49 protein-coding genes (2 of these 49 running past the window's edge) are annotated in these 56530 nt (G+C 67.2%); 26 read left to right on the forward strand and 23 right to left on the reverse strand.

The genetic code is table 11. The annotated features are described in order from the left end of the window. From odhB to ACILRJ_RS09315, 6 genes are all read right to left on the reverse strand, one after another. Positions 1 to 60, reverse strand: partial view of a 2-oxoglutarate dehydrogenase complex dihydrolipoyllysine-residue succinyltransferase gene (gene odhB / locus ACILRJ_RS09290; protein WP_395682655.1) — the 5' end (the start) only. It extends 1176 nt beyond the left edge of the window; only the first 60 of its 1236 coding nucleotides appear in the window; its start codon is at positions 58 to 60; its stop codon lies beyond the left edge, outside the window. A 14-nt stretch (positions 61 to 74) separates the two neighbouring features. Beyond that, a complete protein-coding gene (locus tag ACILRJ_RS09295) occupies positions 75 to 3059 on the reverse strand; it encodes a 2-oxoglutarate dehydrogenase E1 component (protein ID WP_395682657.1) in 2985 nt (994 codons plus the stop codon). A 101-nt stretch (positions 3060 to 3160) separates the two neighbouring features. Then, on the reverse strand, positions 3161 to 4141 hold the full coding sequence (locus tag ACILRJ_RS09300; RefSeq protein WP_395682659.1) for a GNAT family N-acetyltransferase: 981 nt from the start codon (positions 4139 to 4141) through the stop codon (positions 3161 to 3163). A 91-nt stretch (positions 4142 to 4232) separates the two neighbouring features. Further along, the gene (locus ACILRJ_RS09305) at positions 4233 to 5435 is read right to left on the reverse strand and encodes a JmjC domain-containing protein (RefSeq protein WP_395682661.1); all 1203 of its coding nucleotides are present in this window, start codon (positions 5433 to 5435) and stop codon (positions 4233 to 4235) included. Positions 5436 to 5764: 329 nt separating this feature from the next. Further along, positions 5765 to 7129 carry an adenylosuccinate lyase gene (gene purB, locus ACILRJ_RS09310; RefSeq protein ID WP_395682663.1) on the reverse strand — a complete coding sequence of 455 codons (1365 nt, stop codon included), beginning with the start codon at positions 7127 to 7129 and terminating at the stop codon, positions 5765 to 5767. Beyond that, positions 7126 to 8436 (reverse strand): hemolysin family protein, encoded by a 1311-nt coding sequence (locus ACILRJ_RS09315; protein WP_395682664.1) that lies wholly within the window; start codon positions 8434 to 8436, stop codon positions 7126 to 7128. Before ACILRJ_RS09315 ends, purB begins: the two co-directional genes overlap by 4 nt. Before the next feature lie 234 nt (positions 8437 to 8670). On the opposite strand from ACILRJ_RS09315, the gene ACILRJ_RS09320 reads away from it, so the two are divergent. Together ACILRJ_RS09320 and ACILRJ_RS09325 are read left to right on the forward strand one after the other, a co-directional pair. Continuing rightward, positions 8671 to 10065: a class II fumarate hydratase gene (locus ACILRJ_RS09320; protein ID WP_395682666.1), complete on the forward strand. Its 1395-nt coding sequence runs from the start codon at positions 8671 to 8673 to the stop codon at positions 10063 to 10065. Between the two features lie 208 nt (positions 10066 to 10273). Further along, positions 10274 to 11431 (forward strand): hypothetical protein, encoded by a 1158-nt coding sequence (locus ACILRJ_RS09325; RefSeq protein ID WP_395682668.1) that lies wholly within the window; start codon positions 10274 to 10276, stop codon positions 11429 to 11431. Positions 11432 to 11562: 131 nt separating this feature from the next. Here ACILRJ_RS09325 and ACILRJ_RS09330 read toward each other — a convergent pair whose 3' ends face one another. The 4 genes from ACILRJ_RS09330 to ACILRJ_RS09345 are packed head-to-tail and all read right to left on the reverse strand — an operon-like array spanning position 11563 to position 14187. Then, complete coding sequence (locus tag ACILRJ_RS09330) at positions 11563 to 12534, reverse strand: hypothetical protein (protein WP_395682670.1); 972 nt, start codon at positions 12532 to 12534, stop codon at positions 11563 to 11565. Continuing rightward, entirely contained in the window at positions 12531 to 13388 is an 858-nt protein-coding gene (locus tag ACILRJ_RS09335; RefSeq protein WP_395682672.1) for an ABC transporter ATP-binding protein, read from the reverse strand. The genes ACILRJ_RS09330 and ACILRJ_RS09335 overlap by 4 nt, the downstream gene beginning before the upstream one ends. Next, positions 13385 to 13753, reverse strand: coding sequence for a GntR family transcriptional regulator (locus tag ACILRJ_RS09340; protein ID WP_395682674.1), 369 nt, complete (start codon positions 13751 to 13753; stop codon positions 13385 to 13387). The genes ACILRJ_RS09335 and ACILRJ_RS09340 overlap by 4 nt, the downstream gene beginning before the upstream one ends. Positions 13754 to 13758: 5 nt before the next feature. Continuing rightward, positions 13759 to 14187: a hypothetical protein gene (locus ACILRJ_RS09345; protein ID WP_395682676.1), complete on the reverse strand. Its 429-nt coding sequence runs from the start codon at positions 14185 to 14187 to the stop codon at positions 13759 to 13761. 105 nt (positions 14188 to 14292) lie between these two features. On the opposite strand from ACILRJ_RS09345, the gene ACILRJ_RS09350 reads away from it, so the two are divergent. Genes ACILRJ_RS09350 through ACILRJ_RS09385 form a run of 8 tightly spaced genes read left to right on the forward strand, consistent with a single transcriptional unit; the run spans position 14293 to position 22488 of the window. After that, on the forward strand, positions 14293 to 15075 hold the full coding sequence (locus ACILRJ_RS09350) for an RDD family protein (RefSeq protein ID WP_395682678.1): 783 nt from the start codon (positions 14293 to 14295) through the stop codon (positions 15073 to 15075). Positions 15076 to 15084: 9 nt separating this feature from the next. Next, on the forward strand, positions 15085 to 15765 hold the full coding sequence (locus ACILRJ_RS09355) for an RDD family protein (protein ID WP_395682680.1): 681 nt from the start codon (positions 15085 to 15087) through the stop codon (positions 15763 to 15765). Positions 15766 to 15775: 10 nt separating this feature from the next. Continuing rightward, positions 15776 to 16774, forward strand: coding sequence for a stage II sporulation protein M (locus ACILRJ_RS09360; protein WP_395682682.1), 999 nt, complete (start codon positions 15776 to 15778; stop codon positions 16772 to 16774). Positions 16775 to 16807: 33 nt separating this feature from the next. Further along, complete coding sequence (locus ACILRJ_RS09365) at positions 16808 to 18385, forward strand: DUF4129 domain-containing protein (RefSeq protein WP_395682684.1); 1578 nt, start codon at positions 16808 to 16810, stop codon at positions 18383 to 18385. Then, positions 18382 to 19497 (forward strand): DUF4350 domain-containing protein, encoded by a 1116-nt coding sequence (locus tag ACILRJ_RS09370; RefSeq protein ID WP_395682685.1) that lies wholly within the window; start codon positions 18382 to 18384, stop codon positions 19495 to 19497. Before ACILRJ_RS09365 ends, ACILRJ_RS09370 begins: the two co-directional genes overlap by 4 nt. Continuing rightward, a complete protein-coding gene (locus ACILRJ_RS09375) occupies positions 19494 to 20504 on the forward strand; it encodes an AAA family ATPase (RefSeq protein ID WP_395682687.1) in 1011 nt (336 codons plus the stop codon). Before ACILRJ_RS09370 ends, ACILRJ_RS09375 begins: the two co-directional genes overlap by 4 nt. After that, positions 20501 to 21805: a DUF58 domain-containing protein gene (locus ACILRJ_RS09380; RefSeq protein WP_395682689.1), complete on the forward strand. Its 1305-nt coding sequence runs from the start codon at positions 20501 to 20503 to the stop codon at positions 21803 to 21805. The genes ACILRJ_RS09375 and ACILRJ_RS09380 overlap by 4 nt, the downstream gene beginning before the upstream one ends. A gap of 23 nt (positions 21806 to 21828) precedes the next feature. Further along, positions 21829 to 22488: a pilin gene (locus ACILRJ_RS09385; protein ID WP_395682691.1), complete on the forward strand. Its 660-nt coding sequence runs from the start codon at positions 21829 to 21831 to the stop codon at positions 22486 to 22488. Between the two features lie 6 nt (positions 22489 to 22494). On the opposite strand, the gene ACILRJ_RS09390 is transcribed toward ACILRJ_RS09385, so the two are convergent. Continuing rightward, on the reverse strand, positions 22495 to 24378 hold the full coding sequence (locus ACILRJ_RS09390; RefSeq protein WP_395682693.1) for an ABC-F family ATP-binding cassette domain-containing protein: 1884 nt from the start codon (positions 24376 to 24378) through the stop codon (positions 22495 to 22497). 183 nt (positions 24379 to 24561) lie between these two features. Here ACILRJ_RS09390 and ACILRJ_RS09395 point away from each other — a divergent pair, with 183 nt between their 5' ends. The 6 genes from ACILRJ_RS09395 (at position 24562) to ACILRJ_RS09420 (ending at position 30552) form a co-directional block, all read left to right on the forward strand. Next, a complete protein-coding gene (locus ACILRJ_RS09395; RefSeq protein ID WP_395682695.1) occupies positions 24562 to 25410 on the forward strand; it encodes an FKBP-type peptidyl-prolyl cis-trans isomerase in 849 nt (282 codons plus the stop codon). A gap of 429 nt (positions 25411 to 25839) precedes the next feature. Then, complete coding sequence (locus tag ACILRJ_RS09400) at positions 25840 to 27180, forward strand: UDP-glucose dehydrogenase family protein (protein WP_395682697.1); 1341 nt, start codon at positions 25840 to 25842, stop codon at positions 27178 to 27180. 75 nt (positions 27181 to 27255) lie between these two features. After that, on the forward strand, positions 27256 to 28386 hold the full coding sequence (gene gmd / locus ACILRJ_RS09405) for a GDP-mannose 4,6-dehydratase (protein WP_395682699.1): 1131 nt from the start codon (positions 27256 to 27258) through the stop codon (positions 28384 to 28386). A gap of 6 nt (positions 28387 to 28392) precedes the next feature. After that, positions 28393 to 28608, forward strand: coding sequence for a SlyX family protein (locus ACILRJ_RS09410; RefSeq protein ID WP_395682701.1), 216 nt, complete (start codon positions 28393 to 28395; stop codon positions 28606 to 28608). Between the two features lie 186 nt (positions 28609 to 28794). Continuing rightward, positions 28795 to 29388 carry a DUF2058 family protein gene (locus ACILRJ_RS09415; protein ID WP_395682703.1) on the forward strand — a complete coding sequence of 198 codons (594 nt, stop codon included), beginning with the start codon at positions 28795 to 28797 and terminating at the stop codon, positions 29386 to 29388. A gap of 81 nt (positions 29389 to 29469) precedes the next feature. Further along, positions 29470 to 30552 (forward strand): hypothetical protein, encoded by a 1083-nt coding sequence (locus ACILRJ_RS09420; protein WP_395682705.1) that lies wholly within the window; start codon positions 29470 to 29472, stop codon positions 30550 to 30552. A gap of 202 nt (positions 30553 to 30754) precedes the next feature. On the opposite strand, the gene phbB (ACILRJ_RS09425) is transcribed toward ACILRJ_RS09420, so the two are convergent. From phbB (ACILRJ_RS09425) to gluQRS, 4 genes are all read right to left on the reverse strand, one after another. Further along, positions 30755 to 31501, reverse strand: a complete 747-nt coding sequence (gene phbB, locus ACILRJ_RS09425) for an acetoacetyl-CoA reductase (protein ID WP_395682707.1) — start codon at positions 31499 to 31501, stop codon at positions 30755 to 30757. Positions 31502 to 31592: 91 nt separating this feature from the next. After that, a complete protein-coding gene (gene phaR / locus ACILRJ_RS09430; protein ID WP_395682709.1) occupies positions 31593 to 32090 on the reverse strand; it encodes a polyhydroxyalkanoate synthesis repressor PhaR in 498 nt (165 codons plus the stop codon). A gap of 336 nt (positions 32091 to 32426) precedes the next feature. Then, a complete protein-coding gene (phbB, locus tag ACILRJ_RS09435; RefSeq protein WP_395682711.1) occupies positions 32427 to 33167 on the reverse strand; it encodes an acetoacetyl-CoA reductase in 741 nt (246 codons plus the stop codon). Between the two features lie 69 nt (positions 33168 to 33236). Beyond that, positions 33237 to 34118 carry a tRNA glutamyl-Q(34) synthetase GluQRS gene (gene gluQRS / locus ACILRJ_RS09440; protein WP_395682713.1) on the reverse strand — a complete coding sequence of 294 codons (882 nt, stop codon included), beginning with the start codon at positions 34116 to 34118 and terminating at the stop codon, positions 33237 to 33239. Between the two features lie 156 nt (positions 34119 to 34274). Here gluQRS and htpX point away from each other — a divergent pair, with 156 nt between their 5' ends. Further along, positions 34275 to 35156, forward strand: a complete 882-nt coding sequence (htpX, locus tag ACILRJ_RS09445) for a protease HtpX (protein ID WP_395682715.1) — start codon at positions 34275 to 34277, stop codon at positions 35154 to 35156. A gap of 182 nt (positions 35157 to 35338) precedes the next feature. On the opposite strand, the gene ACILRJ_RS09450 is transcribed toward htpX, so the two are convergent. Both ACILRJ_RS09450 and epmB read right to left on the reverse strand, forming a co-directional pair. Next, positions 35339 to 37411 carry an EAL domain-containing protein gene (locus ACILRJ_RS09450; protein ID WP_395682717.1) on the reverse strand — a complete coding sequence of 691 codons (2073 nt, stop codon included), beginning with the start codon at positions 37409 to 37411 and terminating at the stop codon, positions 35339 to 35341. Between the two features lie 232 nt (positions 37412 to 37643). Next, a complete protein-coding gene (epmB, locus tag ACILRJ_RS09455; RefSeq protein WP_395682719.1) occupies positions 37644 to 38669 on the reverse strand; it encodes an EF-P beta-lysylation protein EpmB in 1026 nt (341 codons plus the stop codon). Positions 38670 to 38810: 141 nt separating this feature from the next. Here epmB and efp point away from each other — a divergent pair, with 141 nt between their 5' ends. The 7 genes from efp to ACILRJ_RS09490 all read left to right on the forward strand — a co-directional run bounded on the left by efp (position 38811) and on the right by ACILRJ_RS09490 (position 45067). Beyond that, a complete protein-coding gene (efp, locus tag ACILRJ_RS09460) occupies positions 38811 to 39377 on the forward strand; it encodes an elongation factor P (protein WP_395682721.1) in 567 nt (188 codons plus the stop codon). Positions 39378 to 39527: 150 nt separating this feature from the next. Further along, complete coding sequence (locus tag ACILRJ_RS09465; protein ID WP_395682723.1) at positions 39528 to 40853, forward strand: TRZ/ATZ family hydrolase; 1326 nt, start codon at positions 39528 to 39530, stop codon at positions 40851 to 40853. A gap of 175 nt (positions 40854 to 41028) precedes the next feature. Then, complete coding sequence (gene ubiG, locus ACILRJ_RS09470) at positions 41029 to 41733, forward strand: bifunctional 2-polyprenyl-6-hydroxyphenol methylase/3-demethylubiquinol 3-O-methyltransferase UbiG (protein WP_395682725.1); 705 nt, start codon at positions 41029 to 41031, stop codon at positions 41731 to 41733. Then, positions 41730 to 42395, forward strand: a complete 666-nt coding sequence (locus ACILRJ_RS09475) for an HAD family hydrolase (RefSeq protein ID WP_395682727.1) — start codon at positions 41730 to 41732, stop codon at positions 42393 to 42395. Before ubiG ends, ACILRJ_RS09475 begins: the two co-directional genes overlap by 4 nt. Before the next feature lie 8 nt (positions 42396 to 42403). Then, the gene (locus ACILRJ_RS09480; RefSeq protein WP_395682729.1) at positions 42404 to 43405 is read left to right on the forward strand and encodes a phytoene synthase; all 1002 of its coding nucleotides are present in this window, start codon (positions 42404 to 42406) and stop codon (positions 43403 to 43405) included. Positions 43406 to 43460: 55 nt separating this feature from the next. Further along, positions 43461 to 44402, forward strand: a complete 942-nt coding sequence (gene folE2 / locus ACILRJ_RS09485; protein WP_395682731.1) for a GTP cyclohydrolase FolE2 — start codon at positions 43461 to 43463, stop codon at positions 44400 to 44402. Positions 44403 to 44752: 350 nt separating this feature from the next. Further along, entirely contained in the window at positions 44753 to 45067 is a 315-nt protein-coding gene (locus ACILRJ_RS09490) for a hypothetical protein (protein WP_395682733.1), read from the forward strand. 46 nt (positions 45068 to 45113) lie between these two features. Here ACILRJ_RS09490 and ACILRJ_RS09495 read toward each other — a convergent pair whose 3' ends face one another. The 3 genes from ACILRJ_RS09495 to ACILRJ_RS09505 all read right to left on the reverse strand — a co-directional run bounded on the left by ACILRJ_RS09495 (position 45114) and on the right by ACILRJ_RS09505 (position 49576). Beyond that, positions 45114 to 47000: a DUF3857 domain-containing protein gene (locus ACILRJ_RS09495; RefSeq protein WP_395682735.1), complete on the reverse strand. Its 1887-nt coding sequence runs from the start codon at positions 46998 to 47000 to the stop codon at positions 45114 to 45116. Between the two features lie 166 nt (positions 47001 to 47166). Next, positions 47167 to 48429 carry a M12 family metallo-peptidase gene (locus tag ACILRJ_RS09500; RefSeq protein WP_395682737.1) on the reverse strand — a complete coding sequence of 421 codons (1263 nt, stop codon included), beginning with the start codon at positions 48427 to 48429 and terminating at the stop codon, positions 47167 to 47169. A gap of 325 nt (positions 48430 to 48754) precedes the next feature. Continuing rightward, positions 48755 to 49576, reverse strand: a complete 822-nt coding sequence (locus ACILRJ_RS09505; protein ID WP_395682739.1) for an MBL fold metallo-hydrolase — start codon at positions 49574 to 49576, stop codon at positions 48755 to 48757. A 125-nt stretch (positions 49577 to 49701) separates the two neighbouring features. Here ACILRJ_RS09505 and ACILRJ_RS09510 point away from each other — a divergent pair, with 125 nt between their 5' ends. Further along, positions 49702 to 50589, forward strand: a complete 888-nt coding sequence (locus ACILRJ_RS09510) for a LysR family transcriptional regulator (protein ID WP_395682741.1) — start codon at positions 49702 to 49704, stop codon at positions 50587 to 50589. 133 nt (positions 50590 to 50722) lie between these two features. On the opposite strand, the gene ACILRJ_RS09515 is transcribed toward ACILRJ_RS09510, so the two are convergent. The 3 genes from ACILRJ_RS09515 to ACILRJ_RS09525 form a co-directional block, all read right to left on the reverse strand. Continuing rightward, on the reverse strand, positions 50723 to 51466 hold the full coding sequence (locus tag ACILRJ_RS09515) for an SH3 domain-containing protein (protein WP_395682743.1): 744 nt from the start codon (positions 51464 to 51466) through the stop codon (positions 50723 to 50725). Positions 51467 to 51677: 211 nt separating this feature from the next. Then, complete coding sequence (locus ACILRJ_RS09520) at positions 51678 to 52187, reverse strand: hypothetical protein (RefSeq protein WP_395682745.1); 510 nt, start codon at positions 52185 to 52187, stop codon at positions 51678 to 51680. A gap of 385 nt (positions 52188 to 52572) precedes the next feature. Next, complete coding sequence (locus ACILRJ_RS09525; protein ID WP_395682747.1) at positions 52573 to 54408, reverse strand: DUF885 domain-containing protein; 1836 nt, start codon at positions 54406 to 54408, stop codon at positions 52573 to 52575. Between the two features lie 227 nt (positions 54409 to 54635). Here ACILRJ_RS09525 and ACILRJ_RS09530 point away from each other — a divergent pair, with 227 nt between their 5' ends. Further along, positions 54636 to 56530, forward strand: the 5' portion of a protein-coding gene (locus ACILRJ_RS09530; protein ID WP_395682749.1) for a prolyl oligopeptidase family serine peptidase. It continues 181 nt past the right edge of the window; 1895 of the gene's 2076 nt are visible here — the first part of the coding sequence; its start codon is at positions 54636 to 54638; its stop codon lies off the right edge, out of view.

Consider the following 56530-nt stretch of genomic DNA (forward strand, 5'->3'; position numbering starts at 1 on the left):
CGCGATCGTCGCGTCGGAAACGGATTCGGGCAGGACGGGGACTTTGACTTCGATGGCCATAACGGATCCTTGTGTCACTCTGCGACGTTATCGGTGCCGGTCGGCGCGACCAGTGCCTGTTCGAGCAACGCCGCCTGTTCGACGACGTGGGTGGAGAAATGGCCTGCGGCCGGTGCCGGGGAGCGCGCGCGCCCCGCGTACAGCAGGGTCTGCTTCGGCGCGACGACCTTCTGCAGGTGGTGCTGGATCTGGTACCACGCACCCTGGTTCATCGGCTCCTCCTGGCACCAGACCACATCCCTCGCGGCCGGGTACTTCGCCAGCTCTGCGGCGACCTCGGTGCGCGGGAATGGATAGAGCTGTTCGACGCGCACGATCGCGACATCGTCGATGCCGCGCTTGGCGGCATCCTCGACCAGATCGTAGTAGACCTTGCCCGAGCAAAGAACGACGCGGCGCACCTTGGCGCCCTTCTTCGCCGTCGTGTCGGCGATCGCGAGCTGGAAAGCGCCGTTCGCGAGGTCGTCCAGCGAGGACACTGCGAGCTTGTGACGCAGCAGCGATTTCGGCGTCATCACGATCAACGGCTTGCGGCAATCGCGCAGCATCTGTCGGCGCAGCAGGTGGAACATCTGCGCCGGCGTGGTCGGCACGCAGACCTGCATGTTGTCGAGCGCGCACAGTTGCAGGTAGCGCTCGAGACGCGCGGAGGAATGCTCGGGGCCCTGGCCCTCGTAGCCGTGCGGCAGCAGCAGCACGAGTGCGGACAGGCGGTCCCACTTCGCTTCGCCGGACGAGATGAACTGGTCGATCACGACCTGCGCGCCATTCGCGAAGTCGCCGAACTGGCCTTCCCACAGCACCAGCGTGTTCGGGTTCGCGGTCGAGTAGCCGTATTCGAACGCCATCACCGCCTCCTCGCTGAGCAGCGAGTCGACGATGGTGACGTCGGCGCCGTCGCGCACGCTTGCGAGCGGCAGGTATTCGCCGCCGCTGCCCTGGTCGTGCAGGACGGCGTGGCGATGGAAGAACGTTCCACGTCCGCAATCCTGGCCGACCAGGCGCAGATCGCGACCGTCGGCGATCAGGCTTGCGTAGGCGAGGTTCTCGGCGAAGCCCCAGTCCATTGGCTGCTCGCCGGCTGCCATCTTCACGCGGTCTTCGTAGATCTTGGCGACGCGCGGATGCAGGGTCAGGCCCTGCGGCAGCGTGAGGATCTTGCCGTTGAGCGCCGCCAACTTGTCCTTGGCGACGCCGGTCCTGATCGCCTGCGACAGCGTGGCGCCGATGTGCGGGTGCCAGTCGACCGCGAATTCGTCCTTGAACGCGGGATCGAGTTCGGCGATCGGCGTGCCGGCTTCGAGCTTCGCGCGATAGGTGTCGACGAGCTTCTGTGCGTCGCCGTCGGCGATCACGCCATCGGCCACGAGCTTCTGCGCATACAGCTCGCGAGCGGTCTTGCGCGCGCGGATGATCTGGTACATGAGCGGTTGCGTCGCCGCCGGCTCGTCCGCTTCGTTGTGGCCGTGGCGACGGTAGCAGACGAGGTCGATGACGACATCGCGCTTGAACTTCTGCCGGTAGTCGAACGCAAGGCGCGTGACGAACAGCACCGCCTCCGGATCGTCGCCGTTCACATGCAGAACCGGCGCGTTGATCATCTTCGCGACGTCGGTGCAGTACAGGGTCGAGCGCGTGTCGTTCGGGTTCGAGGTGGTGAAGCCGACCTGGTTGTTGACCACGACATGGATCGTGCCGCCGACCGCGAAGCCGCGCGCCTGCGACATGTTGAGGAGTTCCATGTTGACGCCCTGTCCGGCGAACGCGGAATCGCCGTGGATCAACACCGGTACCACGTGCTCGCGCGTCGCGTCGCGGCGATGCGCCTGGCGCGCGCGCACCGAGCCGCACACGACCGGGTTGACGATCTCCAGGTGCGACGGGTTGAACGCGAGTGCGAGGTGGATGGTGCGGCCGGGCGTCAGCAGGTTGGCACTGAAGCCCATGTGGTACTTCACGTCGCCCGAGTGCGCCGGATCGTCGGGGTGGTCGAACTTGCCTTCGAACTCGGCGAACAGCTTCTGCGGTGGCTTGCCGAGCACGTTGACCAGCACGTTGAGGCGGCCGCGGTGGGCCATGCCGAGCACCATGTCGTTCATGCCGTCGGCGCCGCCGCGGCGGATCAGTTCGTCGAGCAGCGGAATCAGGCTGTCGCCGCCTTCGAGCGAGAAGCGCTTCTGGCCGACATACTTGGTGTGCAGGTAGCGTTCGAGGCCGTCGGCCTGCACGAGCTTCTCGAGCACGCGCTTCTTGTCATCGACGCTGAGGGCATAGTCCCCAGCGGCGCGTTCGAGTTGGCCGTGCACCCACTGGCGCTGCTCGACGTCGGAGATGTGCATGAACTCCGCACCGATGCTGCCGGCGTAGGTCGCCTTCAGGCGTGTGACCAGGTCGCGCAGCTTGAGGCGCTGCGGGCCTGCGAGCGAGCCGGTGCTGAATTCGATGTCGAGGTCGGCGCCAGTCAGCCCGTGGAAGGCCGGGTCGAGGTCGGGAGCGGACGGCCTTGGCAGCAGGCCGATCGCTTCGAGGTCGGCTGCCGGAAACGCATGCTCCATGTCGAGCGGGTCGAGTTTCGCGGCGAGGTGTCCGCGCGAGCGGTATGCAGTGACCAGCTTGAGTACGCCCGCCTGCTTCTGCGAGATCGCTTCGCCGGCGGCTGCTTTCGCTGGCGCGAACCCGCGACCGTTCTGCTTCTGCGCCGCCTCGATGCGCGCGATCGCGGCCGAGTGTGGCTGATCACCGGCTTCACGACCCTTGAGCCGGGAGAAGAACTCCTGCCATTCCGGTGCAACGCGGGCGGGGTCGCTCAACCACGATTCGTACAGATCGTCGACGTAGGCGGCATTGCCACCGGAAATCGGCGAGGTCGCCTGGAATTGCTGGAGAAGACTGGGTTGGGAAGGATTTGCGCTCACGCTGCCACCAATGCAGACGAAAAGGCGCGCCGGTTGCGCGCCTTGGGGTGTGCTCGCCGTGGCCGTCGCTTGCCCGGCTGACATAACAGCCGAAGTATAGCCGTTCAGCGCTGATTGTTGCAGGCGCACAAACCCGTTGTATGGGCGCGGGTCAGGAACGCAAGCCGCAGACCGCCGACACGCTTCTAGAACGAAAGCAGGCGCAGCTCCTCGCTCGGCGCGGATCGCTCCCAGACCTGGTCGAAGAGGGCGGTCAACTGCGCATGCCGGCCCGGCGCATAGGTCGAACCCTCGCCATCCGGCCGGTTGCCGAGCGGGCGGAACAGGTAGCCGCGGCGGTCGTTGAGCAGGAATGCAGCCGCGTATTGCAGATCCTGCTCGTCGATCGGCGTGCGGATCGCGATCGCGCTCGGCAGGCGCTGCGCCAGCGCGATGAGGCGATGGCCGTCGGCGACTGCCTTGCGCGGGTCCTGCACGATCACGCGCACCCGCGCGTGTCGGCCCGACAGGGCGATACGCTTGATTTCATCGAGCGCAACCCGTGTGTCGAGCAGGAACGGATCGAGGTCGCGCGTGTAGATCGCGAGCTCGTACTTCGCGTCCGCCAGCAGGCTGGCGATCGCGTCGCGCGCCTGCTCGCGGTCCGCGGCGAGCAGCACGCGTGCCTCGGGGATCGGCGCCAGCTGCGCCTGTTCACGCGGTGCGGCGGGCGCAACAGCCAGGCGCATCGTCTGGTGCTCGATGCCGCATTCGAGGAAACGCTCGCCGACGGCCTCGAAACCGAGTCGGGTGTAGAACGGTATCGCGTGGACCTGCGCGTGCAGTTCGATGCTGGCGATGCCGAGCGACCGCGCCTGCTCGATCAGTACGCGCATGATCGCCTCGCCGACGCCCTTGCCGCGCCATTCGGCGAGCACCGCGACGCGGCCGACGGTCGCCGCGGTCGCCGGTGGGTTCGCCGCCGGTGGCACCAGGCGACCGGTGCCGATCGCGTTTCCGTCCGCGTCGCGCGCGATGACGTGGCGTGCGAGCGGGTCGAGCGTGTCGATTTCGTCCTCGCGCGGGACCTGCTGCTCGACCACGAACACCTGTTCCCGCACGCTGCGCAGGTCGTCGAAGTCGGCCTCCCACGATGCCGGTTCGACGTGGAAGTCCTGGCGGATCATCGGCGACTCCCGTGGTCGGGCGCATTCTCCCTCGTGGGAGCACTTTTCCCGGGAGCGGCGGAAGCGGCGATGCTCCTGGTGTTTTGCGTACTCATCGACTACTCCGCGAACGGCGAGGATGCACGAGCGCGTAGTGTCCCGCATCGACGAGCGCGCGCAACAGCGCGAGGTCACGCGCGTTGCCGGTCGCGAGCGGGAATTCGTCGAGCATTCCGGCGGTCCGCGCCAGCGACCGCGAGCATGCGTGGCCTTCGCCGGCGACGAACAGCACCGCGCCGCGCCCGTCGCGCATCCATGCGCAACGCGACCAAGGATTGCGTCGCACGCTCGCTCCGCTTGCCACCGCGCGCAGGAACATCGCGTCGCTGAGACGACGGGGCGGCGCAGCGGCCAGCTGCGCGCTGCGATAGCGGGTGATGAAGCCGCCGAACCACGCGCGCAAAGTAGCCAGCGCGACCGGCGTGTCGAGCTTCAGCCATGGCATCGCCTGCGCCACGCGCGCGATCGCCGCATCGTCGATCTCGCCATCGCCGCGCGCAGACGCGAGGTCGGCATCGGTGTAGCGAGCCTCTTCCGGCAACCGCTCGATCAGGTGGTCGACGAAATCGCCGAGCAGGTCCGCCTGCGATGGTGCGCGCATGCCTACCGAATACGTCATGCACGCGCCCACGGCGATGCCATGATGTGGAACGCCCGGCGGCAGATAGAGCATGTCCCCTGGTTCGAGCACCCAGTCGTGCGTCGGCGTGAATTCGCGCAGGAGTTTCAGCTCGGAATCGTCGCGGAACGCCTTCGGCGCGTGTGCGTCGGTGCTGATTTGCCAATGCCGCCGGCCGAGTCCCTGCAGCAGGAACACGTCGTACTGGTCGACATGCGCGCCGACCGAACCGCCGTCCTCTGCATAGGAAATCATCACGTCGTCGACGCGCCAGCTCGGCAGGAACGAAAAGTGCCCGAGCAGGGCGGCCACGTCGGCATCCCACTTGTCGACGTCCTGTACCAGCAGGGTCCAGTGCGTCTTCGGCAAGGTCGCGAAATCGCCTTCGGCGAACGGGCCGCTGCGCAACGTCCAGCGGTCTAGCTTCGGTTCGTGGATTGCGATGCGCGACAGGGCCAGATCCTCGCAGGCGAGTCCGGCGAGGTCGTCCGGTGTGACGGGATTGCGGAAATCGGTGAACGCACCACGGACCAGCAGGGGACGCTTCTGCCAGTAATCGCGCAGGAAGGTGTCCGGCGACATGCCCAGCGGCCGGCCCTTGCCGGCGCGGACTTCGATGGCGGGAGTACGGGACATCCTTTGATCCTGGGATTTGCCTGCGGCGAGCGGGTGCCATCCTAACCGGGCCGATGTCGCTCGCGCGATGCTGGTGGCGGCCCCGTCATGCGATGATCGATGCATGCAGAATGCGTGACCATCGCGCGGAAGGGGGGCGTCGACCGCCGGGTACCTGGCGAATTCGAGTTGGATCGCGCACCCGGAGACGCCTCTCGGTGGACAAGCAGGTTCAGGCAATCCAGCGCATGTGCGGGCTCATGGGGGGGTTTGCCGGCTATATTGTTTTTTGCGCGGGGGGCCCGGGGCGAGCCACCCCCCGGGGGGGGTTGCAGCCCCACGGCATCGCTTCAGATCGCTCTTGCGAGGATTCCGGCAAGGCCGGTGTAGTCGGCCGGCGTGAGGTCGAGCAGGTGTTGCTTGGCGCCCGCGGGCAGGTCGAGGCCGGCGACGAATTCGCGCAGGGCTTCGCGAGTGATGCCCTGGCCGCGCGTGAGTGCCTTCAGCTGTTCGTACGGCTCGGGCAGCCCGTAGCGACGCATCACGGTCTGCACCGCTTCGCCGAGCACTTCCCAGCTGGCGTCGAGGTCGGAGGCGAGCCGTTCGGGCGCAACATTGAGCTTGCCGAGACCGCGCGCAAGCGCGTCGAGCGCGATCAGGGTGTGGCCGAAGGCGGTGCCGAGCGCACGCAGCACGGTCGAGTCGGTGAGGTCGCGCTGCCAGCGGCTGATCGGCAGCTTCGCGCTGAAATGCTCGAACAGCGCGTTCGCGAGGCCGAAGTTGCCTTCGGCGTTCTCGAAGTCGATCGGGTTGACCTTGTGTGGCATCGTAGACGAGCCGACCTCGCCCGCCTTCAGCACCTGTCGGAAGTAGCCGAGCGAGATGTAGCCCCAGACGTCGCGCGAGAAGTCGATCAGGATCGTGTTGGCGCGACGCATCGCGTCGCCGATCTCGGCGATGCAGTCGTGCGGTTCGATCTGCGTCGTGTACGGATTGAAGACGAGGCCGAGCGATTCGACGAAGCGACGCGCGAACGCCGGCCAATCGACTTCCGGATAGGCCGCGACGTGCGCGTTGTAGTTGCCGACCGCACCATTGATCTTTCCGGTGAGCTCGACCGCGACAATCTGCCGTCGCTGCCGTTCCAGGCGTGCGAGCACGTTCGCGATCTCCTTGCCGAGCGTGGTCGGCGAGGCGGTCTGGCCGTGAGTGCGTGACAGCATCGGCAGCACCGCGTGCGCGTGCGCAAGTTCGCGCAGCTTCGCGATCACGCCGTCGAGTGCGGGCAGCAACACCGTTTGGCGCGCGTCGCGCAGCATCAGCGAGTAGGCGAGGTTGTTGATGTCCTCGCTGGTGCAGGCGAAGTGGATGAACTCCTTCGCCGCCGCGAGTTCGGCATGGCCGGCGATCTTCTCCTTGATGAAGTACTCGACCGCCTTGACGTCGTGGTTGGTGGTGCGCTCGATCGCCTTGATACGCTCGCCGTCGGCATCGGAGAAGCCCTCGCCGATGGCGAGCAATGCGGCGCGTGCGGCTGGCGAAAGCGGCGGCACTTCGACGACCTTCGACTCATCCGCGAGTGCGAGCAGCCAATGCAGCTCGACCAGCACGCGCCGATGCATCAGCCCGTATTCGCTGAAGATCGGTCGCAGGCTTGCAGTCTTGCCCGCGTAGCGTCCGTCCAGCGGCGAGAGGGCGGTCAGGCTCGAACTCATTGCAGTTCCTTGGAAGTCTTCGGTTGCACGAGGATGGTCTTGGCGCGCGCGCCCTGCATCGTGCGCACGGTCAGCTCGAAGCCATCGAAGGCGAGCGTTTCGCCCTCGACCGGCAGGCGCTCGAGGCGATGGATGATAAGCCCGCCGACCGAATTCACGTCGGCCGGCGCGTCGATGTCGCGTTCGAGCAGGCGTTCGAGGCGGTAGATCGGCGTGCCGCCCGAGATGGTGAATTCGACACCCTTCGGCCGCGGGGCGATGCTGCCGCTGCGTGCATGCTCGTCCTCGATGTCGCCGACCAGCACTTCGAGGATGTCCTCGAGCGTGAAGAAGCCGGCGACGCGACCGGACTCCTCGATGCCGAGCGCGAGGTGGGTGTCGCCGGTGCGGAAACGCTTGAGTACATCGAGTACCGGTGTATGCAGCGGCAGCAGGATCGGCGGCCGCAGCAGCGCGGCGACGTCGTCGACCTCGCCGTGCTCCGACATCGCACGCAGCAGGTCCTTCATGTGCAGCACGCCGCGCACATGGTCGCCATCGGCCTCGAACCATGGATAGCGACTGTAGCGGCTGCGCCGGAACTCGCTCAGCACCGCCTCGCGGTCCATGCCGTCGCGCAGTGATGCGAGCTGGTCGCGCGTGCGCAGCACGTCGCCGACGACCAGCTCCGGCAGGTCGAGCGCGTGCTGCATCATCGAGTATTCCTCGCCGGCACGGCTGGCGTGCTTGGCGTGCACGATCAGGCGCAGTTCCTCGCGCGAGTAATGGTGTTCGTCGCCATGGGTGCCGGCACCGAGGCCGAACGCGCGCAGCATCCGGTTCGCGCTCGCATTGAGCAGCCAGATCGCCGGATACATGAGCCAGTAGAATGCATACAGCGGCCCCGCGGTGAGCAGGGAGAGCCGCTCCGGGCGGCGGATCGCCATCGACTTTGGCGCGAGTTCGCCGAGCACGATGTGCAGATACGAGATCAGGGTGAACGCGAACACCAGCGCGACCACCTGGGTCGACTCGGCGCCGATGCCCAGACGCGCGAGCAGCGGTTCGATCAGGCGCGCGAACGCGGGTTCGCCGATCCAGCCGAGGCCGAGCGAGGCGAGCGTGATACCGAGCTGGCACGCCGACAGATAGGCGTCCAGACGGCTGTGCACGTCGCCGAGCAGGCGCCCGCGCCAGCCGCGGCTGGCGGCGAGGGTCGCGGCCTGGGTCTGGCGCAGCTTGACCAGCGCGAATTCGGCGGCGACAAAGAAGCCGTTCAGCAGCACCAGCAGCAGGGCTGCGCCGACGTAGAGCAGGTTCTGCAACATGGAGCGGTCGCGAGAGACGGCCGCCGATTCTAGCATCCGCGCCCGCCGGAACCGTTTTCGGGCGCCGCCGTCGCCTGAATTGGCGCGGTTGCAAGGCAATGTCGGCTCGCGCCGCGCGGCGGGCGACCTCCCGCGAACCGACTCCGGTCCTGCGCCGCAGGGTGAACGGGATCTCGGTGAAGGCCCCGGTTCAACCCGCTATAATCACCGGTTCCACTCCGCAGCAGAACAGCCATGAGCCAGTACCGGGTCGAGCGCGACAGCATGGGCGAATTGAAGGTTCCCGCCGACGCTCTTTACGGCGCGCAGACGCAGCGCGCGGTCGACAACTTCCCGATTTCCGGCCTGACCATGCCGCGCGAGTTCATCCGCGCACTCGGGCTGATCAAGTCCGCCGCGGCGCAGGCAAATGCCGACCTCGGCCACCTGAAGAAGACCAGCGCAAAGGCGATCCGCAAGGCGTCGGAACAAGTCGCCGCGGGCGCGTACGACGCGCAGTTCCCGATCGACGTGTTCCAGACCGGTTCCGGCACCTCGTCGAACATGAACGCGAACGAGGTGATCGCGCACCTTTGCGCCGCGGCCGGCACGAAGGTGCATCCGAACGACGACGTCAACAACGGCCAGTCGTCGAACGACGTGATCCCGACCGCGATCCAGGTCAGCGCCGCGCTCACGGTCAGCGAGAAGCTGCTGCCGGCGCTGGCGCACCTCAGGAAGACGATCGACGTGCGCGCCAGGGAATTGCGCAAGGTCGCCAAGACCGGTCGCACCCATCTCATGGACGCGATGCCGGTCACGTTCGGCCAGGAACTCGGCGGCTGGTCGGCGCAGATCCGCTCGAACATCGAGCGTCTGCAGGATGCGCTCAAGCGCATGCGCAAGCTTCCGCAGGGCGGTACCGCGGTCGGCACCGGCATCAACGCCGATGCGCAGCTCGGCCCGCGTGTCGCCGCGGAATTGTCGAAGATGACTGGCGTGAAGTTCGAGTCGTCCGACAATTATTTCGAGGGCATCAGCTCGCAGGATGCCGCGGTCGAGCTGTCCGGCCAGATGAAGACGCTGGCCTGCTCGCTGATGAAGATTTCCAACGACCTGCGCTGGATGAATTCCGGCCCACTCGCCGGCCTCGGCGAGATCGAGTTGCCGGCGCTGCAGCCGGGTTCGTCGATCATGCCTGGCAAAGTCAATCCGGTCATCCCCGAAGCGATGGCGATGGTCTGCGCGCAGGTGATCGGCAACGACGCGACGATCACGATCGCCGGCCAGAGCGGCAATTTCCAGCTCAATGTGATGCTGCCGGTGGTGGCGCTGAACCTGCTGCAGTCGGTCGAGCTGCTCGCGAACGCCGCGCGCCTGCTCGCCGACAAGTCGATCGCCGGCTTCAAGGTGCGCGAGGACAAGATCAAGGAAGCGCTGAACCGCAATCCGATCCTGGTGACCGCGTTGAACGCGGTGATCGGCTACGACAAGGGCGCGGCGACCGCGAAGAAGGCGTACAAGGAAGGCCGCCCGATCATCGACGTCGCGCTGGAGACGACCGGACTGCCGCGCAAGAAGCTCGAGGAACTGCTCGACCCGGCCGCGCTGGCCAAGGGCGGCATCCACGGCGGTTCGGCCGGAGGCTAAGAAAGGTAAAGATCCGCACGGGATGGCGAACGGCACATGCCGTTGCGACGAATCGCCACCCAGACTGCGTCGTTTGAGCGGCGGCCCCGCACTGGGACATGCAAGGGCGGTTTGCCCTTGTTGGCTTTGATGACCGCGACTTTGCGGATGCTTGTCCCGAATGGGTAAATCGACTGGATAACCGCAGGAATCCGATTGGAGTGTTGACATGTTGAAGAGATTGATCCTCGCCTCCGCCCTGGTGGCCGGCAGTGCGTTCGCGCAAGACAACACCGACATCAGTGGCGCGAGCTTCCAGAGCGGCAAGGCCGATGGCCAACTCGCAGCGCTCGGCAAGAAGGCCGCGGCGTCCGGCGCCAAGCTGGTCATCACCGCTCCAGCCGACTGGCACGCGAAGATCGCGGCCAAGGTGAAGGCCGGCGGCAATGCCGATGTCGTGCTGCGTGAAGGTTTCTACGAAAACGTTCTGGTGCGCGTCGAGAGCAAGGGCGCCGCCGTTGCCGCGGCCAAGCCGACCGAGTCCGAGCGCACCAGCAAGGCCGATGCCGAGAAGGCGAAGGCCGAAGCGGAGAAAGCCAAGGCGGATGCCGAGCGCATGAAGGCCGAAGCCGAAAAGGCGAAGGCGGAGGCGGATGCCGAGAAGGCGAAGGCCGAGGCCGAGAAGGCCAGGGCCGAGGCGGAAACCGCCCGCGCGCACGCCGATGCGCAGAAGGCAGCGGCCGCGCGGGCCGCGGCGGCACCCGCACCGGCCCCGGTCGCTGCTGCGGCGGCTGCGCCCGCGAAGCCGGCAGCCAGCCCCGTCGACACGGATGCGGTGCGTGAGCGCCTCGAGAAGTCGATCAACGAAGGGCGCAGCGCACGCGGCGATCTCACGGTCGGTCGCTTGCAGACCGGCGACACGATCTTTGTCGACGGAAACGTGCGCGCGGTGATTCGCCGCGAAGGCAATCGCCCGACGATGTACTGGCTCGACGGCGATCTCGACCTGCGTCGCTCGGAACTGAAATCGCTCGCTCCCAACAAGTATCAGGTGTTGTCGGTGATCAGCGCCGGCGAGGGTACCCTGCGGCGCGAATTCACCGAGGTGACATCGGTCGATGCGCGTGAGCCCGCTAGCGGTTCAGCCGAGCGCGGCGCGCTGGAGAAGAGCATCAACGACGGTCGTGCGATCGATGCGACGATCGAGCCGGCGAAGTTGCGCGCCGGCGACGTCCTCTACGTCAATGGATCGGCTGTCGCCGCGGTGCGCCGCTCCGGCAACGATCTTGCGCGCTACTGGGTCGTCGGCCAGCTCGACCTTCGGCAGGCAGGATTGCAGGCTGACGGCAAGGACAAGTACCGGGTCGTCGCCGATACCGTGCGCTGATTCGCGTTTGTCGGAGTCAAGAAAAGGGCCGCGCGAGCGGCCCTTTTCTTTGGTGCGACCCGGGGCCATCGGCGGGACTCGCGCTGCACGCTCGACCCGCCCTGCACCCCCGGCAACCAGACGAGCGTGGTTCAGACGTTGACCTCGATCCTGCGCCCGCGCAGCCAGATCGCGCCCGCGAGCAGGGCGAGTCCGACGATCGCGCCGATCCACAGGTTCGCGGTCGTGAACAACCCATAGGCGCCAGCGAGATCGAGGCTCTGGACGTTCGGTCCGTCCTGCGCACCGAGCCAGGCCTTGGTCGAGCCGAGGCCGGAGACGCTGATCCAGCTGCCCGGCATCACGCTCAGGAGCAGGCGGCCGAGGATGGAACCAAGGCGCAGGTCGCCGCTGAAATGCGGGGCGCCGAGCAGGCCGATCCACCAGTTGGCGACCCACACCAGCAGAGGCAGCATGACCGCCCACAGGAACGGCTTGCTGCGCGCCCAGGCGGACCAGAACATCAGCCAGCCGACCGCCGGCAGCGCCCAGATCGCACCGACCGGCAGCGTCGCGAACAGGCGTGCCGCCACGCTGAACGGATGCGCCGCGAATACGGCGGGCAGCGCATTCAATCCGTGGACGCCGGCCCACAAGGTGACGACCAGCAGGAACACGACGTAGGCCACCGTGGCGACCGCGATTGCGATCGCCGGGATGATGACCATCGCGGTCAATGCTTTCGACGCGACGGTGCTGGCGTCCGACACCGGCAGGGATTTCCAGAACAGCACGCTGCGGTCGCGGCGGTCGTCGTAGAGCGAACCGAGCAGGTAGAAGAAGCTGACGAAGAACACGCCGATCGACGCGAACGAGACGAGCATCACCTGCACGACGTCGAGGCCGCGGCCGGCATTGGCGAGATCGCCGTCACTGATGTGGTTGCGCAACTGGTCGAGCGAGAAGCCGGTGTGCACGGGCACCTTGCCGCTGAACACTTCGGCGGTGACGATGCCGAGCACGGTGATCAGCAGGAACACGCCGGTGATCCACACCGGTGACCACAGCATGCCGCCGCGGTGTTCCCAGTACTCGCGCTTGAGCAGGAGGGGGAAGGAGTTCATGCGTAGGTTCCTTTCATGGTGGCGACGAACAGGTCGGCGACGCTGGGCTTGTGCAGCTCGCCCAGTCCGGTCAGTCGCGCGCGCTCGACGCCGTCGAACAGGAAGATCGATTTGCCGAAGATCTGGCGCTCGCTGAGCGGCTTTAGTGCGCGCGCGGCGTCCGTCTTGTCGGGGTTGACCATCACCTCGGCGTAGCGTTCGCCAACCTCGTCCATGGTCGCCGCCAGCACCACCTTGCCGCCCTGGATGAACATGAGGTCGGTCAGGATGTGCTCAATCTCCTCGACCTGGTGCGTGGTCACGATGATCGTCTTCTGTTCGTCGAAGTAGTCCGACAGCAGGCTTTCGTAGAACGACTTGCGGTACAGGATGTCGAGGCCGAGCGTCGGTTCGTCGAGCACCAGCAGCCTGGCGTCGATCGCCATCACGAGCGCGAGGTGCAACTGCACCGTCATGCCCTTGGAAAGCTCGCGCACGCGCATGCCTTGGCCGATCTTCGTGTGCGACAGGAACGCCATGCACTTCTCGCGCGAGAAACGCGGGTGCACACCGGCGACGAACTCGATCGCCTCGCGCACGCGCAGCCAGCGCGGCAGCACCGCGACGTCGGCGATGAAGCAGACCTGCTCCATCAGCTGCGCACGCTGCGTGTGCGGGTCGAAGCCGAGTACGGACAGCTCGCCTTCGTAGTCGGTCAGGCCGAGGATCGCCTTCAGCGCGGTCGTCTTGCCGGCGCCGTTCGGGCCGATCAGGCCGACGATGCGGCCGGCCTCGATGTCGAAGCTGACCGCGTCCAGAGCCTTGGTGGTGCCATAGCGCTTGGACAGGTTGCGGGCACGCACGATCGCGCTCATCGGGCTTCCTCTCTGCCGGCGCTTGCCAGCAATTCCTTGAGGTCGAGGCCGAGTCGGGCGAGTCGCGCCGACAATGTCGGCCACTCTTCGCGCAGGAAGCGCTCGCGCTCGGATTTCAGCAGCGCGTCGCGCGCGCCGTCGGTCACGTACATGCCAAGTCCCCTTCTCTTTTCCACCAGATTCTCGTCCACCAGTTCCTGGTAGGCCTTCGACACCGTGATCGGATTGATCTGGAAGTCGCCGGCCACCTGGCGCACCGAGGGCAGCGGGTCACCCTGCTTGAGGACGCCGTCGAGGATCATCGCCACCACGCGGTCGCGCAGCTGGCGATAGATCGGCGTCGAGTCGTTCCAGGTGATGCTCATCAGCGTTATTCCTCGGTACCGTGGTGCAGGGGCTTGCCGAAGGAATAGTAGGGCATGCCAAAACCGCTTCCGGCCGAACCCGTCGAGGCGAACGAGGTGACTGCATGCACCGGCAGCAGGCGCGCGACGCGCATCGGCGTGCGTTCGCTGTGCGTTTCGACATCGCCCGAGTGAACGGTGACGGTTGCGAGCGTCGGGATCTCCGGCTCCGGCCGCACGACCACGGTCGGCAGCAGGACGGCCGGCAGGATCGACGATTCAGGGGCGGATTCACGGGACGCGTGTGCGTTCGCATCGATCACGCCGCGCGAGAACGCGGCGACCGCGATGCCGCTGCCGACCAGCGCAACGGCCAGTAGCAACTGATAGGCGCCGCGTCGCGGCAGGACCGTGCTCAGCAGTTTCGGCAGGCGATGGGGGGTGTTGTTCGTCATGACGGGCCTCCGCGAGGCGCTTGATGAAGTAGTGTTGTAGTTAACTATAACACCAAAAAAGCCAAGGTCAAGCACCACGAGCCATGACTGATGGGGGGGTAGGCAATGGGCGGTCCAACAGAAGCACTGGGCGCGGATGCACGCGGAGGAACGCAGATTGGGTATCGCTGCCTGGGCGAGCGTGGCCCTCCCTTCGGGAATCCGCGTTCATACGCGCATGTCTGCGTCCATGATTTTCTTGCTGAATTCCCATCCGTTCGCGATGAACACAGTCGAACGGCGGCGAAACCCCTGAAGGCGCGCGCGGGTGTTCTGATAAAGTCGCCGACGTCCATGGGGAGACAGGGAATGCAGCAGCCACCACCGTTGCCGGCCGCGAATCCGTATGCGGCGCCGAGCGCGCGCGTTCAGGACGTGCATGACGCGGCGAACCACGAATTGGCCGATCGCGGCACCCGGCTCGGGGCGGCAATCCTCGATGGGCTCGTGATTGGTGGTCCGATCATGCTCGTCGCCATCGGCGCGGCGATCGTGCTACCCGCCATGCAGCGATCGGGCGACCAGGCCGCCATGGGCACCGTCGCCGGGCTGGTCGCGTTGTTGGTCCTCGCCGGCCTGCTCGGTGTCATCGTCCTCAACCTCGTATGGCTCCACCGTCATGGCCAGACGATTGCCAAGCGCTGGCTCGGCATCCGCATCGTGCGCACCGATGGCGGTCACTGCAGCCTGCTGCGCATCGTCTTCGCGCGTTCCGTGCCGATGATCGTGCTGCGCGCGATACCGATGCTGGGCTGGCTCTTCGCCCTGATCGACGCCTTGCTGATCTTCCGCGAGGACTATCGCTGCCTGCATGACCATTTCGCCGACACGATCGTCGTCAAGGCCTGACCGCCGGCGATGCTCGACACGCTGACCCTGGTCGAGACGCCGGAAGGCATCGCGCTGCAGCTGCGCTCGGCCGGCGCAATGGCGCGGGCGGCGGCCTGGCTCTTCGATCTGATGATCCGCATCGGCCTGATGTGGGCCGTCGCCGTCGTGATCGGGGTGCTCGGCTCGAGCGGAATGGGCCTGTACCTGCTCGCGTTGTTCGCCGCGCTGTGGCTCTATCCGGTGTTGTTCGAGGTCCTGCGCGACGGCCAGACGCCGGGCAAACGCGTGATGCGCCTCCGCGTGGTCAATGCGAACGGAACCCCTGTGACCTGGATCGCATCGATCGCGCGCAATCTCATGCGCACGGTGGACATGCTGCCGTTCTGCTATGCATTCGGCCTCGCGTCCTGCCTAATCGACCCGCGCGGGCGGCGCCTCGGCGATCTCGTCGCGGGTACGCTCGTGGTGTACGTCGACGCATCGACCAGCCATGCCGGCGCGCCGAACGTGCCGATCGTGCATGTGCCCTTGCCGCTGCTCGCGCACGAGCGCGCCGCGGTGATCGAGTTCGCCGAACGCTCGGCACAGCTGACGCCCGAGCGGCAGGAGGAGCTGGCGGCGCTGCTGCCGATGCTGACCCAAACGCGCGGCGCGCTCGCGGTGCAGCGCCTGCACGGCATGGCCTGCGCCTTCCTCGGTCGCGGTTGAGCGCGCGCGCATGAAACAGGACGTCTTCCAGGCGCGCCACGACGAGGAATGGCGCGGTTTCGAGCGCTGGCTCGCGACGCGCGCACGACCGAAACCGAAGGAGCGCATGCGCGATGGCGAGGAGATGCCGCGAGACAGCGATTTTCCCGCGGCCTATCGACGCATCTGCCAGCACCTCGCGCTGGCCGAGCGGCGCGAGTACAGCCTCGTGCTGGTGCAGCGCCTGCGTGACCTGGTCGAACGCGGACATGCGGTGTTTTACCGGCCACGCGCGCCGCGTGCGCGCAGCATCGTCGATTTCTTCGCCGCCACCTTTCCGCGCCTCGTGCGTGCGCAGGCAGGCGCAATGGCCGCGGCGTCGGCGTTGTTCTTCGTGCCGCTGCTCGGCACGCTGGTGCTGTTGCAATTGCGCCCGGAGCTCGTCCACAGCCTGTTCGATCCGGCCCAGCTCGCGCAGTTCGAGCAGATGTACGACCCGAACTCGACCGGGCAACGGATCGGCCGCGAAAGCGGCTCGGACCTCATGATGTTCGGCTACTACATCTACAACAACGTGAGCATCGGCTTCCGCACGTTCGCGAGCGGGCTGTTCGCGGGCGTCGGCTCGATCTTCGTGCTGGTCATGAACGGCGTCGTCATCGGCGGCGTCGCCGGGCACCTGACCGCGATCGGTTATGGCGGACCGTTCTGGCGCTTCGTGGTCGGGCACTCCGCACCGGAGTTGCTCGCGATCGTGATCAGCGGCGGCGCGGGCCTGCAGATCGGCATGGCCTTGATCGCGCCCGGGCGGCGCACGCGTGCGCGCGCGCTGGTCGAGGCCGGCATGGTCGGCGCGAAGCTCGTGCTCGGCGTGTTCGCCATGCTCGTGTTCGCGGCCTTCGTGGAAGCCTACTGGTCGTCGCTGGTGTGGGTGCCGACGGCGCTGAAGTTCGGCGCCGGCGCGGCGCTCTGGCTCGGCATCCTGCTGTGGCTGTGGCGAGGTGGGCGAGGGCAGGTCGATGCGGAGTGAGCGCAGGCCCGCGTGCCGGGTGGGGAGTCGCGCATGCGTCTGGACGACCTGACCATCGCGCTGCGCCTGCGCGCCGCGTGGGAGGCGAGCGACCTCGGCATCGCACTGGTGCGCACGCATGCGCGGTCGATCTGGCTGGCGTGGGTGATCGTCACGCTGCCGGTGTTCGCTCTGCTCAATCTTGTCGCGGGCCTTGCCCACGTTGCGTGGCTCGCCGCGCTGCTGCTGTGGTGGCTGAAGCCGGTGTTCGACCGCATCGTGCTGTTCGTGCTCTCGCGCGCGGTGTTCGGTGAAGCGCCGCGCCTGCGCGAGACGCTGCATGCGCAACGCACCTGGGGCTGGCGCGCGATCGTGCCGTGGCTTTTCTGGCGGCGCCTGCATCCCGGGCGCGCGATGCTGCTTGCGGTCGATCTGCTCGAGGGCGTCGGTGGCGCGCAGCGCGGCGAGCGCGTGCGCGTGCTTGGGCGTGGTGGCGGCTCGCCGAGCGTGATGCTGACGCTCATCTGCGCCAACTTCGAGATGATGTTGTCAGTTTCGATCGTGCTGCTCGCGCTGATGTTCGTGCCGGTCGAGTTCCTGTCCGAATCGGCGCGCGCGTTGTGGCGGACCATGGTCGAGAGTCCGCCGGCATGGGCGCAATGGCTCCTCAACGCGTGCGGTTGGATCGCGATGACGATCGTCGAGCCGTTCTATGTCGGCGCCGGCTTCGGCCTGTACCTGAATCGACGCATGCAACTTGAGGGCTGGGACATCGAACTGGCGTTCCGTCGCATCGCCGCGCGTCTGACCGCTGGGTTCGCGACCGCCGCGATGCTGGCATTGGCGTTCATGGCCTTGCAGGCGCCGCTGCATGCGGCCGAGCCGGCGCCCGCGTCGTCGCCGGAATCTGCGCAGGCAATGCCTGCAACGAGCGACGGCGACACGGTTCGCAAGGAAACGACGCTGCCGGAACTGTTCGGTGAGCACTACCGTGACGACGGCGCCGCGTTCGAAGAGGCGGTCCGCAAAGCCTATGCCGGCGATGACCTGAGTCCGAAGGCGCGCGCCTGGATCTGGAAGCGGCGCAATCCCGACGTCGAGGGTCCGGCGACGCAGAACCAGTTTCCGGCCTGGATGCGCGCGTTCGGCGGCGCGATCGGCTGGATTGCGCGCTACGGCTTGTGGATCCTCGTCGCCGTCGTGCTCGCGCTGCTGCTTGCCAACCATCGACGCTGGTTGCCGTGGATCGGCGATCGCATGGCGGCGCTGCGCTCGCTCGAGGAAATCCGCGCGGTCGACCCCGCCCCCGCGGAGGCGCTACCCACTGATGTTCCTGCGGCGGTGCGGGCCTTGCTGCAGCAGCGACGCACGCGTGCCGCGCTCGCGTTGCTGTATCGCGCCTCGGTCGAGCGTCTCGCCGATGCGCTCGGCACGCCGCTGCCGCCGGGCGCGACCGAGTCTCAGTGCCTGCGCCACGCGCGCTCGCTTGGCGACGCGCGGCATGCGGACCTGTTCGCGCGCGTCGTGCGGGGCTGGCAGGCCGCGGCGTACGCGCAGCAGGCGCCGTCGGTGCAGGAAGTCGAGATGCTGCTGGCGGCGTGGAGCGCGCAGGCGCCGAAGGTCGCGGCATGAAGCAGCGCGTCGTTCTCGTCGGACTGGCCTCGGCGATGCTGCTCGCGGCGCTCGCCGCGTGGTGGTTCACGACCTTCGAGCGCGTCGAGGACGACATTCCCGCGCCGATGCACGGCGAGGCACGCTACAACCCGTTCTATGCCCTGAAGCAGACCCTCAAGTCACGCGGCATCGAGGTCGCGGCGCGCGCGGATCTCGATCTTCCGGCGATGCAACTGGCGCCTGACGATACCGTCCTGCTCGGTGCCGACGTGCGCACGCTGACGCACGAGCAGGCGAGCGACCTGCTCGCATGGATCGAAACCGGTGGCCAGCTCGTGTTCGCGCTGCCGCAAGGCGACGAGGGACGCGCGGGCGAGCTGCTGGATGCGCTCGGACTTTCGGTGGTCTCCGGTTTGCACTGCCTGTCCTGGCCCGCTGCGCATGATGGCAAGGCGGCGCAGAACTGCTTCCGTTTCCGCTTCCGGATCGATGCGCAGCAGGTCGACGCGTTCGACCTGCTCGTCGGCGACGCGAAGGACGGTTACGTCATCGGGCGCGGCACACGCGGCGACGGCGGTTGGCTGGTTGCCGGCGACCTCGACTTCCTGCACAACGACCGGCTCGACGATGACGGCATCGCGCCATTCGCCTGGCAGGTGCTCGCACCGGCGCTAAGCGGCGGCAAGGTGCATATCGTGTATGCGGTGGATGTGCCGCCGCTGTACGTCCTGCTGGTCGAGCGCGGTTGGCCGGCGTGGCTGCCCGCGCTGCTGGCACTGCTGGCCTGGCTGTGGGCACGCAGCCAGCGCTTCGGCCCGCTGCTGCCGCCGATCGCGACCAGCCGGCGTGCGTTGCGCGAGCATGTTGCCGCCAGCGGCGAGTTCCTGTTCCGTCGTGGACGCGCGAGTGCGCTGTACGCTCCGCTGCGCCGCTCGTTCGACGAACGCCTGCGCCGCGACGATCCGGTGCTCGCCGCGCTCGATGGCGAGGCACTCATTGCGGCGGTCGCGGCGCGCTGCGGTCGCCCGCTGGCAGAAGTGCGCCTCGCGCTGGAACCGCGCGAGCTGCGCCGACCCGAGCAATTCCTTGCCACGATCAAGCTACTCAACGAACTGGAAACCCGCCCATGACGCAGGAATTCGTCGAAAACCAGACCGGCCAGTCGCCGATCCGACCGCTGGCCGGCGCTGCCTTGAGCGAGCGTTGCGACGCGATCCGTGCCGAGATCGCACAGGCGTTCGTCGGCCAGAGCGAGATCCTCGACCAGTTGCTCGTGGCCCTGCTGGCCGGAGGTCACGTCCTGCTCGAAGGCGTGCCTGGACTCGGCAAGACGCTGCTCGTGCGCGCACTCGCGAGCGCCTTGCAATGCACGCACGCGCGCGTGCAGTTCACGCCCGACCTGATGCCGAGCGACGTCAGCGGGCATGCGTTCTACGACCCCAAGTCGGAAACCTTCCGCATCCGCCGCGGCCCGGTGTTCGCGAACCTGCTGCTGGCCGACGAGATCAACCGCGCGCCGGCCAAGACCCAGGCGGCGCTGCTCGAGGCGATGCAGGAGTCCCAGGTCACGATCGAATCGCGCAGCTTTGCGCTGGAGCCGCCATTCCTGGTCGTCGCGACCCAGAATCCGATCGAGCAGGAGGGCACCTATCCGCTGCCCGAGGCGCAGCTCGACCGATTCCTGCTGAAGGTGCTGATGAATTACCCGGTGCTCGCCGACGAGGTGCGCATGGTCGCCAGCGTCAGTGCCGGGCGCACGGCAAGCGATTTCGACCTCTCGCGCGTGCGCGCCGTCGCGACCCCGGCCGATATCCTCGCGATGCAACTGGGCACCGCGCTCGTGCGTGTGGATGCGGTGGTACTCGACTATGCGGTGCGGATCGCGCGTGCGACACGCGACTGGTCCGGGATCGCGATGGGTGCGGGTCCGCGTGGCAGCCTCGCGCTGGTGCGCGCGGCGCGGGCACAGGCGGTGCTCGAAGGCCGCGACTTCGTCACCCCGGACGACGTGCGCACCATCGCCAAGCCCGCCCTGCGCCATCGCCTCGCGCTCGCGCCCGAAATGCAGATCGAGGGCCGCCGCGTCGATGACGTGCTCGAAGCACTGCTGCTCAAGGTCGAAGCACCGCGCGCGTGAGGCCGACCTCGTTCCTCGTCGCGCTGCTGTTGCTGCTCGCCGGCGCCGGGCTGCTGGTCGCGTTCGACTGGTTGCCGGTCAGCGTGCTGGGCGTGTTGTGCCTCGCGCTGGCGGCGCTCGGGCTCCTCGACGCGCGCCGCGTGCGCGCGCTGCCATCGCCCGAGGTCGCGCGCGAGTTGCCGGCGGTCGTCCCGGTCGGCGTCGAGCGCAGGGTGGAGTTGCGCCTGCACAATGTCGCGCGGCGTTCGCTGCGGCTCGACGTGCACGATCTGCATCCGGGCGACTGGCCCGTGTTCGGCCTGCAGCGGCACGTCGTGCTGCCACCCGGCCGCACGCTGGACGTCGCATACCGGGTCACGCCGGCGGCGCGCGGCGCCTTCGCCTTCGACGGCTGTGCGGTGCGCATCGTCTCGCCGCTGCGCCTGTGGCGGCAGCAGCGCGTGTTGCCGCCGCGTCAGCAGGTGCGCGTGTATCCGAACTTCGCGCCACTGGCGAAGCTCGCCCTCGTCGGCGCCGAACAGGCATCGCGCACGGTCGGCGCGCACGTGCGGCGCAGACGCGGCGAAGGCACCGAATTCCAGCAGCTGCGCGACTACCGCCTCGGCGATTCGATGCGACAGATCGACTGGAAGGCGAGCCAGCGCACGCGCCGACTGATTTCGCGCGAATACCAGGACGAGCGCAACCAGCGCGTCATGCTGCTGCTCGACACGGGCCGGCGCATGCTCGCGCGCGACGGTGCGCTCAGCCATTTCGACCATGTGCTGAATGCGGCACTGATGGTCGCCTACATCGCACTGCGCCAGGGCGACGCGGTCGGTCTGCTCGCCTCGGGCGGCGATTCGCGCTACGTCGCACCCCATCGTGGCCTCGCCACGATCGACACGCTGCTCAACACCCTGTTCGACCTCGACGCGCGCGCGGTCGCGACCGACTATCTCGCGGCGGCGACCCTGCTGGGCGCGCGGCAGCCGCGACGCTCGCTCGTGCTGCTCGTCACCAACGCGCGCGACGAGGACATCGAGGACCTGCTGGCGGCGGTGCAGCTGCTGCAGAAGCGACACCTGGTCTGCGTCGCGAGTCTGCGCGAGGATGTTCTCGACCGCCTGCGCGAGCGCGCGGTGCGCACGCTCGATGACGCGCTGGAAACCGCGGCGATGGCGCAGTACCTCGAACAGCGCGCGCGTGCGCACCGCATGTTGCGCGCACAGGGCGCCGACGTGCTCGATGTAACCTGTGCCGAATTGCCGGCGGCACTGGTCGAACACTACCTGGCGATGAAGCGCGCCGCGCGCCTGTGACGGCCACCAACGAGGAATCGACGATGACGCAGCAGTGGTTCTACGCCGACAGCCACAACCAGCAGCAAGGTCCGGTCGAGGGCAGCTGGCTCGCGACTGCGCATCGCGAGCGCCGGGTCGGTGCCGACACGCTGGTGTGGCGCGAAGGATTGGCTGGCTGGGTGCCTCTCGCGACGGTCGCCAGCCAGCTCGGCCTCGCCGTCGCGGCCGGACCACCGGCATTGCCGGCGCGGCGCGGCGTCGCCAAGCCGCCCTCTTCGGCGAGTACCTGGGTGATCGTGCTCGTCGTATGCCTGTTCGGCGGCGTGGCCTTCATCGGCATCCTCGCCGCGATCGCGTTGCCGGCCTATCAGGACTACACGATGCGCGCGCGCGTGGCGCAGGCACTGGTGGCTGCCGATGCGGTAAAGCCGGAGGTCCTGGAATTCCGCGCGGCCGAGAAACGCTGTCCGGTCAACGGCGAGGGTGGCGTCGAGGCTGCCAACGCGCGTGCCGACGCGGTGATCGCATCGATCGAGGTGGGGCCTGCCGACGACGACGCGTGTGCGATCACGCTCACGTTCGCGGGACCGGCGCAGCTGGCCGGTCGCCACCTCACATGGTCGATGGATGCCGCGCAGCAGTGGCATGCGTCGAGCGACGTTCCGGCTCGGTATCTGCCGGCGTCGATGCGCACGCGGTAGCACCGGTCAGGCGTCGATCCCGGCCGCCTCGAGCGCGGCGTGCGCTTCGAGCCACGCTTCCTCGAGTGCGCCGATCCGTCGCGCCAGTTGGGCGACGCCCAGCGTGAGCGCCGCTGCACGCGGATTGCCGTTGGCGTACGTCGCCGGATCGGCCAGCTCGGCGAGCGCGCTGGCGCGTTCGCGTTCGAGTGCGGCGAGCTGCTTCTCGATGCGCTCGACTTCCTTGCGCAGGGGCGCGCTGCGCGCGCGTTGCTCGGCGCGGTCGCGGCGTGCCTGTTTGCGCGGATCGCTGCTGCCCGCAGTTTCGAGTGCGTCGGCGGCGGTCGCACGCAGAACCAGTTTCGCGTAGTCGTCCAGGTCGCCTTCGAACGCCTGCACGCGCCCGCCCTGCACCAGAAGATAGTCGTCGCACACGGCGCGCAGCAGACCGCGGTCGTGCGCGACCAGCACGACTGCACCGGCAAATTCCTGCACCGCTTCGGCCAGCGCCTCGCGTGTGTCGATGTCGAGGTGATTGGTCGGCTCGTCGAGCAGGAGCAGGTTCGGCCGCTCGAACACGATCAGGGCGAGCGCGAGGCGCGCCTTCTCGCCGCCGGAAAAACCGCGCACGTCGGCGAGCGCGCGCTCGCCGGCGAAGCCGAACGTGCCAAGGAAGTCGCGCGCGGCCTGCTCGCCGAGCGCCGGTTGCAGGCGCAGCAGGTGTTGCACCGGCGTCGCATCGTGGTCGAGCTGCTCGACCTGGTGCTGCGCGAAATAGCCGATCGCGAGGCCCCTGTTCTCCAGTCGCTGACCGTCCAGTGGCGCGAGTGCACCGGCGATCGTCTTGATCAGGGTCGACTTGCCGGCGCCGTTCGCCCCGAGCAGGCCGATGCGGTCGCCCGGACGCAACGACAGGCGGATGCGTTCGACGATGCGCCGTTCCCCGTAGCCGACCGCGGCGTCCTCCAGGACAAGCAGCGGGTCGGGCAGGGCATCGGGTTGCGCGAACTCGAACTCGATGCCCGATTCGGCGCGCACCGCGGCGATCTCGGTCATCCGCTCGAGTGCCTTGACGCGGCTTTGCGCCTGACGCGCCTTGGTCGCCTTCGCCTTGAAGCGGTCGACGAAGCGCTGCAGGCGCGCGCGTTCGGCCTGTTGGCGTTCGTGCGCGACCTGCTGCTGCGCAAGGCGCTCGGCGCGCTTGCGCTCGAACGCGCTGACGCTGCCGGCGAACAGTTCTGCGCCGCCATCCGCGATGTGCAGTACATGGCTCACGACGCGGTCGAGGAATTCGCGGTCGTGCGAGACGACGATCAGGGTGCCGGCGTAGCGGCGCAGCCATTCCTCCAGCCAAAGCACGGCGTCGAGATCGAGATGGTTGGTCGGTTCGTCGAGCAGGAGCAGGTCGGAGCGGCACATCAGGGCTTGCGCGAGATTCAGGCGCATGCGCCAGCCGCCGGAGAACTCGGCCACGGCGCGCTGCCCGTCCGCATGGGCAAAACCGAGGCCATGCAGCAGCTCGCCGGCGCGCGCGCGTGCCGCGTAGCCGTCGATCGCGTGCAGGCGCTCGTGCAGGGCGGCCTGGCGCGCCGCGTCATGCGATGCTTCGGCGGCTGCCAGCTCGCGTTCGACCCGGCGGAATTCGGCGTCGCCGTCGAGCACATGGTCGAGCGCGGAATGGGTGTGCGCCTCGGCCTGCTGGCGCACATGGGCGAGGGTCCAGTCCTGCGGGCGGGCGAAATCACCCGCATCCGGCGCCAGTTCGCCGCCGATCAGGGCGAGCAGGCTGCTCTTGCCGCTGCCGTTGCGCCCGGTCAGGCCGACCCGCCACCCGGGATGAACAAGAAAATTCGCGCCGTTCAGCAAAAGTCGGGAACCACGACGCAAGTGGATGTTGTCAAAGCGGAGCATCCGGAGAGTGTATCCGCCCGGCCCAGAGGGCGGGCGGCGCTCCGGGCGCGGGGATGGCCGCCGTTTGCCAACGTCCGGTGCCGTGTTCACAATACGCGGCCCCGCATATGGCCGGGTCCGGTCACGCCGTGACGCCCATGGGCATTCACCGGCAAGACAATTCGCAAACCTTCAGGAGCAGACATGACGCGTTTCGTGCAGAAGACCCTTGTTGCCGCGCTCGCGGCCAGTTTCGCGATCGGCGCGATCGCTCAGGACAAGGACGCCCCCAAGGCGGAAGCCAAGCCGGCGGCTCCGACCGTCAAGGTCGACAAGAACAGCATCAGCACGATGGTCGGCATGGACGTCGGTCGCGGGCTGACCCAGATCAAGGACGACATCGACATCAAGGTGGTCGAGCAGGCGCTGGAAGCGACACTCAAGGGCGAGAAGACCTCGCTTTCGCAGGAGGAAGCGCTGCAGGTGCGCCAGGAGTTCATGAAGACGCTGCAGGCCAAGCGCGTTGCCGAGCAGAAGGCGGCCAGCGACAAGAACAAGAAGGAAGGCGAGACGTTCCTCGCCGCCAACAAGTCCAAGGCGGGCGTGAAGACGACCGCCTCGGGCCTGCAGTACATGGTCGAGAAGGAAGGCACCGGCGCGAAGCCGAAGGCCACCGACACGGTCAAGGTGAACTACCTCGGCACCAAGATCGACGGCACCAAGTTCGACAGCTCGTATGACCGCGGCCAGCCGGCGACCTTCCCGCTGAACGGCGTCATCAAGGGCTGGAGCGAAGGCCTGCAGCTGATGCCGGTCGGCTCGAAGTACAAGCTGTTCGTGCCGTCCGACCTCGCCTACGGCGAGAACGGCCCGGGCCAGATCGGCCCGAACGCGACGCTGATCTTCGAAGTCGAACTGCTCGACATCGAGAAGGCGTCGGAGAAGCCGGCCGATGCCGACAAGGCCGGCGCTGCGATGAAGCCGGGCGCCGCGATGAAGGCGGCTGCCCCGAAGGTGGCCAAGCCGGCGCCGAAGGCGACCGACAAGAAGTAATTCCCGCAAGGGGTGTACCGCGAAGGCGCGTCGGGATCCGGCGCGCCTTCTGCATTTGATGTCCATGGATGGACGGAATGCCGGGTCCTCTGGCGCTCCTGGCGCCAGAGGACACTCCCCACATCCCTGTGGGTCGAATTGCAGGAGCAAATTCCGGCGATGTCCATGGATGGACGGAATGCCGGGTCCTCTGGCGCTCCTGGCGCCAGAGGACAGTCCCCACATCCCTGTGGGTCGGTCCGTGCATGCTCCCGGCATGCATGGACACTCCCCACATCCCTGTGGGTCGGTCCGTGCATGCTCCCGGCGTGCATGGACACTCCCCACATCCCTGTGGGTCGAATTGCAGGAGCAGATTCCGGCGATGTCCAAGGGGGATGCCAGTCATGCGCTAAAATCCGCGTTCCCTGAATCGAGGAAGGCGAGCACATGCGCGTGACGATCTTCGGAACCGGCTATGTCGGTCTCGTCACCGGCACCTGCCTGGCCGAGGTCGGCAACGACGTCGTCTGCGTCGATGTCGACGCGGACAAGATCGCGCGCCTCGGACGCGGCGAGATCCCGATCTTCGAGCCGGGCCTCGAACCGCTCGTGCGCGCGAACCACGCGAGTGGCCACCTGCGCTTCAGCACCGACGCCGAAACCGCGATCGCGCATGCGCAGATCATCTTCATCGCGGTCGGCACGCCGCCGGACGAGGACGGAAGCGCCGATCTCTCGCATGTGCTGACCGTCGCGCGCACGATCGGACGCGCGCTCGCCCGGCATGTGGTCGTCGTCAACAAGTCCACCGTGCCGGTCGGCACCGCCGATGCGGTGCGCGCGGCGATCACGGCCGAACTTGCCGCGCGTGGCACGAACGTCGAGTTCGACGTCGTCTCCAACCCGGAATTCCTGAAGGAAGGCGATGCGGTCCAGGACTGCCTTCGCCCGGACCGCATCGTGATCGGAGCCGACAGCGCGCGCGCGGTCGAGCCGCTGAAGGCGCTGTACGCGCCGTTCAACCGCAACCACGAGCGCATCGTGCTGATGGACGTGCGCTCGGCCGAGCTGACCAAGTACGCCGCGAACGCGATGCTGGCGACCAAGATCAGCTTCATGAACGAGATCGCGAACATCGCCGAGCAGGTCGGCGCCGACGTCGAACAGGTGCGCCGCGGCATCGGTTCCGATCCGCGCATCGGTTACCACTTCATCTATCCGGGCGCCGGCTACGGCGGTTCGTGTTTCCCGAAGGACGTGAAGGCACTCGAATACACCGCGCGCGCGCACGCCTGCGAACCGCGCCTGCTGAGCGCGGTCGAGGCCGTCAACGCGGCGCAGAAGCGCAAGCTGTTCGCCCTGCTCGAAAGGCATTTCGACGGTGAACTGCGCGGACGCACGATTGCGCTGTGGGGCCTCGCGTTCAAGCCGAATACCGACGACATGCGCGAGGCACCGAGCCGCACCCTGATGGAACAACTGTGGGCTGCCGGCGCCCGCGTGCGCGCGTACGACCCGGAGGCGGCGGACGAGACCGCGCGCATCTACGGCGTACGTGCGGACCTCGTCCTGTGCGACCAGTACGCCGCGCTCGACGGCGCCGACGCGCTCGTGATCGTGACCGAATGGAAGGCGTTCCGCAGCCCGGATTTCGAAAGGATCCGGGCCACCCTCAAGCACGCGGTCGTGTTCGATGGCCGCAACCTCTACGAGCCGAAGGCGGTCGAGGCGCTCGGGCTGGCCTACTACGGCATCGGTCGCGGCCGCAGCGTGGTCGGCGCAGGCTGACGGCTTGGCCCTCGCAGCCCCCAGTCCTTCTTTTGCTACCATCCCGCCTCTTCGCGAACGACAAGTACAGGAACGATGGAACACAAACGCGCATTGATCACCGGCGTCACCGGCCAGGACGGTGCCTACCTCGCCGAGCTGCTGCTTGCCAAGGGCTACGAGGTGCACGGTCTCAAGCGGCGTGCATCGTCGTTCAACAGCGAGCGCATCGACCATCTGCACCACGAGCTTGACGACACGCGCGCGGGCGTGCGCCTGCACTACGGCGACCTGACCGATTCGCTCAGCCTGCTGCGCGTGATCCAGCAGGTCAAACCGGACGAGATCTACAACCTCGCCGCGCAAAGCCATGTCGCGGTGTCGTTCGAGGAACCGGAATACACCGCCAACGCGGACGGCATCGGCACCTTGCGCGTCCTCGAGGCGATGCGCAGCCTCGGCCTCGGCGACCGCTGCCGTTTCTACCAGGCCTCGACTTCGGAGCTGTACGGCCTCGTGCGCGAGACGCCGCAGCGCGAAACCACGCCGTTCCATCCTCGATCGCCGTACGGCGTCGCCAAGCTGTACGCGTACTGGATCACCGTGAACTACCGCGAGGCCTACGGCATCTACGGCTGCAACGGCATCCTGTTCAACCACGAGTCGCCGATCCGCGGCGAGACCTTCGTCACGCGCAAGATCACGCGCGGCCTCGCGCGCGTCGCCTGCGGCCTGCAGCATTGCCTCTATCTCGGCAACCTCGACGCGAAGCGCGACTGGGGCCATGCGCGCGATTTCGTCGAGGCGCAGTGGCTGATCCTGCAGCAGGACCAGCCGGCCGACTACGTCATCGCCACCGGCATCCAGCACTCGGTGCGTGAATTCGTCGTGTTGTCGGCGCGCGAGATGGGCATCGAACTCGAGTTCCGCGGCAGTGGGGCGGACGAGCATGCGATCGTCGCGAAGGTGTCTCGTGCCGACCTGAAGCTGAAGGCCGGCGATGTCATCGTGCGCATCCATCCGCAGTACTACCGTCCGGCCGAGGTGGAAACCCTGCTCGGTGATCCGACGCTGGCGCGCGAGCGTCTGGGCTGGACGCCGAAGACGAGCTTTGCCGAACTCGTGCGCGAGATGGCCGCCGCCGATCTGGCGCTGGCGCTGCGCGAGGCGCAAGGCGCGATCGGTGCGCGCCACGGGCGCCACCTGATCGAGAAGCTGCCGGGGTAGCCTGCGATGTCCGGTTCGCTCGAAGAGCGCCTCACCGAGCTGGAAGTCCGGCTCTCGTACGTCGACCACACGATGGCCGTCCTCAACGACACCGTCGCGGCGCACGATCGCCATCTGTACGAGCTGCGCATGCTGATGGAACGCCTGCGCAGCGAGCTGGTCGCGGTACGGGGTTCGCTGGCGCAGGATGCGCACGACGAGCCGCCTCCGCCGCATTACTAGTGCGATCATCCGTGATCGCCGCACGAATCAAGGCAATGGACAGCCTGATGCTACCGTTGATCCGAGCAGTCAAGAGCGGCCATCCGTGGCCGCACTCTTCATGAGAAGCAGATTTCCCGTTGTTGGTGCATTGTGGTTTTGTGGGAGCGGCTTCGGCCGTGATGCTTTCCGTCCAGGTTCCAAGCCATGTCCGATTCCCTGCGCGACCAGTTGTTGAAAGCGGGCTTTGCCCCGCCCCCGAAGCCGGAGCCGCGGCCGAAGTCGCCGCGCCCGCCGCAGGCCGGACCTGCCGGCCGGCAACAGCCCCCGCGCGGCCAGAGGCCGCCACAGCCGCAGAGGCCGCAACAGCAGAGGCCGCCGCGCAAGCCGGGAGAGCGCGGCGAGATCGATCTCGCCAAGGCCTACGCGCTGCGCCAGAAGACCGAACGGGAGGAGAAGGAACGCGAACAGCGCGAGGCGGAGCAGCGCGGGAAGGAGCGCAAGGAGCGCCGCCAGAAACTCACCGCGCTGCTCGTCGACAAGACCCTCAACGATGCGGCGGCCGACATTCCGCGCCACTTCCCGCATGCGAACAAGATCCGGCGCATCTACGTCACGGCCGAGCAGTTGCCACGCCTCAACGGCGGCGAACTCGCGGTCGTGCAGGTCGCCGGTCGTTACCTGCTGGTCGCGCGCGAGACCGGCCTCGCGGCGCAGGCGATCGATCCCGATGCGCTGGTGCTGGTGTGCGATCCGCACGCGGCCCCCGAGGACGACGTGCCGGCCGATCTGGTCTGGTAGTACGATCACACCTGCGACACAGTGCGCGGTTTTCCGGAACCGGGCGGGCGAGGATGCGCGCATTCTTGCGGGGGAATCGACATGCACCGTACATGGGGACTGATCGGCCTGCTGGCCTTGCCGGTGTCGGGTATCGCAGCGCCGTTGCCGCGCTTCACCCAGCCCAATGCGATCTGGAACGTCGACGTCAGCAATGCGCAACTGCGCACGAACTCCGCCGCGATGATGACGCACCTTGCGGCGTTCTCCAGCCTCGGCTGGGGGGACGATCGCAATTTCGATTTCCAGATCGACTGGGGCATGTACGTGCTGCATGCGAACGCGTCGACGCCTACACGGCCGATCGTCGCCTTGCCCCCAGAAATCATGGGTGACTACTACTCGCCTGATTGCGATGCGCCCGGCTCGCCATTCCCGGTGCCTGCCGTCGGCGGCATCGAAGGAACGGATCCACCCTCGCTGGCGTTCTGCGATGCGGGCAACGAAGACTGCCACCTGCTGGTGGTCAACGACACGAGCAAGATCCTGTACGAATCGTATGCGACCGAGTCCGCCGACTCGACCGGCATGCATTCGATCTGCGGCCTGCGCTGGGACCTGACCAAAACGTACCCGCGCTACGGTCGCGGCGAGCACTGCACCAGTGCCGATGGCGCCGGCTTCCCGATCGCCCCGCTGCTGTTCAATGCCGACGACGTATGGGCCGCGGCGCAGGTGCAGGGCGATCTCGGCCACGCGATCCGCTTCATCCTCGGCAACAACCGGATGGCCAACGACAAGTACGTGCACCCCGCCTCGCACGGCACGCTCGCCACGTCCGATACGAACCCAAACGCCGTGCCCTACGGTTCGCGCCTGAAGCTCAAGCAGTCGTTCAACGTGAACGCGTTCAGTCCGAACGAGTCGGTGCGGGTGATCCTGCGCACGCTGAAGAAGTACGGCATGTTCCTGTCCGACGGCGGAGGCATTCCGCTGACCGCCGAATCCGACGCGTTCACGACGCACAAGTGGGCGGACGCCGACGTCGGCATGGACACGCATTCGCTGTTCGGCATCCGACCGACCGACTTCGACGTGGTCGAGGCCGGCGACCCGATGACGGTGACCTACGATTGCGTGCGTACGCCGGACGATTTCATCTACATCGACTCGTTCGACTTCTAGTCGGCAGGCACGAGGCGCGCGGTGCGGAATCGAAGGTTCGCACCTGGAGCAAGTCCGTTGTTTCGACTTCGCGGAGCTTTGCTCCGCTGCGCTCAACACGAACGGCTTGAAGGATCACTTTCCCCGATTCCGTTCGGCCTGATACGTCCACAATTCCGTTCGCCCTGAGCGCAGGCGCGCAAGCGCCGGAGTCGAAGGGGCTCTAGAAATCCATGAAATAGCCGCCGTTCACCGGGATGTTCGCGCCGGTGATGAAGCCCGCATCGTCGGCGCTGAGGAACTCGACCGTGCGGGCGATCTCGCGCGGTTCGCCGAGGCGGCCGACCGGGATGCCGGCGATGATCTGGTTGCGGATTTCCTCGGGCACCGCTTGCACCAGGGCGGTGTTGCAGTAGCCGGGCGAGACGCTGTTGACGGTCACGCCCTTCTTCGCCACTTCGCGCGCAAGCGCCATCGTGAAGCCGTGCATGCCGGCCTTGGCGGCCGAATAGTTCGTCTGGCCGAACTGGCCGGTCTGGCCGTTCACGGACGAGATGTTGACGATGCGGCCGAAGCCCTGCGCGGTCATGCCGTCGACGACCGGGCGGCACATGTTGAACACGCCGTCGAGGTTGACGCGCAGGACGTCGCCCCATTGCTCGGGGCTCATCTTGCGCAGGCTCGTGTCGCGAGTGATGCCGGCGGCGTTGACGAGGATGGAGATCGGGCCGAAGTTCGCCGCGATGCGTTGCGCGAACGTCGCGCAGGCGGCATGGTCGGCGACGTTGAGCGGCTCGAACGTGATCGCATCGCCGAATTCGGCGGTTTCGACGCGGAACGCGTCGACGCGTTCATTGCGCGACGCGAGGTCGGCGGCGACGACGCGCCGTCCGGCGCGCGCGAGGGATTTGCAGATCTCGGTGCCGAGTCCGCCGATGCCGCCCGTGACGACGGCGACGCGTTTGCTCATGGATGATCCCCGTGTTCTTGCGGTGCGGCAGGCGAAGCCGCCGCGAATTGCTGCGATGCGTTGCCTGCTGCGGACCGGCAGGGCGCCAACCTCAGGACTTCGCGTCCTTCTTCGACTTGTCCTGTTCCTGCGCACCGCGCACGCTGTTCGCGGCGGCGGTGAGGAACCCCTGCTGCAGGGACTTCCACACATCCATGTTGCGTTCGGTCAGGTCGTTCAACATCGACCACGGCCCCTGGCCGAGCATGTTGTTGAGCTGGCTGCGGAACTGCTGCTGCTGGTCGAGGAACACCTGCAGGCTGCGCTCGAGGTAGCCGCCCATGAAGCCCTGCAGCGAATCACCGTAGAAGCGGATGATCTGCGACAGCAGTTTGGTCGTGAACATCGGCTGGCCGCGATCCTCGTACTCGGAGATGATCTGCAGCAGCACGGAGCGCGTCAGGTTCTCGCCGGTCTTGGCATCGCGGACTTCGAATTCCTCGTCGTCGAGCACGAGCTGGCGGATTTCCTCAAGCGTGATGTAGCTCGAGATTTCCGTGTCGTAGAGACGGCGGTTCGGGTATTTCTTGATGATGCGCGGCTCGGTCATCCGGCAACGCTAGCAGAATGTGATGCGGCGCACCAGTTGGACATGCTGCGCAGCCGTAGCGGCGCACCCTGTGCGCGACCGCGGGATGAGCCGGCTGGTCCATGCATCCGGTAATGGAGGGCGCCGGAAAAGCGCGAGCGAGGCAAGCCGCCCTCCATGGAGCGCAGCCCGTTCGGCATCCTGCCTCACCTGGTGACACATGCATCCGGTGCCGGAGGGCACCGGATGAGCGCGACCGAAGCAAGCAGCCATCCATGGAACGCAGCCCGTTCGGCATCCTGCCTCACCTGGTGACGCATGCATCCGGTGCCGGAGGGCACCGGATGAGCGCATGCATCACCAACCCATGTATTGCCCACCATTGATCGCGAGGTTGGCGCCGGTGATCCAGCGCGCCTGGTCGTTGGTGAAGAAGCCCACCGCGTAGGCGATCTCGTCCGGTTCGCCGAGGCGGCCGACCGGGATCTGCGCGACGATTTTCGCGCGCACGTCTTCCGGCACGGCCATCACCATGTCGGTGCCGACGTAGCCGGGCGAAACGGTGTTGACGGTGATGCCGAACTTCGCGTTCTCCTGCGCCAGCGAGATCGTGAATCCGTGCATGCCGGCCTTTGCCGCGGCGTAGTTCGCCTGACCGTACTGGCCCTTCTGACCGTTGATCGAGCTGATCTGCACGATCCGGCCCCACTTGCGCTCGCGCATGCCATCGATGACCGGTCGGGTCACGTTGAAGCAGGAGCCGAGGTTGGTGTTGATGACTTCCTGCCACTGCAGCGCATTCATCTTGTGGAAGGTGGTGTCGCGCGTGATGCCGGCGTTGTTGATCAGGATGTCGACCGGGCCGAGCTGCTTCTCGACCTCGCGCACCATCGCTTCGGCGGTCGCGGCTTCGGCGACGTCGCCCTTGGCGAGCGCGAAGTCGAAACCATCCTTGCGCTGCGCGTCCTGCCAGGCCTTCGCCTTCGCCTCGTCGCGATAGTTGGTGGCGACCTTGTGGCCGAGCGTGGCGAGATGCCTGCAGATGGCCGTGCCGATACCGCCGGTACCGCCGGTGACCAGGGCGACGCGCGTCGTCATGAGGTGTACTCCTTTGCATTGGGTGGAGCGGAAGGCGCGCGATGCGCCTGCCGCGATTGTGCCTGACCCTCACGAGGTTGCATTGCGCGCTGCCGCAAACGCGACCGGAACCGCCGCCGCGCGCGGAATCGACGCCGTCGCCAACTCGCGTGAAGCCCGCGACAATAACATGTGCACATTGCGTTCCGTGGGCGCGCGCTGGCCGAGGAAATGCAAGGCCGCGCGCAGCGCCGGCAGCGGATCGCGCGCATCGACCGGCAGCGACGCGGCATGCTTGCTCAACTTGCGACCGTCCGTGCCGAGTGCGAGCGGCAGGTGCGCGTACGCAGGCTGCGGCAAGCCGAGCAGGCGTTGCAGCAGGATCTGGCGTGGCGTCGAATCGAGCAGGTCGGCACCGCGCACGACCTGGTCGATCTCCTGCGCGGCATCGTCGACGACCACCGCAAGCTGGTAGGCGCAGGCGCCATCGGCGCGCCAGATCACGAAGTCGCCGACCTCACGCGCGAGATCCTGCTGCTGCGGCCCCTGGATCGCATCGTCGAAGGCGAGCACATGGTCGCGTACGCGCAGGCGCCAGGCGGGCGCGCGCTCGCCCGGTTGCGCCACGCATTCGGAGGGATGAATGCCGCCGCGAGGTTCGAGATCCGTGCGGCTGCACCAGCAGCGGTAGGCATGGCCATCGCGCTCGAGCCGGGCCAGGGCGGCGGCGTACCGGTCGCTGCGCCGGCTCTGGTAGACGATGTCCTCGTCGGACACCAGCCCGAATGCGTCCAGCGTGGCGAGGATGCGCTCGGCGGCTCCCTGCACCTCGCGTTCGCGGTCGAGGTCCTCCATGCGCACGATCCAGCGCCCGTCGGCATGGCGCGCGAACAGCCAGCTGCCGAGCGCGGCGACGAGCGAGCCGAAATGCAGGCGACCGGTCGGCGAGGGCGCGAAGCGGCCGCGCGTCATGGTGAACCCGAGGCGCGGGGCGTGGTCGAAGCGGTAGCCGATGCATGCACCTGGCAGGCTTCGGAAAAGCGGGAACGGCCCCATATCCGACCCGTACGCGTCGCCCCGCGGCACGTGCGAAGATCAAGACGACCATAGAATCTGGCGAGGAAGACCATGCTGCGCATCGTACTGTTTGTCCTGACCAACCTGGCGGTGATGGCGCTGCTGGCGATCGTCGTCAAGCTGACCGGCATCGACGCGTACACGTACCGGCGCGGCGGCCTCAACCTGCAGGCCCTGCTCGTGATGGCGGCGGTCATGGGCATGGGCGGCTCGTTCATCTCGCTCGCGATGTCCAAGTGGATGGCGAAGATGTCGGTCGGCGCCCAGGTCATCAGCCAGCCGCGCAATGCGACCGAACAGTGGCTGGTCGACACCGTGCGCCGTCATGCGGAGAAGGCCGGCATCGGCATGCCCGAGGTCGCGCTCTACGAAGCGCCGGAGATGAACGCGTTCGCGACCGGCATGACGAAGAACAGTTCGCTGGTCGCGGTCAGCACCGGGCTGCTCAACAGCATGGACCGCGAGCAGGTCGACGCGGTGCTCGGCCACGAGATCAGCCATGTCGCCAACGGCGACATGGTCACGATGGCCCTGATCCAGGGCGTGCTGAACACATTCGTGATCTTCCTCGCACGCGTGATCGGCACCGTGGTCGACCGCGCGCTCAGCGGCAATCGGGACGGCGGAGGCGGTGGCTTCGCCTATTTCGCGATCGTGATGGTTTTGCAGCTCGTGCTGGGCGCGCTCGCCTCGCTGATCGTGATGGCGTTCTCGCGCTGGCGCGAGTTCCGTGCCGACGCCGGTGGCGCCCGCCTGGCCGGTCGCGGCGCGATGATCTCGGCGCTCGAACGCCTCGCCGGCAATCGCGGCGAGAACACCCTTCCGAAGGCGATCGCCGCGTTTGGCATCTCCGGCGAGGGCGGCGTCGCGCGCCTGTTCATGAGCCATCCGCCGCTGGCCGAACGCATCGCCGCGCTGCGCGCCGCCGCGTAGGGCGGCTCCGCAGTTTGTAGGAGCGGCGGAAGCCGCGATACGCTTCAACCGCGTAGGGCGGTACGCGCGCAGCGCGTGCCGCCGTCGATGGCGGGACTCGCCGCAATGCGGCTCGGCCCGCCCTACCAAGAAGCAACAAGGCCCGGGAATCCCGGGCCTTTTTTTGCGCAGGCTGTGCAGTCTCACGCCACGGCGTGACTGAGGATTTTCTCGGGCTCCTGCAGGAAATTGCCCTGCACGAAATTCACGCCGCAGGTGAACAGGATCGACATGCTCGCCGCATCCTCGACGAATTCGGCGACCGTTAGCTTGCCCGCGTGGCGTGCCTGGTCGCAGAGCTCCTTGAGCTTCTCCTGGTTTTCCTTGTGCTTGGGCAGGTCCGCCATGTAGTTGCGGTCGAGCTTCAGGTAGTTGACCGGGATGTGCTTGAGCAACTGGAACGAGTTGAGGCCCGAGCCGAACTGTTCGAGCGCGAAGCCGCAGTGGATCTGTTCGAGGCCCTTGGCGAACGCACGCGCCGGCTTCAGGCTCGTCACGACCTTGCTTTCCGGCATCTCGAACACGAGCGAATCGCCGCGCTGGCGCGCGGTCTTCAGTTGCTGCGCGATCCACGGCAGCAGGGTCTGGTCTTCCAGCGACTGCGGCGTCAGTTTCACGAAGAACGTGGTCTTGTTGCCGGCGCGCTCGCGCTCGGCGATCGCGCGGATCGCGTTCGCGATGACCCAGCGGTCGATCGCCGGCATGCGCCCGTTGCGTTCGGCGATCGGCAGGAACTGAGCCGGCGGGATTTCGCCCTTCGGCCCGGCCATGCGCAGCAGGATTTCGTAGAAGTCGCCCTCGGCGCCGTGCAGGCTGATGATCGGCTGGTAGTACAGCACGAAGCCGTTGTTCGCCAGCGCGTGGTCGATCGCCTCGATCCAGCGGCGCGTGCTTTCGACCGCGGCCTTGTCCTGTTCCGACGGGTCGATCAGGTTGACGCGGTTGCCGCCCTCGCCCTGCGCGCTGCGCAGCGAGGTCGTTGCGAGGTTCATCACGGTCGCCGCATTCGCGTTCTTTTCGCCGATCAGCGCGGCGCCGATGCTGACGGTGAGGTTGATCGACTGCTTGCCGACCTCGAAGATCCGTTCGCTGAACGCGTTGCGCAGCTTGTCGCCGAGCTTGCGCGTCGCTTCGATGTCGTGATTGGTCAGCAGCACCGCGAACGTGTGCTCGGAGATGCGTCCGGCAACGTCGGCATCGCCCAGGTGCTTGCGCAGCAAGGTCGCCATGTCGCCGAGCAGCACGTCGGTGTTGCCGAGGCCGACCGTGTCGAGCACCGGCTTGAAGTTGTCCGGCTCGATCAGCAGCAGCGACTGGTCGGTCTTGCCGTTGACGGCGCGCGCCGCGGCTTCCTCCAGCTGGGTCATCAGGTACTGGCGGTTGTACAGGTCGGTGACCAGGTCCTTCGAGCGCATCGCCTCGATTTCCTGGGTCAGGTTCGGATCGACCGCCTGCAGCCGGAACGTGATCTGCTGGCAGGGTTCGCCTTCGTAGCTCGCCTCGGCGAATTCCATGGTCGCGTCGAAGGTCGAGCCGTCCGTGCGCTGTGCCTTCAGGTTCAGGCGCTGCGGCGGCTTCTCACCCTTCGACAGGCGCTTCAGCAGCGCCTTGAAGTCGTCGGCATCCTGCGGCGCGATCATGTCGAGGATCGACATGCTTTCGACGTCCTCGAAATCGTCCAGCGCGAACATCTCCAGATAGGCCTTGTTCGCGCGCACGTGCATGCCCTCGTGCACGAACGCGATCGGATCGCGCGAGGAATCGAGCAGCGCCTCGCAGCGGCGCTCCGACTCGCGCAGCGAGGCCTCCAGGCGACGCACGCCGCGGCGCATCGTCAGCGCCTCGAACTCGCGCCTCACGATCATCTGCACATGCTCGTGCGAGTCGCGCAGCATCATCGCGCGGGCGCCGTCGCGGGTTGCCTTGACGATCGCTTCCTCGTTCAAGCCGCGGCCGCAGCCGATCAGGGCGATGTCGCGTCCGCCGCGTTCGGCGGCGTCATGCACCTGCTTGATCGACAGGTTCTTGCTGGAGACGTCGACGATGATGATGTCCGGCGTCTGCTGCTCGAAGGCGGCTTCGAGTTCGATGTCGGTGCTCGCGCGCGCGGGGCGCACCGCGATGCCGCCGTTGCGAAGGATGCTGATCGTCTGCTCGGCATCGTCCACCGAGTCGTCGACGAGGAGCAGCTTGATGATGTTGTCGGGTTTTGTCATCGGCGAGTCAGGGCCATGCGTGTGAAGAAGTCCTGTCGGACTTCCGGGCGTCCTTCGCGGGCGGCGCCGGCTCTGGCTCAAGCCGTGGCGACGGATGCATAGTGTACCTGTCGGCGGCGAGCATCGATCGGATACGGCTTTGCTTTGCCGATATTTACCGGATTCGCGCGGTCTTTTCCATGGGCCGTTCGGCGGTATCGGCGCGTGCCGAGCGTTCGACGGCAGGTTCGGGTCAGCCGACCGGGGGTGGGGCGAGGATCGGTTCCTTGTACGGGGCACCCGCCGTTTCGCGCACGAGGCGCGGCACCAGATAGCCCGGCAGGCGCTGGCGCAGCGTCTGCATGAGCCCGAGCGCGACCGCGGCGGTCACCTCGAAATGTGCGGCGCCCGCGACCCGATCGAGCTGATGCAGGTAGTAGGGCAGCACGCCGGCCTCGAACAGGCGCTCGGACAGCGCGGCGAGCACGTCGGCATCGTCATTGACCCGGCGCAGCAGCACCGACTGGTTGAGCACGGTCGCGCCGGCGTCGCGCAGGGCCATGCATGCGGCGCCGACCTGCGCGTCGATCTCGCGCGGATGGTTCGCGTGCACGACCACGACGCGCTGCAAGGGCAGCGCGGCGAACCAGTCGAGGAACTCGCCGTCGATGCGCTCGGGCAGGACCACCGGCAGGCGCGTGTGGATGCGCAGGCGGCGGATATGCGGCAGGTCCGCCAGCGCGGCGGTCAGTTCGGCGAGCTTCGGCGTCGACAGCGACAGCGGGTCGCCGCCGGACAGGATCAACTCGGAGATCGAGTGGTCGTCGCGCAGATGGTCGAGCGCACCCTGCCAGCGGTTCGCGGCCGCGGTCTCCTCGGCATAGGGAAAATGCCGGCGGAAGCAGTAACGGCAATTGACCGCGCACGAGCCGGTCGCGATCAGCAGCGCGCGACCGTCGTACTTGTGCAGCACGCCGTGCGCGGCGCGCGCGGCGAGGTCGCCGACCGCGTCGCGCCCGAAGCCAGGCACCTCGCCGAGTTCGGCTGCCTGCGGCAGCACCTGCAGCAGCAGTGGGTCGGCAGGGTCGCCAGCGCGCATGCGCGCGACGAAGCCGCGCGGCACGCGCACGCTGAAACCGGTATCGGCGTCGGGCAGCAGGGCGGCGGCGTGGGCGGACAGGCCGAGCAGGTCGAGCAGCTCGTGCGGGTCGGTCACCGCCTCGCGCCACAGCTGCTGCCAGCGCACGGGCTGCGCCGCCGGCCGGTTAGCAGGTATCATGGGGGGATAGGTCCGGTACGCTGGCCACGGAACCGCTCATTCTAGCCGTTTTCGTGCAGCGACTCCCGGGCGGCGAGCGCGGAATCCCCGCGAACACCCGCGCCAGGACGGACCTCCCGAAATCACACCAGGAGTTTCCGCATGGCCAGCTATGGCATGAACGACGTGAAGAACGGCCAGAAGATCATCGTGGACGGCTACCCGTGCACGATCGTCGACACCGAATACGTCAAGCCCGGCAAGGGCCAGGCCTTCACGCGCGTGAAGTACCGCAATCTCAAGACCGGTCGCACGGTCGAAATGACCATGAAGTCGACCGACTCGGTCGATGCCGCCGACGTCATGGACACCGACATGGAGTTCCTCTACTCAGACGGCGAGTTCTGGCACTTCATGGACCCGTCGACGCACGACCAGATCGCCGCCGATGCGAATGCGATGGCCGATGCATCGAAGTGGCTGAAGGGCAACGAGGTCTGCATCATGACGTTGTGGAACGGTGCGCCGCTGCTGGTGACGCCGCCGATCTTCGTCGAACTCGAGATCGCCGAAACCGACCCGGGCGTTCGCGGTGACACCTCCGGCGGTGGCGGCAAGCCGGCCAAGCTCGAGACCGGTGCGGTCGTGCGCGTGCCGCTGTTCGTGAGCCAGGGCGAGAAGATCAAGGTCGACACGCGTTCCGGCGAGTACATGTCGCGCGTGAAGTGATTTGCAGCAAGAAATTCGCGCAGCGAATTTTTGCGTCGCGAATCGATCCCCCCGGCGAAAGCCGGGGTCCAGTGTGTCTGAAATGGATTCGCAGCAGATCCGGTCGGGGCGCGAGGCGCTGGGTCCCGGCCTGCGCCGGGACGACGAACGATGAGTGAAACGCCGCATCCCATCGACCTCCTCATCGAAGCCCGCTGGATCGTCCCGGTCGAACCGCGCGGCGTCGTGCTGGAACAGCACGCGGTCGCGATCGACGGCGAGCGCATCGTCGCGCTGCTGCCGATCGCCGATGCACGCGCACGCTACGCGCCGCGCGAACGCGTCGTGCTCGACGAACACGCGCTGATCCCCGGCCTCGTCAACGCGCACGTGCACAACCCGATGACGCTGATGCGCGGGCTCGCCGACGACCTGCCGCTGATGCGCTGGCTGCAGGAGCACATCTGGCCGGCCGAAGCGAAGGCGATCGGTCCCGAGTTCGTGCGCGATGGCATCGAACTCGCGGTGGCCGAGATGCTGCGCGGCGGCACCACCTGCTGCAACGAGAACTATTTCTTCCCCGACGTGCAGGCGGCGACCTACCGCCGCCTCGGCTTCCGCGCGATGGTCGGCCTGCCGGTGATCGAATTCCCGAGCGCATGGGCCGCGACGCGCGACGAATACTTCGACAAGGGCCTAGCGGTCCATGACGAATTCCGCGGCGAGGCGCTGCTCGGCACGAGCTTCGCGCCGCACGCGCCGTACACCGTGTCGGACGAGAGCTTCGAGCGCATCCACCTGTTGTCCGACCAGCTCGACCTGCCGGTGCACCTGCACCTGCACGAGACGGCGCATGAAGTCGAGGACGCCCGGCGCGATCGCGGGGCGCGTCCGTTCGCGCGCATGCAGGCGCTCGGTCTCGTCAACGAACGCCTGATCGCGGTGCACATGACGCAGCTCACCGATGCCGAGATCGCCGCCTGCGCGGAAGCCGGTGTCGCGGTGGTGCATTGCCCCGAATCGAACCTCAAGCTCGCCTCGGGTTTCTGCCCGGCCGAGAAACTTCGCCGCGCCGGCGTGCGGCTCGCGCTCGGCACCGACGGCTGCGCCAGCAACAACGACCTCGACATGTTCGGCGAGATGCGCACCGCGGCCCTGCTCGCGAAGGCAGTCGCCGAAGACGCGAGCGCCCTCGATGCGGCGAGTGCGCTGCACGCGGCGACGCTCGGCGGCGCGCAGGCGCTCGGCTGGAGCGAGCGCATCGGCAGCATCGAGGCCGGCAAGCAGGCCGATCTCGCCGCGATCCGCCTCGATGAGATCGAAACGCAGCCGCTCTACAACGTCATTTCACAGATCGTCTACGCCACCGGCCGCCAGCAGGTCAGCGACGTGTGGGTGGCCGGCATGCGCAAATTGCGCGAGCGCGTGCTGTCCGATCTGGATGTGGCGGAGTTGCGCGAGAAGGCGCGGCGCTGGCGCGAGCGATTGGCGGGTTGACGTGACGCACCGTTCAACGCAGTGCCTGTGGCAGAGGGTGTGCATCGCTTTGAAGCCCTCTCCTTCAAGGGGAGGGTTGGGTGGAAATGGTGTGGAGCGGCAACCAGGAAAGAGCATCGCGGCTTCCGCCGCTCCCACACAAGCAGGGCGTGCGTGACTGCTACGGAGTGCTGCAATGACGACCACCAACGTCAATCGTGCTGAAACCGCCAAGTTCGACCGCCTCGCCGCGCGCTGGTGGGACCCGGACGGCGAGTCGCGCCCGCTGCATGACCTCAATCCCGTGCGGTTCGGCTACATCGCCGAACGCGCGACGCTGAAGTCTGCACGCGCACTCGATGTCGGTTGCGGCGGCGGCATCCTCAGCGAATCGCTCGCGCGCGCCGGTGCGGACGTTACCGCGATCGATCTCGCGCCGGCGGTGCTCGACGTGGCACGGCTGCACCTGTACGAGAGCAACTTGAAGGTCGACTACCGCGACATCGCGGTCGAGCAACTCGCCGCGCAGATGCCCGGTGCGTTCGACGTCGTCACCTGCATGGAGATGCTCGAACACGTGCCCGATCCGGCGAGCGTGGTCCGCGCCTGCGCGACGCTGCTGAAACCAGGCGGCAAGCTGTTCCTGTCCACGCTCAACCGCACGCCGCTCGCGTTCGGCGCGGCGATCCTCGGCGCCGAGCACGTGCTGCGCCTGCTGCCGCGCGGCACGCACCAGTACCAGCAGTTCCTGAAACCAAGCGAAATCGCATCGGCACTGCGCGCCAGCGGACTCACCCTCGACGATCTTTCCGGCATCACCTACAACCCGTTCACGCGCTCGGCGCGCCTGACGCCAAGCGTCGCGGTGAACTACCTCGCCTGCGCGACGAAGCGCGCATGAGGCTCGCGCAGGCGCCGCGCGCCGTCTTTTTCGACCTCGACGGCACGCTCGTCGATTCCGCGCCGGACCTGATCGCGGCGGTCAAGGCGCTGTGCGTCGAACTCGGCGCGCCACTGCCGGACGCAGACATCGTACGCGGCGTCGTTTCCGCCGGAGGTCGCGCGATGCTGCGCAAGGGCCTGCCCGGCGCGGATGACGCCATGATCGACCAGTGGCTGCCACGGTTCCTCGATCTGTATTCGGTCGCCATGACCGTGCACACGAAGCTCTATGATGGCATCGCCGAGGTGCTGGAGCGTCTGGCCGCGCGGGATGTCGCCTGGGGCATCGTCACCAACAAGCCGGGCTGGCTTGCGCGACCGATGCTGGAGCAGATGGGTTTCCATCGCAGTGCGGTTGCACTGGTGACTGGCGACTGCCTGCCGGTACGCAAGCCCGATCCCGCGCCCGTGCGCTTCGCCTGCGAGAAGGCCGGCGTCGATCCCGCGCACGCGGTCATGATCGGCGACGACCTGCGCGATGTCGTGTCCGGCCGCGATGCCGGCACGCGCACGATCGCCGCCGGTTGGGGCTATCTCGACGGCGGCGATCCGCATGCATGGGGTGCGGATCTCGTCATCGACGATCCGCGCGCGCTGATCGCCGCGCTCGCGCTCGACTGAGCGGCACGATGCACGAACACGAAGATCATCACGTGCACGAGGGCAGCCACGGCCATGCGGATCGCCACGGCGAGGCGCCGCTGGCGAGTTTCGAGGCGAAATGGGCGGCCGCCTATCCCGAACTCGCGCTCGCGCTGACATTCGTGCCGGTCGACCGCCGCACCGCGCACGGCGCGTTCGCATGCATCCGCCATGAGCTCGAGCATGCCGCCTATGGCATCCGCGAAGCGCAGCCGGCTGCGCTGAAACTGCAATGGTGGGCGGAGGAGTTCGCGCGCGCGCGCAGTGGCGAGCCACGCCATCCGCTCACGCGGGCGCTTGCCGTCGATGCGCGCTTCGCCGACGTCGCGCTTGAGCAATGGCATGCGGCCGTCATCGGCGCGCATGCGCAGCGCGACCCGGAGCCCGCATCCGACACCGCCACGCTGCTGCGCGGCTACGAGGCTTTGCAGGCCCCGCTCGCACGCATCGAGTCGAAGCTGTTCGGTCCGCTCGACGCCGCCGTGCTCGCACGCATCCGCGCGGTGTCGCGCGCGCTGCGCGAAGCCGCAACGCTCGGCGACGCGCTGCGCGACGGGCGCCTGCCGCTGCCGCTGGACCTGCTCGCACGCCACCGCCTCGCGCGCGGCGACCTCGCGCACGACACGCCCGCGCGCCGCGACGCGTTGCGCGACGGATTGCGCGCGCTGCGGGCCGCCACCGACGTGCTCGCCTGGCGCGACGCCGGCGTACCCGGCGCGGCCACCGCGTCGGCGGATCGCTGGCGCCTCGCGCAGGCCGCCGCCGCGGCCGATCCCGCGACCGCGCTGCCGCCATTGCTCGGTCGCCTTCCGCTGCGCACGACGCTCGCCTGCTGGCGCGCCGCGCGCGTGAGAGCCGAAGCCGCGATGCTTTTGGGGGGCTGCGGGCGGGAAAGCATCGCGGCTTCCGCCGCTCCCACACCGCAACCCGATAGCGATTCGCCGCTGTTTTGCGGCCACCGGTACCGACGCCCCAAGGTAAACTGTTGAACCCGCTGCGCACGGCCACCATGTGGCTGGCGTAGCGCCAGCCGCAGGAATCCGCATGTCCTCACCGACCAGCCCGCAGCGCACGCTGCCCGATGTCGCGACCGAAACGCGCCCCGACCAGGCCGGCGCGCTCGACGGCGTTGGCATGGAACGCATCGAGATGCCGGTCCTGCTGGTCGCGCCGGACGGCGTCGCGCAACGCGCCAGCGCGCGCATTGACGCGTTCGTGAACCTCGCGCGCGAGGACCGCCGCGGCATCCACATGTCGCGCCTGTACCTGCACCTCGACCGGCACCTGTCGGCCGAACCGCTGACGCCGGCGAGCCTGCGTCGCTGCCTGCGTGACTTCCTCGAATCGCATGCAGACCTCTCGGACCGCGCATGGCTGCGCGTTGGCTTCGACCATCTCGTGCGCCGGCCCGCGCTCGCGAGCGCGAACAGCGGCTGGCGTTCGTACCCGGTCGAAGTGCGCGCGTCACTCGAAGGCCAGCGCTTCGAACTCGAACTCGCGCTCGACGTGCAGTACTCGAGCACGTGTCCGGCATCTGCCGCGCTCGCGCGCCAGCTCGTGCAGGATCGATTCGCGGAAGATTTTCCCGCGGGCCGCGCGCTCGATCGCGACGCGGTGCATGCGTGGCTCGGCAGCAGCGATGGCATCGTCGCGACCCCGCACGCTCAGCGCAGCACCGCGCAGGTGCGCGTGAAGCTCGCGACCGGCGCCGATCTTCCGATCACCGAACTCATCGATGCGCTGGAAACCGCCCTGGCGACGCCGGTGCAGACCGCGGTCAAGCGCGAGGACGAACAGGCGTTCGCGCTCGCGAACGGACAGAACCTCATGTTCTGCGAAGATGCCGCGCGCCGCCTTCGCCAGGTGCTCGACGCCGACGCGCGCATCATCGACTGGTGGCTGCGCGCCGCGCACCACGAGAGCCTGCATCCGCACGATGCCGTCGCGCTCGCCACCAAGGGCGTCGCCGGCGGCTATCGGGCCTGACTAGGCGGCAGCACGCGCGTGCCGCGAATCGCTGTCGCGGCTGCGCCGCTCCTGCCGGAAGTTCAGTCGAAGCCGTCGGCGAAGATGAGATCGCTGATGCTGCCGGATTCGAAAAACGAGACGCGCTCCCACATCTCGGTCAGGAAGCCCGATGTACAGACCCTTGGGATGGCCGACGAATTCGGCGGGGCGTGCGTGCGTCAGGGCAGCGGTCGACATGCAGGGTCCGGCGGAAGCGTGCGCCGGAATATGGCCAGCGGTTCCTGTCGGCAAGCCCGCATTCTTGCAGTCGAGCCGGGCCCGGACTACGGTGGCGTCGCCGCCGCCGCGGCCCACACGAGGGGGATCCCATGCTGCGTTCCGCCACGCTCGCCCTGTCGCTCGCGCTGTTCGGCTCGGTCGCCGTTGCCGACGAAGTGCCCATCCCGCAAGGCTACGCCAGCCTGCAGGGCATGTTCACGTCGATGCGCGGACACCACGTGCAGATCGTCGCGGGCCGCGACAGCGTCGATGTCTCGGTCGACACCGTCGGCGGCGATCACTTCTGCGGCCGCTCCGCGCGCAGCACCGTCTGCATGCCGTACACCTCGGTGCTGTTCGTCGAGATGGTCAAGCCGGACCACGATCGCGTGCATGTGCGCGCGGACGCATCGCCGGCGCGCTGAGCGGTTTCACTGGCAAACGAACACGCGTTCGCCGGCCCCGCGCCGTCTATTTGTAGACGACCTGCGCGCGCTGGTCCTGCGAGACCTTGCGTGCGAACGCCTTCAGCGCGCGCGTGTCGTCCGGCGTGCAGACCACGCCTGGCGTCTTGTCCTCGAACACGCGCCGCACCGTGAGCACGTTGCCGCGCAGCTTGTAGGTCGCGCTGTAGGACAGGTTCCCGCTTTCGATCTTCGCGTCGTCGGGCGTCGCCAGCATCTTCATGCCGCGCGGGAACGTGTATTCGTATTCCTCGATGGAAGCGCCGCTGGAGCACGTCGTGTCGTGCTCGCCCTCCGCATCGATGTCCGCGACCGCTGCGCCGAGGAAGCTCGCGATCGGGCGCTGGCTGAAGAGCACCGGAGAGACGCGGAATGCGCCGGGTCCGGGCACGTTGAGCACGTCCTTGACGTCGAACGTCGCGCTGTAGCGGTATTGCGCGACGAGTGCCTTGGCGTCATCGCGCTGCAGCTTGCCGCTGCCGATCTGGCCCTGGCCCTGGAAGTAGTTCTTCATCACGTCTTCCTCGTATTCGCGGGACATGTCCCGGAACGCGGATCGCGCGGAGAGCGCATATGCGCCCTCGAGCAGGACCGAACTCTCGCCCTGCAGGGAGCCGTCCGCTTGCACGCGCACGGTGGTCTTCAGCGTCTGGCGGTTCGAGCCCACTGGCTGCGACGGCGTGGACGCATCCTTCTCGCCGCCGACCACCAGCACCGGTTTCCCGCGATCGGAGAACGGCAGCATGCCGAACGGCGTTGAGTTCGACGTCGCATCGAGGTAGATGTCGAGTCGCGGGATGTAGTTGATGACATGGTTGACGGTCGACACGACCGGTATCTTCGGCAGGCGATACGTACTGCCGGCGTTGATCAGCGCTTGCGTGCTCGCGATGCCGCGCGCCGCGAGCAGCGCCTGCAGCAGCGTCGCATGGTCCTTGCAGTCGCCCATGCGATTGTCGAGGATGAAATCCGTGTCGTGGGGTACCACGGCGCCGAGCCCGACGCAGTTGCCGGCGTAGCTGAGGTTCACGGCGACCCATTCGTAGAGCAACCGAGCGACCTCGCGAGGATCTTTTTCGGTGCCGACGATTTCATCCGCCTTCGCCTGGACACGCGGCGTGATCACCGCCTTCGGCATCGCGCTCGCGCCATACGCCTCGGCGATGTCGCGATAGGATCGGAACGTCGAGAACGCGAAACCCGGTTGCGACTCGACGTCGACCACTGACCAGTCCGTGCGCTTTTCCTTCGGAGGATCCGGGTTTTCGAGCGTCCATTCGAGTCGATGGCGCCCCTTCTCCACGTCGTCGCGCACGGTCTTCATCCCGCGCGCCTCGTACTGCGCCCACAGCGACGTCGGCGCATCGATCTTCACGTCCACGTGGTCGTAGGCCTGCGAGCGCCAGTACACCTGCGACACGGAGAAATGGTTCGGGAACATTGGTTGCGACGCCGTAAGGCGATACGACAGCACGACGGTATCGCCGGCTGCGACGTCGGGGAAAACCACGGTCGTCGTCGTTCGATCGGAAAAGACCGGCGAATCCGCACCCTGGCCTGTGTTGGTCTCGACCTGGAAGTTCGCCTTCGGCGCGTCGATGCGTCGTCCGTCGGGCTTGAGCGTGTAGGCCGCCTTGATTTCGGCCTTCTGGATGCTCGTGCTGTAGGACACGTCGGCGGTCTTGGCGTTCGCGACGGCGCGTTCCTTGAGGACGACCATCGCCCACTCGCAGTCTTCAACGTACGAACCGTCGGGCCGGATCGTGTAGGACACGTCGTAGCGCTTCATCCTCGAGTCGAGGTCGCGCTCGCCGGCGTCACCCTCGGCAAGCGCTGCGCGGGCGACCGCGAACGCGGCAAGGATCGTGATCGCGGATGCCGTGCGCTTGTACATGTTCGAATCCTTCAGGCTGCTGGCGTCGATGCCTCGTGCCTGATCCTAGGATGGTTTTGGACGAGGCGCCAACGCCGGCATGATCCGGTGCCGTCCTATCGGCATGTTGCGAGCAGGTCTACGATCGCACACCCGGGCATCCGTGCCCGGGTGCCGATGGTTCACGTCAGCGGAATGCCGCCACCGTCGCCGCGGTGTTGTTGAGCACGCGGTGGTTGTCGCTGCGCGTGGTCGTGCCCATCGCGTGGCCGCCGTAGGTGATGCCCGGGTTCGACCAGTAGTTGAGGCGCGTGCAGCCGCTCGTGCAGTCGTAGGCCATGATCGTGCGCCAGCCGCCGGCGGAATACTGGTAGCCGTGGCCGTACTTGTACGGCGTGTTGGTCGGATCGTTGGTCGGATCGTGGCGCGCCGCCTGCAGGTGGCCGATCTCGTGCGCGAACGAGTAGTAGCCGGTCGCGCAGTCCCAGTACACCTCGGCGAAGGCGGTCGTCGCGGTCGCCTTGATCGCGGAGGCGAGGCCGCAATACGCGGTGTTCGTCACCAGCAGCACGCCGACATCCGCGGCGGAGCTGTTGCGCTGCGAGTGGATGCCGTCCATGTAGCCGTCCGAGGTGCCGCGATAGCGCGTGAGGTCGGTATCGAAGTTGCCGGTCTCGCTGTAGGTCACCTGCGACGACGTCGCCAGTTGCATCGTGATCGCGACGCCGCTGTTGGCGTAACCCTGGTTGGATTCCGCAACGGCGAGATTGATGAGCCCGGCGACGTCGCCGACCTGCGACGCGACGCCCTGCGTGTAGTTCACCATCACGCGGATCGTCGTGTTGGCGGTGATCGCGTCGGGTGCGGTTGCCTCGACGTCGAGCGCCTTCGACTGCTCGAACAGCTTGCGGTACGCGAGCGGCGGATGGTCCGGCGGCATTGCCGACGCGTCCACTTCGACGATTGCGGTGCGGCCGTCGTGCAACGGGCGGATCGCGTACAGCTGGCCGAGGATGCGCACGTTGCCGGTGAGCTTGCCGTCGTGTACCACGAGCGTGGCGTCGTTCATCGGATCGTTCGCGACTTCGTTCGGCCCGAACGCCGCGCGCGAGGTCGCGAAGCTCGCGACGGTGCCGTGCCACACGAGCGAGCCGTCCTCGCTGCGATAGGACGACACGCGTTGCAGCGGCACGTCGAGCGCGCCGCCGAAGTCGAGGTTGAGCAGGACGCTGTCGGTGCCCTCGTCGAGCTGCGCGGTGTCGGCCGTCACGAGCTGCATCGCATGCGTCGACGGGCGCGATGTCAGCGCCTGCCAGGCGGTGTCCGTTTCCGGCGCTTTCATCACCATCGGCACCGGCGAAAACAGCGCCGGCGCCGCGAAGGCGGATCCGAACGGTGCGACGACGAGTGCCCCGGCGATCCAGCGCGCGAGTTGCGTGGAGTGCTTCATGAGTGTGAGTCCCTCTCAGGTAATGCCGACGCCACGCGCGAGTCCACCCCCAGGTTGGTGGCGCTCGGCGGTTGGTGCGACGAGCGGACCCGCATCCCCACCGCCGATCTTCGGCGCGCACGGCCGCGAAAGGGGCGACGCAGTGCACGTTTCTGGACAATGGGGGAAAGTGGAATGCATAGCGTGGTCGCGCAGGAACTGGATCACACTCGATCCTGGTGCCAGCCGGTTTCGGCCGCCCGGCCGATGGGCGCGGGATCATCGGCCTCCGTCGGATCGAATGGGGGTGGCGCCAGCCCGGGCTCGGACGAATAGCGTAGCCTCTCTAGCCCCATTTCATTTCGCCAAGGGCGACCTTGGCGCCGATTTCGAGCGCCACATCCATGCCGGCATTGGGGTAGCGCTTCTTCATGGCGGCAATCAGCATCGCGCTGTCGGCAGCCTTGGCGCGCGCTTCTTCGAATGCGAGAAGGTATTCGCGCGTATCGGAAATGGCTGACGCATCCGTCGGCGCATTCTCAGCGGCATGTCCCGCCACCACGATGCGTGGCTTGCGCGCAGCCATCGCGTCCAGGTTCTTGACCCACGCGGCTCGCTGCTCCGCGGTCGCGGTGTCAGCGGTCCACACGTGCACGCCCGAAAAAACCAACACCCCACCGAAGATCGCTTCGAGCTCCGGCACCCACAGATAGCGCCGATTGGCCAGGTTATCGGCCTCGATGATTTCAATCGCCGCACCATCGACGCTCAGTGAAGGATCATCCATCGCCACGATCTTCACCACGTCGGAAAGCGTCTGTGGACCATTGTCATTGAGCTGAGGCCCCCACACGTCGAGCTTCTTCTGCACGCTGGCGTTGATCGCGGACACGACGGCAGAGGCTGCCAAAATTGGCACGTGTGGAAAGGCGGCGCGCACCGCGCCGAGGCTGAAGTAGTAGTCGGGATCGCTTTGACTGACGTACACGGCTTTCAGGCTCCTGCCGGCCGCTGCGATCGCATCGGCGATCGCCTTGCCATCGGACAGCGTGAAACCTCCGTCGACGAGGAGCGCCTGCGTCGCACCCAGCAGAAGCACCGGAGCGCGGAAAAATCCGCTCGGACCGGCGGGAAAATGTCGCCATGTGAGTCGGGGATCCGGGGTCATGCTTCTTCCTCCATCCGAAGGCCGCGGATGCGGCGGACGGGAAGGCTAGTGGTTTCCCATTGATTGATATGCAGCCTAAACTGCAATGCATTGTTGCTCGCATCGAACGAATAGGAGTGCCGTGCATGGACCGCATTCTTGCCGCACAGGTCTTTGTCAGCATCGCCGAGCGCGGCAGCCTCAGCGGTGCGGCTGAATTGCTGGACATGTCACGGGCGATGGTCACGCGCTATCTGGCGGAAATGGAGGACTGGTCCGGCGCTCGCCTGTTTCACCGCACCACCCGTCGCATCAATCTCACGGCGGCCGGCGAAGCGACGCTGATTCGCTGTCGCGAAATGCTCGCGCTTGCGGAACAAGTGCCGGTGGTTGGCGATTCCTTGACGGACGAGCCGCGGGGAATCTTGCGCATTGCGTGCTCGCAGTCGCTGGCGCAAGCCTCGCTCGCCGCCGCCGTAACGGCGTATTTGCAGCGCTACCCGCGTACCTCGATCGATCTTCAGATCGACAACAGGGCGGTGAACCTGGTCGAGGAACGCATCGACCTGGCGATCCGCATCACCAACCAACTTGCCCCTGGCATGATCGCGCGCAATCTGGGCAAATGCGCCTCGATCGTCTGCGCCGCGCCCGCCTATCTGAAGGCATGCGGCATCCCCAAGCGCGCCGAAGACCTCAGCCAGCACAACTGCCTGACTTACGCTTATTTCGGCAAGAGCCTGTGGCACTTCGAGCGCGCCGGCAAGGCGATCAGCGTGCCCGTCGGCGGCAACCTGAGCGCGAATGATTCAATGGTGCTGCTGCGAGCCGCCGTCGAAGGGGCGGGCATCGTGATGCAACCGGTGTTTTCCGCAGAGCCCCTCATCAAGAACAAGAAGCTCGTCGCGCTGTTGCCGCAGTACAAGCCGCAGACCTTGGCCATCCACGGGCTCTACATCTCCCGCCAACATCAGCCGGCAATCTTGCGCACGATGCTGGATTTTCTGGTGAAGTGGTTTGCAGCGTCGGCCTGAGGGACGCCAGCCGCGTCATGGCGTCGGTCGCACGATTTAATGGCGGCGTTGCACCCATGGGCGGAGGCAGATAGGGCCAGGCGACGCGAAGCGCCGCCCTGACGTTCCAGGCAATCGCCAACGCTAGTCGGCATCAGCGGCGATCGTGATCCCGCCCGTGATCGGCGCGGCCGTCACGGTCGTTGTGGTCGCCATGGTCGCCCTGATTGCCCTGGTTGCCGCGATTGCCGTTGCCGTGCGAGTCGGAGTTTTGATGCGGGGTGGATCCGTGTCCGTACTCGCTGTTGCCATGATGGGCGTTGCCATACGACACGTGGGACGGTCCGCGCGGGATATGCGGGGCGACGTAGCCGGGGTTCGGGCCGTGTCCGTAGTTTCCGTGTCCGTAGTTGTTGCCGTGGACGACGTTGTGTCCGCCGTAGCCGCCATGGCCGTAGCCGCCATGCCAGCCCGGCGGGCGCGGCGGTGCGCGATGCACGAAGTGGCGGTTTTCCCAGCGGTTGCGGTCGCGGGACCAGCTGCGGCCGTTGTAGTGGTTCGACCAGTAGGTGCCGAGTGCGAACGCGACGATCGGGATGCCGATGCGCGCGCCGTAGTCGGCGACGTAGACACGCTCGCCGTCGTAGTCCTGTTGCAGGAAGGTGCCCGCGACCCAGCCGCGGTCGGGTCCGGCGACGACGTCGCACCATTCCCATCCGTCGATGCAACCCTGCACGGATACTTCGACGCCGGGGGGCAGCATCGTGATCGCGGGGTAGTCGACGTCGGGTCCGGCACGCAGGTTGACGTTCGCGGTCACGTAGCCGTCGTAGGCGTGCGCGGCGATCGGCGCGAACAGGGTGAAGCAGGCCGTCGCGAGCCAGGTGCGGGTGTTCATGGTGCGGTCCCCCAGTGGTCGATGGGACCATCATTGCGCGTATTGCGCAGGGAAAACCGTGCGGGGGTTTTGGCGTCTATCGGGGGTTCATGCTCGAGCTGTCACCTCTCCCGAACGATGTCGCGCGCTTCCCCTCACCCCAGCCCTCTCCCGCAAGCGGGAGAGGGGGAACTGTGGGCGCGCCACACGCGCGGGTGACGGGAACGCGGTGTCAATCGATATCGAACGACTGCAGCTCGACCGGTACCGTTCCTGCCGGGCCGAAAGCGACGTTGTCGAAATAGGTGTCCCCGCCGCAGCTGAGTCCGCAATGGTAGCCGCCGAGCTCGATGGAAACGCTTTGCGCCCCTGCGGGCGCAACGAACGTCGCGCCGACCTTGTGCCAGGCAGCACCGCCTCCGGGTGCAAGGTCCGGATAATTGGGGAAATCGATCGCTACTCCGCCGCATGCCGCTGCGCTCATCCAGACGACATGAGCGAAGCCGTTGGGACTTGGTAGCGACGGGTTCACCGGAACGTACTTCGTCCACAGCGTCAGGTCATAGGAACTTCCGCCGGTCACGTCGATGCAATTGGAGATCAGCGTCTCATCCTGGTGCGACGTGATGCTGCCTGATGCCGGGTTTCCGCAGCAGTCCTCGGCAACCCACTGCGCTGCGCCTACCGGCCAGCCGGAGTAGTCGGTATCAAACGTGGGGTTGGCGATGAGGTTCTGCGCCATGGCCGGTGCGGCGCCAAGAGCGAGAAGTCCGAGGATGAGCGCGCGGATGCCAGATCGCTTCATGTGTCGTCTCCGTCGAGCCGCGCGAGGGGTTGGACCGCGGCATTCGCGTGAGCATACACGCGGGCAAGGCGGCGCAGGACTGAGCTGCACGGTTCGTTCATGCACCGTTGGCCAGCAGTCAGCTCAGTGGCAGCGCTTGACGGCGCGATGCTCTTCGCCCCTGATACGAGGCGAGGCTCGCCCGCTGTGGGAGCGCCGGACGGCGCGATGCTCCCCGGCGAAGGAAGCAAAAAGCATCGCGACTTCCGTCGCTCCCAAAAAAATGCAACATGTCGCGACATACGTCGCTCCGCAGGCAAACGACGCGGTCGCGATATGTGCGCTACTTCCTGTCGCGCTGCGCCGGCACGAACACTTCGCGGACGGCCTTGGCGAGCTGGTCGGGTGGCAGCAGGCCCTGGTCGAGCAGGAAGTTGTTGTAGGCCATGCGGTCGAACTTCGCGCCGAGCGCGAGTTCGGTTTCCATGCGCAGTTCAATGATGCGGCTGTAGCCGTAGAAGTACGCACCGGCCTGGCCGGGTGCGTTGAACGTGTAGCGGTCCAGTTCCTGGCGCGCCATCGGTTCGGACAGGCAGACGTCCTGCATCAGCACCTGGTTGGCGCGTTCGCGATCGATCATGCCGAGGTTGAGCATCGGGTCGAGCATCGCGCGCGCGGCGCGCATCAGGCGCAACTGCAGCGCGATCAGCTGGCCGTCGATCGGTTCGTACGGGACCATCTCGGCTTCGGCGTACAGCGCCCAGCCTTCGACGTTGACGCTGTTGAACGCGAACAGCGTGCGCGCGACGGAGATGCCGCGCTCGACCATCGCGGTGAACTGCAGTTCGTGGCCGGGGCGGCCTTCGTGCGCGGTCAGCGTCCACGCGCCGGCTTCGTAGGTGAAGTCGTCGTAGCTGGCGCTCTTGCCGTCCTTGCCCGCGGAGGCGGGATTGCCGAGCGGCAGCACGAACTGGCCCTGCTGGCCGGTGTTGCCGATCAGCGGAGCGGGCAGGAAGTGCGGTGCGGGCTGCGCGGCGGATTCGGCGGGGGACGCGAGGCGCATGACCATCGGGCGGTTCGGCAGGTCGACGACGCGGTGCGCGCCGATCTGCTTCTCGAGCTCGGGCATGACCGTGTTGCGGTAGTAGCCCTCGACCGCATCCTTGTTGAGCTGCTTCTTCTTGAGCTCGCGGATGACGTCGCGGTAGTCGTCGGCCTTGATGCCCTTCGCTTTCGCGACGAGCGGCGCGAGCTGCTGCATCGCGTTGCGCGTTTCCATGAACTCGAGCTGCGCGCGCTGGATGAGTTCCTGCGGCGTGATGTCGATGCCGGTCTGCTTCAACTGGAACGCATACAGCTCGGGCGGCAGGCGCGTATCCTCGCGCGCGGCCGGCAGCACGGTGCTGCGCATCCAGTCGGCGTAGTCCTTCATCTGCGTGTCGAGCGCGGCGAGCGCGTCGTCGGCGCCGGCGATCTTGTACTTGACGAACAGCTCGCGGATGCCCTTGCTGTACGTGTCGGCGTTGCGCAGCGCCTGCTCGACCGCGGCCTTGGTCGGCTTGAGCAGCGCGGGGTTGGCGAGGCCTTCCTCGTAGCGCTGGCGCGCGAGCGTGGTGATCGGTGTCGTGCCCTTGGTGATGCCGACATACGCCTTGAGGCGATCGAGCGCCTTCGGGCGACGCGCGGGATCGACCTGGTCCTGCAGCAGGCCCTGTTCGCCCTGGAACATGAGCTGGCCGACGTCGGCGAACTGCAGCAGCAGCTTCTCGTTCAACTCGCTGCCTTCGATCTGCTGGTCGGCGGCACGCATGAGAATGCCGATGTCCTGGCGGACGTTCGGGTTTTCCTCGGTCTTGAGTTCCTTCTCAAGCGTGCCCTTCGCGCCGCGGATCGCCGCGCGCTGGCGTTCGCCGTTGTTCGGGCCGAGGTCGGCGACGCGATCGTCGTAGCCGGGGACGCCGAAGAACGAGGCGAATTCGGGCGCGAATTCGGCCTGCACCTTGAGCAGCGGCTGCGTGACTTCGTTGCTGCGGGTCACCCACGCGGGTGTCGCGGCCAATGGCGTGTTGGTGGCGCCTTTGGGCGCCTTGCCCGCCTTGGTGTCGGCGGCGTAGACGGCGGGCGTGGCGATCGCCAGGCACGCGAGTGCGCAGGCGCTGGACAGGAGCAGGCGACGCATGGGGTTCTCCTAGAAGATGGACAGGGGCTGATCGGAACGGGAGGGCGGATCGGGACGCGCGCCCCCTGGCACGACGATGGTGCGCCGCATTGCGCACCGACATGCCACGCTAACCCGCCGACCCGGCGCAGCCATGTGCACATCGTCACAGTCCGGCGCGCGCAGTTGGCCGCGAAGGGCGCAGGCCGTACCATCGGCGATCCGCCTTGTCCGCACCGGAGAGATCGATGAAGTCCGTCCTTGCCGCGGCGATCGCCGCGGTTGCCGCCCTGCCAGCCGCGGCGTCCGCGGCGTCGCATCCGTTCGACGTGCACGACCTCGTCATGATGAATCGCGCGAGCGATCCCGTCTTGTCGCCGGATGGCCGCAGCATCGCGTATGGCCTGCGCGAAACCGACTACGACGCGAACAAGGGCAAGAACAGCCTCTGGACCGTGCCGTACGGAGGCGGCAACCCGCAACGCCTCACCGACCAGGCGCTCAACGCGAGCAGCGCGCGCTGGTCGCACGACGGCAAGGCGATCTACTTCCTCGCGCCGAAGGACGGCACGAGCCAGCTCTGGCGGATCGAGGCGAAGGGCGGCACGGCGACGCAGGCGACCACGCTCGCGCTCGACGTCAACAACTTCAAGCTGTCACCCGATGGCCAGCACGTGCTGCTGTCGATCGACGTGTTCAATGCCTGTGCGGACGACGCCGACGTGCTCGCCTGCACGCAAAAGAAGCTCGATACGCGCAAGGCCGACAAGGCGAGCGGCACGTTGTACGACTCGATCTTCGTGCGCCATTGGGACTCGTGGTCCGACGGGCGTCGTTCGCAGTTGTTCATCGCCGACCTCGGCGCGGACGGCAAGCCGGGCAAGCTCGATCTGCTCAGCAAGGGGATCGACGGCGACGTGCCGTCCAAGCCGTTCGGCGACGACAGCGAGTACGCGTTCTCGGCCGACGGCAAGACCGTGTATTTCAATGCGCGCATCGCCGGCAAGGGCGAGCCGTGGTCGACCAACTTCGACATCTACTCGGTGCCCGCGCACGGGCCGTACGTAGCGAAGAACCTGACCGCGGACAACCCCGCGTGGGACGGCTATCCGCTGCCGTCCGCCGACGGCAAGACGCTGTACTGGCTCGCGATGAAGCGCCCCGGGTTCGAGGCGGACCGCTTCGGCATCTGGGCGCTCGACCTCGCCAGCGGTGCAAAGCGCGAAGTCGATCCGCAGTGGGATCGTTCCGCGTCGGGCCTGAAGGAATCGACCGACGGCAAGACGCTCTACACCGCCAGCGACGACTGGGGTGACCATGCGCTGTTCGGCATCGACGTGAAGACCGGCAAGGCGAAGAAGCTCGTCGCCAGCGGCAGCATCGCCTCGTTCGATGTCGGCGCAAAGGGCCTCGTGCTCGCGCGCAACGACTTCAAGCACCCGAACGACATCTACACCGCGAATGCGAATGGCGGCAGCCTCAAGCAGGTCACGCGCGTGAACGCGGAGCGCCTGCGCGACATACGCTTCGGCGACAGCGAGTTCTTCACGTTCAAGGGTTACGGCGGCGACACCGTGCAGGGCTACGTGACCAAGCCGGTCAACTACAAGTCCGGCAAGAAGTATCCGGTCGCGTTCATCGTGCACGGCGGCCCGCAGGGCGCGATGACGAACGACTTCCACTACCGCTGGAATCCGCAGACGTACGCGGGCCAGGGCTTCGCGGTCGTCACGATCAACTTCCACGGTTCCACCGGCTACGGCCAGGCGTTCACCGACAAGATCTCGGGCGACTGGGGCGGCGCGCCGCTCGATGACCTCAAGGCCGGCTGGGCCGCGGCGCAGCAGAAGTATTCCTTCCTCGACGGCAACCGTGCCTGCGCGCTTGGCGCTTCGTACGGCGGTTACATGATGTACTGGATGGCCGGCGTGTGGAACGAGCCGTGGAAGTGCATCGTCGCGCACGACGGCGTGTTCGACAGCCGCATGATGAGCTACTCGACCGAGGAACTGTGGTTCGACGAGTGGGAGCATGCGGGCAAGACCCAGTTCGACGATCCGGCCGGTTACGAGAAGTACAACCCGGTCAACCACGTCAAGGACTGGCGCGTGCCGATGCTCGTCGTGCACAGCGACCAGGACTT

It is taken from the genome of Dokdonella sp. (assembly GCF_044227025.1).
In the GTDB taxonomy this organism is placed as follows: Bacteria; Pseudomonadota; Gammaproteobacteria; order Xanthomonadales; family Rhodanobacteraceae; genus Dokdonella_A.

What these genes read in the sequence shown, in the direction of transcription:
- ACILRJ_RS09375 (WP_395682687.1), top strand. Translation starts at nt 19,494, where the DNA reads ATGACGCAGGAATTCGTCGAAAACCAGACCGGCCAGTCGCCGATCCGA.
- ACILRJ_RS09475 (WP_395682727.1), top strand. Translation starts at nt 41,730, where the DNA reads ATGAGGCTCGCGCAGGCGCCGCGCGCCGTCTTTTTCGACCTCGACGGC.
- ACILRJ_RS09390 (WP_395682693.1), bottom strand. Translation starts at nt 24,378, where the DNA reads ATGCTCCGCTTTGACAACATCCACTTGCGTCGTGGTTCCCGACTTTTG.
- ACILRJ_RS09465 (WP_395682723.1), top strand. Translation starts at nt 39,528, where the DNA reads ATGAGTGAAACGCCGCATCCCATCGACCTCCTCATCGAAGCCCGCTGG.
- gmd (WP_395682699.1), top strand. Translation starts at nt 27,256, where the DNA reads ATGGAACACAAACGCGCATTGATCACCGGCGTCACCGGCCAGGACGGT.
- ACILRJ_RS09350 (WP_395682678.1), top strand. Translation starts at nt 14,293, where the DNA reads ATGGGCGGTCCAACAGAAGCACTGGGCGCGGATGCACGCGGAGGAACG.
- ACILRJ_RS09355 (WP_395682680.1), top strand. Translation starts at nt 15,085, where the DNA reads ATGCTCGACACGCTGACCCTGGTCGAGACGCCGGAAGGCATCGCGCTG.
- epmB (WP_395682719.1), bottom strand. Translation starts at nt 38,669, where the DNA reads ATGATACCTGCTAACCGGCCGGCGGCGCAGCCCGTGCGCTGGCAGCAG.
- ACILRJ_RS09525 (WP_395682747.1), bottom strand. Translation starts at nt 54,408, where the DNA reads ATGCGTCGCCTGCTCCTGTCCAGCGCCTGCGCACTCGCGTGCCTGGCG.
- ACILRJ_RS09505 (WP_395682739.1), bottom strand. Translation starts at nt 49,576, where the DNA reads ATGACCCCGGATCCCCGACTCACATGGCGACATTTTCCCGCCGGTCCG.
- ACILRJ_RS09315 (WP_395682664.1), bottom strand. Translation starts at nt 8,436, where the DNA reads ATGTTGCAGAACCTGCTCTACGTCGGCGCAGCCCTGCTGCTGGTGCTG.
- ACILRJ_RS09360 (WP_395682682.1), top strand. Translation starts at nt 15,776, where the DNA reads ATGAAACAGGACGTCTTCCAGGCGCGCCACGACGAGGAATGGCGCGGT.
- ACILRJ_RS09415 (WP_395682703.1), top strand. Translation starts at nt 28,795, where the DNA reads ATGTCCGATTCCCTGCGCGACCAGTTGTTGAAAGCGGGCTTTGCCCCG.
- ubiG (WP_395682725.1), top strand. Translation starts at nt 41,029, where the DNA reads ATGACGACCACCAACGTCAATCGTGCTGAAACCGCCAAGTTCGACCGC.
- ACILRJ_RS09370 (WP_395682685.1), top strand. Translation starts at nt 18,382, where the DNA reads ATGAAGCAGCGCGTCGTTCTCGTCGGACTGGCCTCGGCGATGCTGCTC.
- ACILRJ_RS09335 (WP_395682672.1), bottom strand. Translation starts at nt 13,388, where the DNA reads ATGAGCGCGATCGTGCGTGCCCGCAACCTGTCCAAGCGCTATGGCACC.
- ACILRJ_RS09345 (WP_395682676.1), bottom strand. Translation starts at nt 14,187, where the DNA reads ATGACGAACAACACCCCCCATCGCCTGCCGAAACTGCTGAGCACGGTC.
- ACILRJ_RS09450 (WP_395682717.1), bottom strand. Translation starts at nt 37,411, where the DNA reads ATGACAAAACCCGACAACATCATCAAGCTGCTCCTCGTCGACGACTCG.
- htpX (WP_395682715.1), top strand. Translation starts at nt 34,275, where the DNA reads ATGCTGCGCATCGTACTGTTTGTCCTGACCAACCTGGCGGTGATGGCG.
- phbB (WP_395682711.1), bottom strand. Translation starts at nt 33,167, where the DNA reads ATGACGACGCGCGTCGCCCTGGTCACCGGCGGTACCGGCGGTATCGGC.
- purB (WP_395682663.1), bottom strand. Translation starts at nt 7,129, where the DNA reads ATGAGTTCGAGCCTGACCGCCCTCTCGCCGCTGGACGGACGCTACGCG.
- ACILRJ_RS09325 (WP_395682668.1), top strand. Translation starts at nt 10,274, where the DNA reads ATGTTGAAGAGATTGATCCTCGCCTCCGCCCTGGTGGCCGGCAGTGCG.
- ACILRJ_RS09295 (WP_395682657.1), bottom strand. Translation starts at nt 3,059, where the DNA reads ATGTCAGCCGGGCAAGCGACGGCCACGGCGAGCACACCCCAAGGCGCG.
- ACILRJ_RS09480 (WP_395682729.1), top strand. Translation starts at nt 42,404, where the DNA reads ATGCACGAACACGAAGATCATCACGTGCACGAGGGCAGCCACGGCCAT.
- ACILRJ_RS09410 (WP_395682701.1), top strand. Translation starts at nt 28,393, where the DNA reads ATGTCCGGTTCGCTCGAAGAGCGCCTCACCGAGCTGGAAGTCCGGCTC.
- folE2 (WP_395682731.1), top strand. Translation starts at nt 43,461, where the DNA reads ATGTCCTCACCGACCAGCCCGCAGCGCACGCTGCCCGATGTCGCGACC.
- ACILRJ_RS09420 (WP_395682705.1), top strand. Translation starts at nt 29,470, where the DNA reads ATGCACCGTACATGGGGACTGATCGGCCTGCTGGCCTTGCCGGTGTCG.
- ACILRJ_RS09515 (WP_395682743.1), bottom strand. Translation starts at nt 51,466, where the DNA reads ATGAACACCCGCACCTGGCTCGCGACGGCCTGCTTCACCCTGTTCGCG.
- ACILRJ_RS09340 (WP_395682674.1), bottom strand. Translation starts at nt 13,753, where the DNA reads ATGAGCATCACCTGGAACGACTCGACGCCGATCTATCGCCAGCTGCGC.
- ACILRJ_RS09490 (WP_395682733.1), top strand. Translation starts at nt 44,753, where the DNA reads ATGCTGCGTTCCGCCACGCTCGCCCTGTCGCTCGCGCTGTTCGGCTCG.
- ACILRJ_RS09385 (WP_395682691.1), top strand. Translation starts at nt 21,829, where the DNA reads ATGACGCAGCAGTGGTTCTACGCCGACAGCCACAACCAGCAGCAAGGT.
- ACILRJ_RS09300 (WP_395682659.1), bottom strand. Translation starts at nt 4,141, where the DNA reads ATGATCCGCCAGGACTTCCACGTCGAACCGGCATCGTGGGAGGCCGAC.
- ACILRJ_RS09330 (WP_395682670.1), bottom strand. Translation starts at nt 12,534, where the DNA reads ATGAACTCCTTCCCCCTCCTGCTCAAGCGCGAGTACTGGGAACACCGC.
- efp (WP_395682721.1), top strand. Translation starts at nt 38,811, where the DNA reads ATGGCCAGCTATGGCATGAACGACGTGAAGAACGGCCAGAAGATCATC.
- ACILRJ_RS09495 (WP_395682735.1), bottom strand. Translation starts at nt 47,000, where the DNA reads ATGTACAAGCGCACGGCATCCGCGATCACGATCCTTGCCGCGTTCGCG.
- ACILRJ_RS09510 (WP_395682741.1), top strand. Translation starts at nt 49,702, where the DNA reads ATGGACCGCATTCTTGCCGCACAGGTCTTTGTCAGCATCGCCGAGCGC.
- ACILRJ_RS09395 (WP_395682695.1), top strand. Translation starts at nt 24,562, where the DNA reads ATGACGCGTTTCGTGCAGAAGACCCTTGTTGCCGCGCTCGCGGCCAGT.
- phaR (WP_395682709.1), bottom strand. Translation starts at nt 32,090, where the DNA reads ATGACCGAGCCGCGCATCATCAAGAAATACCCGAACCGCCGTCTCTAC.
- ACILRJ_RS09365 (WP_395682684.1), top strand. Translation starts at nt 16,808, where the DNA reads ATGCGTCTGGACGACCTGACCATCGCGCTGCGCCTGCGCGCCGCGTGG.
- ACILRJ_RS09500 (WP_395682737.1), bottom strand. Translation starts at nt 48,429, where the DNA reads ATGAAGCACTCCACGCAACTCGCGCGCTGGATCGCCGGGGCACTCGTC.
- phbB (WP_395682707.1), bottom strand. Translation starts at nt 31,501, where the DNA reads ATGAGCAAACGCGTCGCCGTCGTCACGGGCGGCATCGGCGGACTCGGC.
- ACILRJ_RS09520 (WP_395682745.1), bottom strand. Translation starts at nt 52,187, where the DNA reads ATGGCGCAGAACCTCATCGCCAACCCCACGTTTGATACCGACTACTCC.
- ACILRJ_RS09400 (WP_395682697.1), top strand. Translation starts at nt 25,840, where the DNA reads ATGCGCGTGACGATCTTCGGAACCGGCTATGTCGGTCTCGTCACCGGC.
- gluQRS (WP_395682713.1), bottom strand. Translation starts at nt 34,118, where the DNA reads ATGACGCGCGGCCGCTTCGCGCCCTCGCCGACCGGTCGCCTGCATTTC.
- ACILRJ_RS09320 (WP_395682666.1), top strand. Translation starts at nt 8,671, where the DNA reads ATGAGCCAGTACCGGGTCGAGCGCGACAGCATGGGCGAATTGAAGGTT.
- ACILRJ_RS09305 (WP_395682661.1), bottom strand. Translation starts at nt 5,435, where the DNA reads ATGTCCCGTACTCCCGCCATCGAAGTCCGCGCCGGCAAGGGCCGGCCG.